Origin of the sequence: Gilliamella sp. B14384G12, assembly GCF_016101825.1 — a bacterium.
Taxonomy (GTDB): Bacteria; Pseudomonadota; Gammaproteobacteria; order Enterobacterales; family Orbaceae; genus Gilliamella; species Gilliamella apicola_N.
Genome location: NZ_JACFPU010000001.1, coordinates 242,665 through 300,335, shown reverse-complemented (window position 1 = coordinate 300,335; position 57,671 = coordinate 242,665). Strand labels below are relative to the sequence as shown.

The window sequence follows — 57,671 nt, the reverse complement described above, 5'->3', positions numbered from 1 at the left end:
TATTATACAACAGATGACTTTTTCTGGATTTTTAAAGTATTTATTTTACCTGGTGCATCGTTATTATTATCCTTAATATCAGGAATCTATATATATAAAAATATGGATAAAGATATAGACAGTAAATAGCATAGATGGAGTATTTTAATATGAAACAATCCGATACATCCCCTAAAGGCCAACTAGTACTAAGAACACTGGCAATGCCTGCTGATACAAATCCTCATGGTCATATTTTTGGCGGTTGGATAATGTCGCAAATGGATCTCGCTGGCGGTATTTTATCAAAAGAGATCGCTAGAAATCGAGTTGTAACAGTAAACGCGAGTAGCATTACTTTTCATAAGCCTGCAATGGTGGGAGATGTAGTTTGTTGTTATGCTCATTGTATCAAAACAGGGAAAACATCTATTACTATTGGTATTGAAGTTTGGGTTAAAAAAGTAATTGATACAACAGATTCACTAAAACGTTTTTGTATCACTGATGCAGTATTTACTTATGTTTCAGTGGATAAACACAATAATCCCAAACCATTACCTGAAGTATTTCAGGATTATGATTGTACTAAAGATGGGATTAGTAAACTCAACTTAAGTAATAGCTAACTTATATGCAATATACTTCATTCCACGCCTTAGTCAGTTCATTGATCTTTTTGGTTTATTGGTTGATGATCGTTGCTACGACGTTACGAATTGTGTTTAAACGAAGACCAACTACCTATGTAATTGCATGGATGCTAGTGATTTATATTTTACCAATAGTTGGAATCATTCTTTATTTCTCGTTAGGAGAGGCTCATCTAGGACAACAGCGTGTTAAACGCGCACAGAAAATGCGTCCAATCATTGCTAACTTTATAAATAGAATTAGCATTTTTCCAGATATTTTCACAACCCAAGTCAGTCAAGTTAGTAAACCTATTTTTCAACTTTGCAAACACCAAACAGGGCTTGATGGTATAAACGGTAACCATATTGAACTGCTGAGTGATACTGACGCAATTTTTGATCACCTAATTGAAGATATCAATCAAGCAACTTCTAACATCGAGATGGTATTTTATATTTGGAATAAAGGTGGACGAGCCGATGATGTTGAAAAAGCATTGATTGAAGCAACTAAGCGTGGTGTGACTTGTCATTTAATGGTAGATTCTGCTGGTAGTCGCCGTTTTCTTAGAACAGATGCAAGTAAAAGAATGCGCGAAGCGGGAATCATTATTATTGAAGCCCTAAAAGTTAATTTACTTCGATTTATGTTTAGGCGATTAGATTTAAGACAACATCGTAAAGTTGCAATCATAGATAACTATATCTCATATACGGGTAGCATGAATATTGTCGATCCTCGCTTTTTTAAACAGAATAAGCATGTGGGTGAATGGGTCGATATTATGGTCAGGATGCGTGGTCCTGTTACCACGTTAATGGGTGCAATTTATGCTAGTGATTGGGAATTAGAAACAGGTACCGATCTTGCTTTACCCCAAATTACTGACTTTGCCGAACCCCCAGAAGAAAAAAAACATATTATGCAACTTATTGCTTCAGGTCCTGGTTATACAGAAAACATGATCCATCAGGTATTATTGACAGCAATTTATGCAGCTCAAAAACAAATTATTTTTACTACCCCCTATTTAGTTCCAAGTGACGACATCTTACATGCGGTATGTACTGCAGCTCAGCGTGGAGTAGAAGTTATTATTATCGTTCCCAAAAAGAACGATTCCTTAATGGTTAAATGGGCTAGTCGAGCATTTTTTTCAGAATTGCTTGAGGGAGGGGTCAAACTTTATCAATACAATGATAATTTATTACATACTAAAAGTGTTTTAATTGATAATCAGCTTAGTTTAGTCGGTACAGTCAATTTAGATATGAGAAGCTTATGGTTAAATTTTGAAATTACAACTGTCATTGATGATGCTGAATTTGCCCAATCACTTTTTTCTCTTCTACAAGGGTATTTAGCACAGTCTGAAAAAGTTAATATTGAAATATGGAAACAGCGACCTATTTGGCAACGTATTGTTGAACGATTATTTTACTTTTTTGCCCCATTACTGTAATAATTAGATAAAATTATTACTTATTATAACTAATAGCCATTTTGGGATAAATCGGGAACAAAACGGTTATCATTAATTCGAAATACTTCTGTTTCAAGCATACCATCATTGGTTAATGTTATTTCACGCCAACCGGGCGCATCTTTATCAGCTAACCCAAAATTATAACTATTAGGTTTAAATTGTACACAAGTTGAAGGCGTAGAAAATGCTTTACATGTATACCATTGATGATCTTGGCTTTGATGGATATGCCCCCACCCTAATCCTTTTATTTGAGGATAAGCTTGTATAGTTTTTTCCAACTCAACACTATTTTTCAAGATATGCTGATCCAGCCAGTGACACTCTGAATTGATAGGATGATGATGTAAAAAGACTAGTGCATTTCTGTCAGAATATCTATCTAAATTTTTTTGTAAAAAAAGTAATTCTGAATCCGCTAATAAGCCGTAGGCTTGACCTTCAACCTGACTATTTAAAAGAATAATTACCCATTTATCACTTAACAAAGCAACTTTATTATCTAAAAGTCGATAATTAGCAAAAACGGATTGCATGTATTCATAGTTATCATGATTTCCAGGCAACCAAACACAAGGAGTATTTAATGTGGTTATTTGCTCTGCAAAAAATTTATAAGCTTCTTTTGTACCATCTTGAACAAAATCGCCTGTTGCTACAATTAAATCATATGTTCTACTGCATTTTTTAATCTCATCGATTACAGCCAAAAAACTTGCGTTTGAATTCACTCCAAGCAAAGCACAGCTTCCATCAGCAAAAAGATGGGTATCCGTAATCTGTAATATTTTACCGTAATTTTTATTTTTTGTTGGAAGCTGTAAAAGTGACTCCAAAATTCACCTCAGTTATTCATCAATATAATATTGTTAATAATGTTTATAGCAAAACAAAACATTGCAGTAAACTATATAATTTTATTATAAATCCTAGCGTTATATTAAAGTGTAAAATAGATCACATTTTAATGAAAGAAATAATTAAATATAATTAGTAATTACTTCCATTCATTTTTTAGATTTAAATAATTGAGTTGCAACCATTGCAAAGCAATAATTGATGCTGCATTATTAATTACTCCATTTTCAACCCATTTATAAGCTTGCTCTCGACTGACAACATGAACTTTGATATCTTCATTTTCTTCCGCAAGTCCATGAACCCCTGTTGCGGTTGATGCATCAACTTCACCAACCAAAATATGTAATTTTTCAGTTAATCCTCCCGGAGAAGCTAAATAACTAATAATAGGTTTGCATCGACCAATGGTAACACCTGCTTCTTCAATTGCCTCACGCCTAGCCACTTCTTCAAATGATTCATTTTCATGATCCATCATTCCCGCTATCAACTCTAACATCCATGGGGTTTCTTGAGTTTCAATTGCAGCGATACGGATTTGTTCAATTAAAACAACTTCATCACGTTTAACATCATATGCTAACAAGACCACAGCATGGCCGTGCTCTAACACCTCTCGGGTAACGACATCGCTCATTGAACCATCAAATTTACGATATTGAAAACGATATTCTAGTAAAGAAAAGAAACCTTTATAAAGTACCCGTTTAGTTAGATTAAATACATCATTTTGGTTAAAATTTATTGGATTATTTTTTATTTTCATATTGTGTCTCGTTTTGGGCTGAATTTTAATAAAAAGTGCGAATGGCAAATAAACTATGCTTACTATATGCTAATTATCTGTTAAAATCGCACAAATGAAAATACAATTATATTTTAATGTTTTTAAAGAGATGATTGATGAAAAAAACGCTAACCTTTTTAATCGGCTTAACATTAAGCCAAGCAGTTTTTGCTGAAAATTTGATTCAAGTTTATGAACAAGCTAGAGAGACAAACCCAGATTTACGCAGTTCTTTAGCAGAAAGAGAGAAAGCTTACTCAGCAATTTCAGGTTCACGAGCAAGTTTATTACCACAAGTTGGTCTAAATGCATCTTATGGTGTAACACATGGTCGCCGCGACATCAGTGGACAAAAAAATAAAAGTGGTAATTTATATCAAGTAACGGTATCACAAAGTATTTTTAATTTCTCAAGTTGGAAAGCTTTAGATATTACGAAAAAACAAGCAAGTATTGCTGATATCGCTTATCAATATCAAGGTCAAACATTAATTTTAAATACTTCAGTTGCTTATTTTAATGTATTAAAAGCACTTGATGCCTTAAGCTTTATTGATGCTCAGAAAGAAGCAATTGGTCGCCAATTAGAACAAACGCGTCAACAACATCAAGTTGGTTTAGTGGCTATTACCGACGTACAAAATGCTCAAGCTAATTATGATTTAACAGTGGCTCAACAAGTTAACGCGTTAAATGAGTTGAATAATTCAATTGAAAACTTGCGTCAAGTGAGTGGTCGTTTTTATTCTAGTTTAGCGACTATTGATACCAAAACATTTAAAACAGAAGAGCCAACTCAAATTAATGCATTGTTAAAACAATCCGAGACATCTAATCTCAATTTATTAACAATGAAATTAAATCAAGATATTGCCCGAGAACAAATTAAACTTGCACAATCGGGTTATATGCCTACTGCAAGTATAGATGCATCAACAAACTTAAATAAAAATGAGAGGTATGGAAGTTACTCCTCAAACGGTGCAATCGGGTCTCATCATAGTAAAAGCTATTCTGGTAATAACTATGTTGGTGTAAGTGTCAACATGCCGATTTTTTCTGGTGGCGCAACTATGTCACAAGTTGAACAAGCCCAGCATAATTTTGTCAGTTACAGCGAGAAATTGGAAAGCACTAATCGTAGTGTGATTAATCAGGTTCGCTCATCTTACAACAATATTGCAAGCTCAATCAGTTCAATCAGAGCTTATCAACAAGCTGTTGTGTCTGCCGAAAGTTCATTAGAAGCAACATCATCTGGATATCAAGTTGGTACTCGTACCATTGTTGATGTGTTAAATGCAACAACTCAGCTTTATAGTTCTAAACGAAATTTATCCGATGCAAAATATAATTATTTAACAAGTTTACTACAGTTGAAATATGCCATTGGTACTTTAACCGCTGATGACTTGGTATATTTAAACAATATGTTAGGTAAAGAATTAAGCACTTTAGCTACCATAAAATAATAATCATTGCTGATTATTTTGCAACCATTTACATAAAAGGCGTTTTTTATCGCCTTTTATGTTATTATCGACTTTATTGAGAATTTAAATAAAGTAAATTTAAATTCTTTAAACTAACTTAAACTTAAAAAAAACTTCTAGTTATCATAGTGAATTTGTGATAAATTCAATAAAAATCTTAAGTTTAGGAAGCTGCTGTTTATCGGACTTATAAAGCAGATGAACCTCTCTTTCTGGTGGTAAAAAATCTTGTAATATTGGTAATAATTTATTCTGACGAATAAGCTCACTCAGCATTGAGTGAGGTAACATAGTTATACCCAAACCTTCGACAGCGGCATTTGCTAAAGCTAAAGTATCATTACTTTCTAAAGATCCTGATATGGGAATATTGATTACTTTTCCATTAATAGTAAAAGGCCAAAGATAATTTTTTTTAGTTGGATTGACATATTGATAAATTAAACACTGATGTTTTTTTATATCATTAGGTGTCGCTGGTATACCTTTTTTGGCAAGATAAGTTGGTGAAGCTGCAAAAATAAGTTTGTAAGAATTGAGTTTACGAGCAATATAACTTGAATTAGATAATTCGCCAATTCGAAAAACAATATCAAAATCATCTTTAACTAAATCGACATAGCGATCACTTAATTGAAGATCAACATTTACTTTAGGGTAGCTTTTCATGAACCGACTAAGCACAGAAATTAAATTAAAATGTCCATAACTCACTGGCGCACTAATTCGAAGTCGACCTTTAGGCTCTTCAATAAATTGTTGCGCTAATGTTTTTGAACTTTTCACTTCATCAAGGATAAATAAACACTTTTCATAATACTGTTTACCAAACTCTGTTAACTTTTGAGATCGCGTCGTACGATTCAGTAACTTTAAGCCTAAATAATCTTCTAAAAATACCACATATTTGGCGACCATTTGTGGTGATGTATTTAATGAAATCGCTGAAGCTGCAAATGAACCCGTTTTTACGGTCAATACAAAAGCTTCCATACTTCTTAAAAGATCCATATTACCAACCCTCAGTTGTTAATAAAACAATTTTAATATCATTTATTATCTTTTATTTTAAGAGAATAATATAACAAATTCATTCATCACTAAGGAATTAATAAGTTAAAAAAATTGAAATAATTGAAGCTGAGTTTGTAAGTCAAGCTTGAGCTAAATTATTTATTCAAGCTCACTATCAAGTCATGTTATGTAATTCACGAGATAAAAGAACATTATAAAGATGATATTTATAAAATAATCATTAATCAAAATTTAAATAACAATTTCAAAGGTGGATAAGAAAAAATGGTCAACACAGATTTAAGATATACTGTTATTACTGGAGCTAGCTCAGGAATAGGTTATGCAACTGCGATCGAATTTGCAAAACGAAATAAACCACTAATTGTTATTGCTAGGAGGCAAGAGCAGTTAACTTTACTCAAACAAAAAATTGCGGATATTAATCCTAAATTAGATGTCATTATAAAGAAATGTGACTTGTCTGTTTCGAGCAATGTTCATTCACTTTTTACAGATTTAGAACCATATTTTATTGAGACATGGATTAATAATGCCGGTTTTGGCCACTATGGCAGTGTTGGCGAGCAAGATTTAAACAAAATAGAGTCGATGTTGCATTTAAATATTGAGGCATTAACTATCCTATCAACGCTCTATGTGCGTAAATATCATAATCAATCAGGTACGCAACTTATCAATATTTCATCAAGAGGAGGATATACTATTGTTCCAAATGCGGTCACCTATTGTGCAACCAAGTTTTATGTGAATGCTTTTACTGAAGGATTAGCGCAAGAATTGATACAAGCTAAGGCACAGTTACGTGCGAAAGTTCTAGCACCCGCGGCAACGCAAACAGAATTTGGACAAAAAGCCAATAATGTTGATAAATATGATTATGATAAAAGTTTTGCAAAATATCATTCCGCCGATGACATGGCGCAATTTTTGTTAGCATTATATGATAGTGATAAAATCATAGGAGAGATCAACACGACAGATTTCTCATTTTCGTTAAAAGATAGCATACTTCCTTATTCTGGAAATCCTTCACAAAATCAAAAAATTTAAGAGAAAAATTAATTTATTTTACTCATTAATAAAAAGAAAGGATTTAAAGTTTATAAATCTAAAGATAGATAATATGTTTATCTAATATCATTAACTGTCGACACTTAGGGGATAACAACATTGCTATCCCCCTTACTTTACCTTTCATTTATAACATAATACTAAAATTAAAATAACGGCAATAGGATTTATTATTAAGGATTTCAATTATTAGCTAAGACCGATAATAACAGCTTAAATCCAATAAATTTTATACTGAAACATATACTTAATCTGAAACTTTTTTACAAAAAAACGCTCTGACATGTGCATAAATTAAGATTTAAGGTAACCTAATTGCCGATATATGAACGTACATTTAGATTAGACTTTTCAACAATTCTATTATAGCTATTCTGTCTTCCACTTTTTTAACTGCTCTTTCTAATAAAGAATTGCCATCCATTAATTATTGAATAAGAATGTTTTTTTAATATTTGTTAATATCTAGAAAATTTTTACAAATTTACTGCTATTTGTGAAACATGCAACGTCAAATAATATTGGATTACGTTAACAGGTATGAAAATAAAGTATTGTAATTTAAACACAAACTTTATTTGTGAAAGATTATTACATCCGATGAAACAGTAATGGTATTTGAAAAAGATGCCGAATGAGATTTTATTTGAGAAGGTCGACAAAAACAGAAATAGTTACATTATAGTTAGTTAAATAAACATTTATAATCGAAAAAGAGACTTAAATAAATATAACTTTAATGAATAAATTTTTATACTAAAACGTATGTGTAACCTCAAACATCTTAACAAGCATATGAATTTGTTAAGATGTTATTTTAAAAATGCAGATATGAATTATGAAATTCGCATACCTGGTTTTGCTCCGCTATCCGGTGATAAAAGGTAAACACCCTCACCATCGTCTTTACCACTCGCACAAAGAACCATACCTTCTGAAACGCCAAAACGCATTTTACGTGGAGCTAAGTTTGCAATCATAATCGTTAAACGACCAATTAAAACTTGAGGATCAGGATAAAATTGTTTTATGCCCGAAAACACATTACGCGTTTCATCACCAATATCGAGAGTCAATTGCAATAATTTATCAGAACCTTCTACAAAAGTAGCATTCTTGATTAATGCAACGCGCATATCAACTTTAGCAAAATCATCAAAATTAATGGTATCAGCAATTGGCTCAGCTACTTTTTCTTTAGCAGGTGCTGTCGATGTAGTTAATTCTTTAGTTTCTTCAATCATTGCAGTAATTTTATCCATATCAATTCGGTTAAATAAGGCTTTAAAGCGATTAATGGTATGTCCAGTTAAGGCGTTATCAATACTACGCCATTCCAATTGGCTATTTAAAAACTCTTCGGTACGCTGTGCTAACGATGGTACAACAGGTTTTAAGTAAGTCATTAGAATACGGAATAGGAAAATACCCATTGAACAAATATCTTGTAAAGCTTGATCTTGTCCTTCTTGTTTAGCCACAACCCACGGTGCTTTTTCGTCAATATAGCGATTTGCTTCATCTGCTAATGCCATAATTTCGCGAATAGCCTTACTTGATTCACGTTGTTCATAGTAATCGGCAATCACTTTGGCCTTTTCAACAAATTGCGCATAAAGCCCTGGCTCTGCAACTTTATCAGATAATTTGCCATCAAAACGTTTGCTAATAAATCCAGCCGAACGCGATGCGATGTTCACAACTTTATTTACTAAATCACTATTAACACGTTGTACAAAATCTTCTAAATTTAAATCAATATCATCAATATGTGGTGATAATTTTGCCGCATAATAGTAGCGCAAACAATCTGGATCTAAATGTCTTAAGTAAGTGCTTGCTTGAATAAAAGTACCGCGTGATTTAGACATCTTCGCACCATCAACCGTAACATAGCCATGTACAAAAATATTGGACGGTTTTCGATGTTCACTACCATCAAGCATCGCTGGCCAAAATAGGCTGTGGAAATAGACAATATCTTTACCAATAAAGTGATATAGTTCAGTAGTTGAATCTTTACTCCAGAATTCATCAAAGATTGCTTTGTTATTTTTATTACAATAATTAAGGAAAGAGCCCATATAACCGATTGGCGCATCTAACCAAACATAAAAATATTTGCCCGGTGCATCAGGAATTTCAAAACCAAAATAAGGAGCATCACGACTGATATCCCATGGTTGCAAACCTGCTTCAAACCACTCTTGCATTTTATTTGCTACTTGTTCTTGCAATGTACCAGAACGGATCCAAGCTTGTAACATGTTTGAAAAAGCAGGCAGATCAAAAAAGAAATGTTCCGATTCTTTCAAAATTGGCGTTGCACCCGAAACAACTGATTTTGGTTCAATCAAATCAGTAGGATTATAAGTAGCACTACATACTTCACAGTTGTCACCATATTGATCTGGTGCTTTACAACGAGGACATGTCCCTTTAACAAAACGATCGGGTAAAAACATCTGTTTTTCTGGATCGAATAATTGCGAAATAACTTTAGTTTTAATATAACCGTTAGCTTTTAAACGCTTATAGATTTGTTCTGATATTTGACGATTTTCAGGGCTATGAGTTGAATGGTAATTATCATAACTAATGTTAAAACCAGCAAAATCGCGTTGATGTTCAATTTTAACTTCTTCAATCATCTGCTCTGGTGTAATACCCAATTGCTGAGCTTTAAGCATAATTGGCGTACCGTGCGCATCATCGGCACAAATAAAATAGATTTCGTTACCGCGCATACGTTGAAAACGTACCCAGACATCTGCTTGAATATGTTCAAGCATATGACCCAAATGAATTGAACCGTTTGCATATGGAAGTGCACAAGTCACCAATATTTTGCGTTGCGTTGTCATGTTAATTAATTACCTTCTATTACATAATGACAGAAATAGTACATCAAACGTGTGATTATCGCTAGATTTATGCCATAATTTGATAAAATTTCTTTATATACTCAACAGTATTGTAAAGTGTCAAAGCCCAAAATGTTAGATTTAAGAAGTCTGCAACATTATATTTTACACTTTATAAATAAAGGCAATACTTGAAATAGTCTAAAGCCAAAGCAATATGAGTATAAAGTAAATGTAAAAAATAAGGCTAATATCATGGAAGCGAAAAAAATTCTGGAAAATTTTACTCATCCTACCTTACAAAAAAATTTGATTGAACTTGGTGCTGTTAAAACTTGTGAAATAGTCGATCAAATTCTAATCATAAAGTTAGTTATGCCATTTGCATGGCAAGTTGCTTTTGAAGAACTTAAATCAGCGCTCACGCCACAGTTACTCAAACTTATCAATGTTAAAGAAGTAAAATGGCATATTGAATACAATATCGCTACACTTAAGCGTGCCAACAACCAACATGCAATAAACAATATAAAAAATATCATTGCCATTAGCTCTGGTAAAGGTGGTGTTGGTAAATCGTCAACTGCCGTTAATTTAGCACTTGCACTACAAAAACAAGGCGCCAGTGTAGGTATTTTAGATGCAGATATTTATGGTCCATCCATTCCCACCATGTTAGGTACAGAAAAACAACAACCCTTAACACCAGATAATAAACACATGACCCCCATAATGGCATATGGACTCGCCAGTAATTCAATTGGCTATTTAGTGGATTCTGATGGTGCAATGGTATGGCGAGGTCCAATGGCTAGTAAAGCTTTATTGCAAATCTTACAAGACACATTTTGGCCTGAACTTGATTATTTGGTTATTGATATGCCACCAGGAACGGGCGATATCCAGTTAACACTTGCGCAAAGTATTCCCGTTACAGCCGCGGTCATTGTCACAACTCCACAAGATATCGCACTCATTGATGCTAAAAAAGGGATTACCATGTTTACTAAAGTTAATATTCCTACTTTGGGTATTATTGAAAATATGAGTTACCATATTTGTGAAAACTGTGGTCATCACGAAGCAATTTTTGGCGAAGGCGGTGCAAAGCGTCTATCTGAACAATATCAAACATCGTTACTCGGACAGATCCCCTTACATAAAATTTTGCGCCAAGATCTGGATACAGGCAAACCAACGGTTATTAATCATCCAGAAAGTGAATTTACCCAAATTTATTGTCAAATTGCAGGCCGCATTGCCAGTGAGCTTTATTGGCAAGGTCAAGCTATCTTACCAGATATATCCTTTAAAGCACTTTAATGCACAAAAATATATTGGCTTTTAATGACTAAAAGCCAATATCAAGATAGATTTTAAAAAATAGTAATCGAATAAAGCCTTTCAGATTTGATATTTACTTTTTCAATTGACTAAATTCCGCTTTAGCTTTAACTAACTGTTTATTAAACTCTTCATTGGTATGTAGCTGTGCGACCACGGCGGCTGCCATCACTTTGGCTGCATCAACATCACTTTGCCAATGATACCCACAAATTACTCGACTTTCCCCAATTTCATAGCCACGTTTTAAAATTTCGTTTTGGCGTTGTGGGTTTATTTCGGCAAGCACTAACGAAATAGCAAATCCTAAAGTAGTATGCCCAGATGGATAAGAACCATTGGTTGATAATGTTTTCTCATCTTCAGGTCGACAAGTTGGTTCATTGAAAAATGAAAATGGTCGAACCCGATTATAATGAACTTTTGCAGATCGTGTTGCAAGATCACCTGCATCTTCTTTCATTGTGGTAATAAGCTTATAAATCTCTGGTGTTTTAGTGCTCGAAATCTCATATCCAAAAGAGGGGGAAAATTGTTTAGTAACATTATCTTTTGTCGCATCCGCATCTAAATATGCCTGATGTCCTCGTTCCGTATTACGCATGGATTTACCCCAATCATATTGAGCTTTATCTCTAAGAAATTCAATACTATTGTAAGCGGGTGGTTGTGGCAAAAGTAATAGACTGTCTGGAGCTTGATCTTCTCTAAGGTAATAATCTTGCGGATCAGTTGTTACATCCTTTGCTTCAATGGCAAACACATTCGTACATAATAAAGAACAAATGATAATACTCTTTACAAAAACTTTTTGCATACCTATCTCCTCAATAAAAATAATATTTGAAATTTAGTCAGTTACTTTAATAACATAAATTTACTTATTCATTTTTTAAAGTGATAAAAAGCATTTGCGTTAGATTGTTAAATCGCTGCTTAATAATACTGACTTATTTATAAATTGATTAATCATAAATTGGATTTTATATTAATAAATCATGATGTTTTATTATGTGACAATAGTCACATTTCAATATTAAACAACGTATACGACCGAATCTAAAAAATTTTATAAAAAGTATCATTTTGGATTAAAGAGTAGAAAAACTAAACTATCCATCAACTGATTCTAACTTTCCATTACACAAAAATTTTGTCACGAAACATAAAAAACACAGCGCCAAGCAGACATAGACCAGCCCAAATAAAATCAGTTTTAAAAGGCTCTTTTAAGATAAAGATTGAAAATGGAATAAAGACAGATAAACTAATTACTTCTTGAATAATTTTTAACTGACCCGCGGTTGCGACTTGAAAGCCAATACGATTGGCTGGAACTTGCAATAAATATTCAAAAAGTGCAATTCCCCAGCTTATAAACACTGCAATAATCCAAGTTTGATTATGCAAAAAGCGTAAATGCCCATACCATGCAAACGTCATAAAAAAATTACTTAAAATGAGTAAACAGACAGTAATAATAAGTTGATTCATAATAATCATTAGTGTATTAAAATAGGGGAATTCATTATATACCTTTGCATAAATAATACGCAAAAGGGTGAGGTTATTTTTAGTTTTATTGCATTGCCATCAATAACTTTAATAAAGAGATCAATTGTGGATTTTAAGCAAAGTAAATTATTGCTGCTCATTGATTCTAGCTTTATAGTAAATGAAAATTAAAAACTTCATTCACTTCAACTCGACACAAAGGAAACCATTATGCAAAAAAGAGTAAATCAAGTTACTATGAAAGGTCATCCTATCACGTTACTCGGACCTGAAATCAAAGTGGGTGATAAGGCGCCCGATTTTGTTGTCGAAAATAGCAAAATGCAACCGGTAAAATTATCGGATTTTAAAGGTAAAGTCAGAATTATTAACTCAGTACCTTCCATTGATACATCGGTATGTAGTGCTCAAGTGCATCGGTTTAATGTCGAAGCAACAAAATTAAAAGATACCATTATATTTTCAGTCAGTGTCGATTTACCTTTTGCATTAAATCGCTATTGTTCAGCAGACGGAATTGATGAGGTTAAAGTCACATCAGATCACAAAACGCTTGATTTTGGATTAAAATATGGCGTTGTAATTGAAGAAATGCGTTTATTGGCACGTGCGGTATTTGTCGTTGATAAAAATGATAAAATTGCTTATGTCGAATATGTTAAAGAGACCTCAAATGAACCTGATTACGATAAAATATTAAAGGTAGTCAATACTCTGTTATAAAAAACAAGTGCAATAATGATATTCATGCCGCCTTACTGTAATAGGTGGCCTTTGTTAAGATTTATTAATTCGATATATGTAACAATGTTCAATATTCAGTTATAATTACCAATAATCAATTTATCCCGTCTTTAATTAAAATCATGAATAATGCTAAAAAGCGCTCTCGGATCTGGTCATCGATTCTTTGTTTAGCTTTTGCTGGATTTATTTTCAATACCACCGAATTTGTACCGGTTGGTTTACTGCCTAATATTGCGGAAAGCTTTTCGATGGATGTCGCTCATGCAGGGTTATTATTAACGATATACGCTTGGGCGGTATCATTACTATCATTACCTCTGACAGTATTAACATCCAAAATGGAGCGTCGCAAGCTCCTTATTTTTCTGTTTTGTCTATTTATTGGCAGCCATCTATTAGCTGGCTTTGCTTGGGATTTTTATAGTTTAATGACCGCTCGCATTGGTATCGCTTGTGCACATGCAGTATTTTGGGCTATTACCACGCCGTTAGCGGTTCGATTAGCGCCGAATGGCAAAAAGGCCAAAGCGATGAGCTTTATTGTAGTAGGCACATCTATGGCAACAGTACTCGGTATTCCTATTGGTACCAAAATAGGGGAATTAGTTGGTTGGCGTATCACGTTTTTATGTATTGGAGGCATTGCCTTTGGTATTTTAGTTTTATTGATTTACTTACTTCCTAAAGTACCTAGTATTAATACTATATCTATCAAGGATCTACCAAAAGTGCTAAAACGTCCAGCCTTACTTAATATTTACTTATTAACGGCTATTATTATCACCGGACATTTTACTGCCTATACTTACATTACGCCATTTATGATGAGAGTGGGAGGATTCAGTCAAGAAATTGTTGTCCATCTATTATTAGTTATTGGATTTTCAGGCATGATTGGCAGTGTCATTTTCACTCGATACTCAAGTAAATACCCAACAGCGATATTAGTTGTACCTGTAATATTATTGATGGCGTGCTTATTATCACTCTACTTCAGCTCATTTAATCTCTACACCGCGATGATGCAAGGCATGATATGGGGATTAGCAATTACAATTATTGGTATGGTCATGCAAAGTAAAGTGATCGATGTCGCACCCGATGCAACTGACATTGCCACATCTGTTTATTCAGGAATTTATAATATTGGTATCGGCGGAGGAGCCTTTGTCGGCAGCCAAGTATTAGTAAAACTATCAACGGATTATATTGGGTTAGTCGGTGCTATTTTTGTGATCCTCGCGTTACTTCTTTTCTTCTTTTTATCTAAAAAAACTTGGTAAAAAGCAAATAAGCGCTGGTTGTAACAGCGCTTATTAATTTTGTTTATTGATTGGCAGTAAAATTCATTACTGTTGACTAAGTGCTTCTAACTGTTCCCAGCGTTCAAAAACTGCATCTAATTCGGCTTCTTTATCACTTAATGATTGTAAAACGGGACCGGTTATATCATGAGGTTGATTAAAAAAGTCACTTTGACCAATTTGTGCTTGTAAATCAGCAATCGCAATTTCAAGCTGTTCTATTTTGCTTGGCAACTGGGCTAATTCACGTTGTTCGTTATAGCTAAGTTTTACTTTCTTTTTAACCGCAGATTCTTTATTTTGATTATTATTAGTATTTGATTCTTTTTTAGGTTGTTGACTGCTATTTACCGTCGAAACTTTAACGGGTTGAGCCTGCTGCTGTTGTTGCAACGCATCAGCATAACCTCCAGCATAAATACCAATATGCCCTTTCTCTTCGAAGAACCAACACTGCGTAACAACATTATCAACAAATTGCCGATCATGGCTTACCAATAAAACAGTTCCTTGATAATCATTGACCAGTTCTTCTAACAATTCCAACGTTTCAATATCTAAATCGTTTGTTGGTTCGTCCAATACCAATAAATTGCTAGGTTTTAAAAACAGTTTTGCCAATAACAAGCGATTACGTTCTCCGCCAGATAATGCCCTTACTGGCGTTCTAGCTCGTTTAGGTGGAAACAAGAAATCCTGCAAATAACCCAATACATGACGCGAACGACCGTTTACCATCACCTCTTGCTTGCCTTCGGCCAAGTTATCCATTACTGTTTTTTCGGGATCCAGCTCTAAACGATACTGATCAAAATAGGCGACTTCAAGCTTAGTGCCGCAATGTACGCTACCCGAAGTTGGTGTTAAATTACCAAGCATCAGTTTTAACAAAGTAGTTTTACCAATACCATTAGGACCAATCAGGGCAATCTTATCACCTCGTAAAACTTGCACTGAAAAGTCATTGACTAATAATTTATCATCGACTTGATAAGTCACGTTTTCCAATTCAAAAACGATTTTTCCAGAACGTAACGCTTCCTCAATTTGCATTTTAGCGCTGCCCATCACTTGGCGACGCTCAGAATAGTCTTGTCGCATCGCTTTCAATGCGCGTACACGCCCTTCATTACGAGTACGACGCGCTTTGATACCTTGGCGGATCCACACCTCTTCTTGCGCTAATTTTTTATCGAATTCGGCATTTTGCAGATCTTCAACACGCAACGCTTCTTCTTTACCAAGTAAGTAATTATCATAATTACCACTCCAAGAGGCGATTTTGCCACGATCTAAATCAATAATTCGTGTCGCCATTTGACGAATGAATGAACGGTCATGTGAAATAAATACAATGCTACCATTAAAGCTTTTTAAAAATTCTTCTAACCATTTAATGGTTTCAATGTCTAAATGGTTAGTTGGTTCATCAAGTAATAAAACGGTTGGTTGACAAACCAAAGCTTTGGCTAAAGCAGCCTTACGCAGCCAACCTCCAGAAAGTGATGATAATTGAGCTTCACTATCTAGGGATAGCGATGAAATCACATTACGAATTCGATTTTCAAGTTGCCAACCATTTTGGTGATCGAGCTGTTCTTGCATTTTAGCTAGTTTCGCTAAATTACTTTCACTGGGTTCTTGCTCAACTCGATGCGACAATTCGTGATAATCTTTTAACAACTGAGCTTGTTCTTGTAATCCTTCTGCCACAAAATCGAATACATTACCTTGAACATCACGGGGCGGATCTTGTTGTAAGCGTGACACAACAACATTATTTTCATAAACAATTTGTCCTTCATCCAATGGTACTTCTTTATTAAGCACTTTAAGTAAAGTGGATTTACCTGCACCATTACGACCTACAAGACAAACGCGTTCGTTCACTTCGATCGCCATATCAATATGATCTAATAAAGGCGCATCACTGAATGAAAGATAAGCATTGGTAAGATTAATTAATGACATATTTATGATTTTTATTTGGATATTAAATAATAAAGCGTTATTCTATCACAAAGTTGTGAAAGGCAGCTAAAAATCAACTTTCAAAGAAAGAAAACCCTTACAAAATGAGAATTACCCTTTTCTTCTATAACAAAAACAAATAGAGCTATATTTATTAATAATTATAGTTAAAAAAATTTATTACCAATTGAATATACTAATAATATTTTGGTACGGAGGTTATTTATGAGTCATATGTGGACATTCCAGCGAGTTGGTGGATTAGATCAAGTTGTATTTAAGAACGCTAACGACATTATCAATCTACCCGATTTAGATCCTAAATTGTGGGTAGCATTAAGCTGCCCAACAACAGGTTTAGATTTTGATGAACGAACTTTAGCTTTACTCGATACTGACCAAGATGGACGCATTCGTATACCGGATATTTTAGATGCAATTAGTTGGACCAAAGACAAAATATTATCGTTTCAGACGATTTTAAACTCCTCTGACACATTACCCTTATCTGAAATCAACACCTCAACAGAACAAGGTAAAAAACTGTCAGTTACAGCACACAGCATTCTTGCTAATTTAAACAAGCATGATATAAATTATTTAACCCAAGAAGATGTACAAGAATCGATAAAAGTTAATGCAGGTAAACTTTACAATGGTGATTTAATTTTCCCACCGTCTGCCGAATTATCACCTGAAATGCAAACATTCATTCAAACCGCCATTAAAACAACCGGTGCCCAAAAAGATATGAGTGGGCAAGATGGTATTGACTTAGAGATTGCGCAAACTTTTGTTGATAATTTAAAAACTTGGCAGAAGTGGCAAACCGATATCAGTAATACCCAAACACCCTTTGGTGAAGACCGAGCAGAAATTTGGAAATTAGTCCAACTTTTAAAACCCAAAATTGATGATTATTTTTTACGTGTTGAATTGGCCGAGTATGCCCCACAAGCACAAACCGCACTTAATGTTGATGAAAAATATATTGTCCCGACTGAAAATGGTTTACTGTCAGACGAAGCTTTGGCTGAATTACCTTTATCAAAAATTGATTCCTCCAATTATCTTGATTTAGTCAATGGGCTCAATCCACTTTGGAAAGATAAGATCAGTCGTTTTAAAACATTAGTTGCCTCATCATTATCAAATCCTGACCAACTTACCCAGCAAGAGTGGCAAAATATTCAACAAAGTTTACAAGCCTACACTACGCTAATTAGTTCAAAACCCGAACTGACTCAGTTAAAGGTTGCAACCGAACCAACAGCTAGTATAGAAGATATCCACAACGATGTTATCACCAGTTTGATAAATTCGGATTTATTTACAGAATTTAAGCAGATGGTCGAACAAGATAACCAAACCCCTATTTCAGCATCGGATGTACTCGTACTTGAAAAGTTAGTTCTGTTTCATAAACATCTTTATCGTTTACTGGTTAATTTTGCCTCGTTTGCTGATTTCTTCTCACTTGAAAAAAGAGCCGCTTTCCAGCTTGGTAAACTGTATATTGATGGTCGCTGTGCTACCCTATGTGTTGCCGTCGATAACATTGCCAAACATGCCAATATGGCAAATTATTCTGAGCTCTGTTTACTCTACTGCGAATGCACTCGTCAGGGTGAAAAGAAACTGATTGCTGCAGCTATGACCGCTGGACAAGGTGATTTATTGATTGAAGGTCGTAATGGTGTGTTTATTGATAATAATGGCAATGATTGGGATGCCAATGTGGTTAAAATAATCACCAAGCCAATTAGTATTCAACAAGCCATTTGGGCGCCTTATCAACGTATTGGTCGTTTAATTACCGAACAAATTAATAAGTGGGCAACAGACAAAGATGCTGATATCGATAAGTCTAGCGAACAAGCGTTACAAAATCCTGCTAATAAATCTGATATCGGTAAAAGTATGGGGATTTTTGCTGCAATTGGCTTAGCCATTGGTGCTATTGGTACCGCTTTGGCGTCTATCTTTCAGGCTATCTTTTCGCTCGCTTGGTGGCAATTTCCATTAGTCATTATTGGACTATTTTTGATTGTATCCGGTCCATCGATGATTTTAGCATGGTTAAAACTACGTCGTCGCACTCTCGGACCATTACTTGAAGCATCGGGATGGGCCATTAATGGACAAGTAAAAATCAACTTAATGTTAGGGGGATTGCTCACAAGCAAAGCCGAACTGCCTGACAATGCTAAACGCAATTTAAGCGATCCATTGAAGCAACATCATTATAAATTCATCATTATTCTATGGTTAGCCATATTATTAGGTGTGGGTATTAGTGGTGGCTGGCTTTGGCACGAAGGTTATTTAGATAAAATTTTTGAACCACAACATCATACTGAACAAAATGTGCAACAGCAGTCAGAGAAGCAAAACAATAGTAACACAAGTGAAAATCATTAAAAAACAAAATGGCTATTGGAGATTTAATCCGATAGCCAATACAAATTAATTGCCGATCGATTTATCGGCAATGCTTAACTAAATAATAGTTAATCAGTGTTGATAAACCGGTAAACGGCGACAAATATCTAACACTTTAGCTTTTACTGCTTGAATGGTTTGCTCGTCATCAATGTTATCTAACACATCACAAATCCAATTTGCCAACTCACGTGATTCTGCTTCTTTAAAACCTCGACGTGTAATGGCTGGTGAACCTATACGCACACCTGAAGTTACAAATGGACTTTGTGGATCTTTTGGTACACTATTTTTATTTACCGTAATGTTTGCGCTACCTAACGCGGCGTCAGCTTCTTTACCGGTAATTTTTTTATCAACTAGATCAATTAAAAATAGATGATTTTGCGTTTCGCCTGAAACCACTTTATAACCACGTTTTAAAATAACATCGACCATGGCTTGCGCATTTTTAATGACTTGATGTTGATACTCTTTATAGGCTGGTTCCATCGCTTCTTTTAAGGCTACAGCTTTGGCGGCAATCACATGCATTAAAGGCCCGCCTTGTGCACCAGGGAAAACCGCCGAATTTAATTTTTTATAAAGTTCTTCACTACCACCTTTGGCTAGAATTAACCCTCCACGTGGTCCGCCTAATGTTTTATGAGTTGTCGTGGTAACGACATGAGCAAAAGGTACTGGATTAGGATATACGCCTGCTGCAACTAGACCTGCCACATGCGCCATATCCACAAACAAGAACGCTCCGACACTATCAGCAATCTCGCGCATGCGCTTCCAATCGACCACGCCTGAATAAGCAGAGAACCCACCAATAATCATTTTAGGTTTTGAATCTAAGGCTATTTTTTCTAATTGTTCATAATCAATATGTCCAGTTTCGTCAACACCATAAGCGACGACATTATATAATTTACCAGAAAAACTTACAGGTGAACCATGTGTTAGATGCCCGCCTTCTGACAAATTCATGCCTAGTACTGTATCACCTGGTTTTAATAATGCCATATAAACGGCAAAATTAGCCTGTGAACCCGAATGCGGTTGCACATTAGCATAATCAGCACCAAACAAAGTTTTTGCTCGCTCAATAGCTAAAGTCTCAACAATATCAACATACTCACAACCACCATAATAACGTTTGCCAGGGTAACCTTCGGCATATTTATTGGTTAATTGCGATCCTTGTGCTTGCATTACTCGAGGGCTGGTATAATTTTCCGATGCGATTAATTCAAGATGATCCTCTTGACGTTGCTCTTCACCTTTAATTGCATCCCATAATTCTTTATCATAAGTGGCAATGGTCATATCTTTACTGAACATATTGACTCCTAGTTATTAATTGCATTAACTATTAAGCTTTACTGCATTGAATTGAACTGATTTAAAAAAAATCATCATTAGCAATTATCCTCACTTAATCAGCATATTATTTCAATCTTTTTTTTTAATTATAAAAAAAATTTATATTAAAACGGTAATTAAATAAGGCAGTTTTTATTATTACCCTAATCTTTGAAAACTACTAAGAGTTACAATTTTTAGTCTCAAAAGTGCCCTTCTTTTGAGATAAAATAAAATTCACTAAAAGGATCATACGAACAATCAAACCTATTTTTAGGTGATTCAACTGTATTAATTTTAGTGATAACTTGATAGCTTTTGCCATCATCGTCATAAAAAACGAAATTATAGATATTTGTATAGATAAACTTCTTTTTAATCGTTTTATTGGTATTAATCTTTTTTTCTGATGCCAATAAATTTATTTTAGTTTTTGAAGAATCTATATCCCCCTTAGCAATGATGCCTTCATTCTGCATCCATGTCGCGGTAGTATTCATCGGAAAAGAAGCACAATCGGGTGCTTTAGCAAAGGAGTATGTTGACCATAACATTACTCCTACAATAAGAAAAATTTTTTTCATTTTATAACCTTATGTTTTAATTTTATTTTTACCTGTTTCCTTGACAAGTAAAATTGAACATTAATGGATTAAATCTTTTTTTAATTTAATTGTTTAGTTTAAATGGTTGATCTGGCGTTTTGAAATAAAATAACTATCTACGTCACCAAAACATTCTGTTTTAGAGGCATTACTTTTAGTGATCACATCATAAGCTTTATTTTGATTATCATAAAAAATAAAATGATAAATTTGTGTATAAAGATTTTTACTTTTTTGTTCAGTCGCTAAAAGTGTGATTCTCATTTTTGATTCACTTAAGTTTTGACTATCAACAATATTACTACTTTTTAACCACTCTTTGGCTTTATCTAAAGACCAAGCTTTGCAATCAGGCTCTTGGGCGTGGGACATCAGTGGAAGTGATACCAACAGCATTAGAATAGAAAGTTTCCTCATATTATTACCTTAAAATTCCTTTGTTACTTTATAACAAGCATTAAAAATATTGAATTTACTAATATAATGTTATATTCACCATTAATGTACATTACTTTGTGATACTAAGTAATGATTGACCTGACTCATTGAGCATTCTTCGTCCGAAGCATTATTTTGAGTAATAACTTCGTAACTATTTCCTTTTATATCGTAGAAAACAAAATGATAAATTTGATTATATAAACCTTTTTCGATCTCTTGTGATGCTAATTGGGTAATTTGAGTTTTCGATTCATCTAAATCCACAATATCCACAATATTCATATTTTTTAGCCAACCTTCGGTCATATTCATAGGCCAAGTATAGCAATCAGGTCCTTTAGCAAAGGAGAGTAACGGACTAAACATAAACAATACAAAGATAGTTAATTTTTTCATATCATCACCTTTAATTATTCCTTTTTACTTGATGAGGTTAATATTCAAACTAAAAAAGTTAATTGCCAATTATTTAATTAACATAAATCAATTTTACCTGTAGATTATTATATAGAAATAAATAATTAAGTAATTATAAAAGTAACATAGCAAATCAATTTTGATTATCACAAAATTACAATAGCACTTTTTTATTTATTAGTATTATGTATATACTGTTACCAAAATTGATTATTGAGTAATACGTTTTATGCCCTTATCTACGCTCGTTATTTTGCCTTTTTTGGTATTAACTATCATTTCAGCTTCATTATTTGAACAAAAAAAATGGCAATTAGTGACCATCACATTCATGACCGTTCTTATCGTGATGGAACTTACTTCTGTCTATTTTAGTGGTGGTTTTATTGACTATCAGTTTTATGTAAATTTAAATGTAAATGATATCATCGAAGGATTATTCATTTTTAAGTTGCAAGCAGTATTAGTCATTACTGTCTTTTTGGGATTGGTATTTTTATTGTCAAAATTAGCCAATCTATGCAAACATAAATGTCGGTTATTTATCCGCTTATTATTTGCCTGTCTTGCAATAATCTCAATAAGTTACCATAACGGTCCTTTAAGTCGTTTATATGAAATATATCAAATAACAAGTGCACCTCACGAACCGTTCAAACAAGCGTTAGAATCATTAAATATGGTTGATTATCCAACCAAAGATCAGATTGTGAGTCAAAAGGGCAAAAATATTATCGTATTGTCTCTTGAATCCTTTGAACAAGGTTTTTTAGATTTTGAAGAAATTACACCCAACTTACGACAGTTACGCCAAGATTATACTTTCTTTGCAAATATGCCAATGAGTGCAGGCAGTAGTTGGACTACCGCGTCAATGTATACTTATATGACAGGCATGCCGTTTCTAATTGGGGGATACACAACTTCCCCATTAATGAAAGCAGATCAAACACAATTAGTAAGCTTGGGTGATGTATTAAAACAAGCTGGCTACCAAACACGTTATGTAATGGCAGGCCCTAATTTCGCTGGAATTGGTCATACGGCAGGGTTATTTGGTATGCAAATCATCTCGGAAGAAAATTATGTTGGTCAATACCCTAATGCCCCATTTGGATTATATGACAAGGATATTTTAGATATAGCTCAAAAACAAATTACCGAGATGAATCACTCAGGTAAACCATTTGCGTTATTTATCTCAACAGTTTCAACTCATGCGCCTAATGGCTTTAATGATGAGCGCATGAAGTCAGTTATATCACCTAAAAATGATAATATGTCATTTGTTGCAGCTTCACTCGATTATAATGTTGGACAATTTATCCGACACTTAAAAGATAATGGATTATTAGATAATACTGTATTTTATATTTTCCCCGACCATTTAATGATGGGAGCTGGTACAGCAACAATTAATCGCCTATCAGAAAAAGAGCGTAAACTTTACTTACTGACCAATGCTAAGAGTGAAAATTTACATAAAACACCCGATCAAGTCATCTACCAAATTGATTTACCGCGTTTAATTTTAAATGGAGCACAAGTTGAAAGTAATGCTAAATTTTTAACAGATTACCTAACTGAGCCAAATTTCAATAAAAAACAGTTTATTGAACAAAATAAATCAAAAATAGCAACAATAAATAACTCTGCGCAAGTATTTAAATAGGTACAAAATGACGACTGATACATTAATTTTAGTCATTACTATCAGTTTTTTAGGGATGATTTCACCTGGGCCAGATTTCTTTCTGATTTTAAAAAACAGTTTAAGTTATAGCCGAAAAATCGCGTTAATGTCTTGTCTGGGCGTAATTATGGCAATATTAATTCATATGAGTTATTGTGTTGCTGGTATTGCCATACTCATTGCAACAACACCAATACTTTATAATGGGTTACGTTATGCAGGTTCAGCTTACTTGTTATGGCTCGGAATAAAAGCATTACTAGCAAAAAACACCGGTACAACTTATCTTACACAGCAATCAAGCAATAAATGTATTTCTGCTAAAACAGCCTTTATGCAAGGCCTGTTTTGCAACCTACTTAATCCTAAAGCAACATTATATTTCTTAGCAATTTTCACTCAGGTATTGCATGCCGATTCATCAATAATGGATAAATTACTCGTAGCATTTATTATTTGGATAGAAGCTGTTTTTTGGTGGCCTTTTGTTGTCTATATATTTCAAACACAAGCTGTGCAACGAAGATACTTTAAAATACAAATTATTATCGATAAATTATTAGGTATTATTTTAATAACATTGGGGATAAAAGTTGCTTTAGGATTTTAGGGTAAATTCATCAATAATTTTTACTGCAACGTTATCTTCTCCTGAAACTTTTTTACATAAAAACTTTCTTTTTTTGAATCTTGTATAGTTAATTGATACACTGTTAGTAATATGATTGACTGTAATCAGCTACTCTTTTTTAACGATTATAGCATCATGATTTACTTATATTTAATTACATTAGGTTAGTAAATATGAACAAATTATTACAATATGGTCGAGAACTTCTTGAATTAGAACTTCACGAAGCCCAAAAATTACCCGATAGACTAGGTAAAGATTTTGTTGAAGCTTGTCAGCTTATTTTATCGAATAAAGGGAAAGTCGTGGTATCAGGTATTGGAAAATCGGGGCATATTGGAAAAAAAATTGCAGCATCATTAGCCAGTACTGGTAGCCCCGCTTTTTTCATGCACCCATCTGAAGCCTTACACGGGGATTTAGGTATGGTCACTGAAAATGATGTAGCCATTCTTATCTCATATTCTGGACGAGCAAAGGAATTTAATTTTATTTTACCGATACTTTCATCAATGAACGTACCTGTGATAGCAATTACAGGTAGATTGGATTCGCCGCTAGCTAAATCAGCACAAGCTGTGCTTGATATATCTATCGAAGAAGAAGCGTGCCCAATGGGACTTGCACCGACTTCAAGCTCAACCAATACGCTACTAATGGGTGATGCACTTGCTATCGCCGTGATGCGCGCTCGTGGATTTAAAGAAGAAGATTTTGCTCGATCTCATCCTGCGGGTAGTTTGGGGGCTAAATTACTCAACCATGTTAAAGATGTCATGCGACAAGGTGATTTAATTCCAAAAGTACCACACACTGCAACCGTATTTGACGCCATGTTAGAATTAAGCCGTACTGGAGTGGGTTTAGTTGCAATCTGTCAGGATAATAATAAAATAATTGGTGTTTTTACCGACGGGGACTTACGCCGGTTATTGCTCAAAAATGGTACATTGCAAGATAGCATTAGCGCTGTTATGACTAGCCCTGGCTTTCAAATACCTGAGAATTGGAAAGCGGTCGAAGCACTAAAATCATTTAATGATCATAATATTACTGCAGCACCTGTTGTTAATAGTGCTGGTGAATTAGTAGGCGCATTAAATATTCATGATTTACACCAAGCAGGAATAAGCTAAAAACTATTATAAATACTTATTGCAAAAAGGTACTATCTATTGAGATAATTACCGACCTAAATTTTTGTCGTTAGACGGAGATCCAAGAAAAGTTACACCGTTAACAATGTAAATGATTAAATAAATCATAGACCGTTAACGTTGTGTTGTATATTTTAACCAAAATTAATAGATGATGAAACTACAATGGCAGAAAAGCGAAATATCTTTCTAATTGGCCCAATGGGGGCAGGAAAAAGCACAATTGGCCGACAGATTGCACAACAGCTAGGCATGGAATTTTTTGATTCAGACCAAGAGATTGAAAAACGTACAGGCGCTGATATTGCATGGATTTTTGATTTAGAGGGTGAAGACGGATTCCGAGCCAGAGAAGAAAAAGTCATTAATGAATTGACTGAAAAACAAGGTGTAGTACTTGCTACTGGTGGTGGTTCAGTGCTATCGAAAGAGACGCGCAATCGATTATCGGCTCGTGGCATTGTTGTTTATCTTGAAACAACCATTGAAAAACAAATGGCTAGAACTCAAAAAGATAAACGTCGCCCACTTTTACAAGGAAGCAATACTCCAAGAGAACTTTATGAAGAACTTGCTGGAGAGCGCGAACCTCTTTATGAAGAAATTGCGGATATTACAATCAAAACTGATGAACAAAGTGCTAAAGGTGTTGCAAGTTATATTATTGAGAAAATAGAGCAAATTTAAGTCGCTTATTTTAGAAATAATGGTGCTTTGTGAGGCTATAAATCTTTTGATAGGTTAAGGAGTCAATATGCGTGTAGATAAAGACGATCGTTATATATCAGAACAACCTAACAAGGATTCAATGCTCCCATTAAAATGGCCAGATTTTCTTCAAAATTATCCAAAGAAAAAACTTATTATTTGCGGTTTAATAATCCTAATTATTTTTTTATTACTTAGCTTGATTATTTTCCGACCTTCACAAACAAGCGAACCAACGCCATTAACGCCTCCTGTGGTTAACGGTGTTGCTTCAACAGATGAAACGGATACAACTAATGCTATTCATAATGGACAAAGCAATGTTACAGATAATGGTAAGACACCTGATAATGCTTTAGCGAATTCAGAAAGATCAACTCCATCTAAACCTGATGTGCCAAAACCATCTGAAAATAGCAGTAATAGTATAAATTCAACTGATAATCCAAATGTGGCGTCAAATGCCAATCGTAATGGCGAAAAAAAACCAACTAAAAATACAGCTAATCTAAACGATGACAACAATAGTTTAGCTAAAAACTTTAGGATAAGAGATGATCATTATGTGATTCAAATTACTGCATCTAGATCGGCTGAGGGCTTAAAAAAATTTGTTACACAAAATAAAATAACGGATTACCAGATTTATGAAACTCAATACAGCAATGGTAAATGGTTTATTTTAGTTAAAGGCAATTATTCATCACTTGATGAGGCTCGTAAAGCGATCAAATCACTACCCGCTGCTCTCCAAAAAGATAAACCATGGGTTAAATCGGGAGCAGAAGTAAATAAAGAAAAAATAGTAAATTAATAAAGGATATCGTCCATTTATCCTACTAGCAACGAAAAAATAGGAGCAACCGTTGAAGAAGCAACGAGCCTTTTTAAAATGGGCCGGAGGAAAGTATGCGCTTGTAGACACAATTAAGCAATATCTACCAGAAGGGGAGCAATTAATTGAACCTTTTGTTGGCGCAGGTTCTGTTTTTTTAAATACCGATTACAAAAGTTATATTTTAGCGGATATCAATCATGATTTAATTGCACTATTCAAACTACTAAAAACAAACCCTGATCAATTTATTAATGATCTTAGACCATTATTTAATGAGCAAAATAATCAATCTGAGGCATTTTACCAACTCCGAGATGTTTTTAATGGTAGCAACGATCAGTATTTAAGATCGTTACTCTTTGTCTATTTTAATCGACATGGTTATAACGGCTTATGTCGTTATAATACTAACGGAAAATTTAATGTACCTTTTGGTCGATATAAAACAGTCTATTTTCCTGAAAAAGAACTCTACTTTTTTGCTGAAAAAGCGCAAAAAGCTGAGTTTATTTGTGCACCCTATCACGAAGTGATGCAAAAGGCTGGACAAAATTCGGTAATATATTGTGATCCACCTTATATTCCACCTAATAAATCAGGGGGATTTACGTCTTATTATTCCAATATTTTTGGCTTTGAAGAGCACGAAAATTTGTCAAAATTAGCGGAAACAGTGGCATACAAAAAAAATATACCCGTACTGGTGTCTAACCATTATACTGATTACACCATGACGCTATATAATAAAGCGAGTCATCTTTATCGAGCAGAAATGCGTCGTTCAATCAGTTGTGCTGGTGGAAGTAGAAAAAAGATTGATGAAATTTTAGCTTTATATAAAAAGTCATGAGTAGGCTCATATGTAAAGTTGATTATTTAGAGGTAGGTTATGAAAGAATTTATTATAGCACCATCCATACTATCCGCTGATTTTGCTCGTCTTGGTGAAGATACTCAAAAAGTACTTGATGCTGGTGCCGATGTTATCCATTTTGATGTAATGGATAATCATTTTGTACCCAATCTAACTATGGGTTCAATGTTTTGCAAAGCGTTACGTGACTATGGGATCACTGCACCCATTGATGTGCATTTAATGGTTTCACCGGTTGAAGAATTAATTACTTCTTTTGCTAAAGCGGGTGCTACTAATATTTCTATTCATCCCGAGGCGACCATCCATTTGGATCGTTCGATACAATTAATCAAAGATCATGGTTGCAGTGCTGGTATTGTGCTTAATCCAGCTACCCCTTTAGATTACTTAGATTATATTATTGATAAAATTGATATTATTTTATTAATGAGCGTTAACCCTGGTTTTGGTGGACAGTCTTTCATTCCATCCACCTTAAAAAAATTACAACAAACCAGAAAACGCATTATTGAGTCAGGACGAGATATTCGTTTAGAAGTCGATGGTGGCGTAAAAGTTGACAACATTGCCGAAATTGCCAAAGCGGGTGCCGATATGTTTGTCGCGGGCTCAGCTATTTTTGGTGAACCAGATTACAAAGCAGTAATTGACGCTATGCGCCAACAGTTAGCAGGAGTAACACATGCATAAATTACAAGATATTCAAGCAATCGCCTTTGATTTAGATGGTACACTCGTTGATAGTGTGCCAGGACTTGCACTTGCTGCACAAAACATGCTTGCAGATTTAAAACTACCAACAATAACAAACGAACAAGTAAAAAACTTTGTTGGCAATGGCATTGATGTGATGTTAGAGCGCATTTTTAAAGCGATCAATGTTGTTCCATCAACTGAACAACTTTCCCAAGCTAAAGCCCTATTTAATCAACATTATGACAAAGTGATGGACGCTGAAACTAAGCTGTTTCCGCATGTGAAAGAAACCTTAAAAACGCTGCATGAGAATCAATATCTACTGGCACTGGTCACCAATAAGCCCGCTCAATTTTTGCCAGCCCTATTATCATCGCTTGGCATAAAAGAGTACTTTTCCCTAGTGCTTGGTGGTGGTGATGTTATTAAATTAAAACCCCATCCTGCTCCGTTATACCAAGTCATGGCAACCTTTGGTTTATTTAGCGATCAATTATTGTTTGTAGGCGATTCTAAAAACGATATTACTGCCGCGCAAAATGCCAAATGCCCGACGGTTGCACTAACTTATGGGTATAACTATGGCATCTCGATTGCAACGAGCAATCCCGATTTTTTATTTGATGATTTTAAAGATATATTAACCTTATTACCTCAGCCTAAAGCTGAAGCTAAGAAATAATAAGCAAAGATAAAGAATAACTAGATTAGGAATAAATTATGAGTAAACCGATTGTATTTAGTGGCGCTCAGCCATCAGGCGAACTAACACTTGGCAACTATTTAGGGGCTTTAAAAAACTGGGTAGCGTTGCAAAACGAATATGATTGCGTTTATTGTATCGTCAATCAGCACGCAATTACTGTACGTCAAGACCCACAAAAATTGCGCAAAGCAACCCTTGATACATTAGCCTTATATTTAGCATGTGGCATCGATCCGAAGCAAAGCACTATTTTTGTACAATCCCATGTACCCGCTCATGCTGAACTAGGTTGGGCATTAAACTGTTACACCTATTTTGGTGAACTCAGTCGAATGACACAGTTTAAGGACAAATCAGCTCGCCATGCCGAAAACATCAATGCGGGTCTATTTGATTATCCAGTTTTGATGGCTGCCGATATTTTATTATACCAAGCCAATTTAGTACCTGTTGGTGACGATCAAAAGCAACACCTTGAATTATCGCGTGATATTGCTATGCGTTTTAATGCGCTTTATGGCGATATCTTTACTATGCCAGAGCCTTTTATTGCTAAAGTTGGTGCACGGGTCATGTCATTACAAGATCCAACCAAAAAAATGTCTAAATCAGATGAAAACCGCAATAATGTGATTGGATTACTTGAAAATCCTAAAGACGTTGAGAAGAAAATCAAACGAGCAATGACCGATTCTGACGAACCACCAGTCGTACGTTATGATTTAAAAAATAAAGCTGGTGTATCTAACTTACTCGATATCTTAACAGGTATTACAGGTAAACCTATTGCTGAACTTGAAAAAGAGTTTGAAGGCAAAATGTACGGACACCTTAAAACTGAAGTGGCAGCTCAAGTGATTGATATGTTAACAGCGTTACAAACTAAATATCACCAATATCGTGATGATGAAAATTACTTACATTCAATCATGCAAGAAGGTGCAGAAAAAGCACGTTCAAAAGCCGAACCAACCTTGAAAAAGGTTTATGACGCAATTGGTTTTGTATAAACAATTTTAATAAACTGTTTTTAAAAAAATAAACCATTAACTGCTAAACCACAAACTGATAGTTATAACTTAAAATCGCTAACTATCACAAAAAAATAGTATAGATTGGCTTTAATCAATTAATTTAGTGAATAACGATTAAAGCCATCTAAATATATGGGTTAGTTATGAAGATTATTATTCTTGGTGCTGGACAAACAGGCAGTGCTTTAGCTGAATACCTTGTTACCGAAAAACAAAACGATGTAACGGTGGTCGATGAAGATCATGATAAATTGCAATCTTTACAAGAGCGTTTTGATTTACAGGTCATTTGTGGCAAATCATCTTATCCACAAGTATTAGAAAGTGCGGGTGCTGAATCAGCTGATATGCTGGTTGCCGTCACTAATTCGGACGAAGTGAATATGATGGCCTGTCAAATAGGTCACGTTATGTTCAATATTCCGCAAAAAGTCGCACGTATTCGTGCACCGGAATATAACGACGAAAAATATCCATTTTTCAATAAAGATTGCATTAATATCGACCATATTATTGCTCCAGAAAATCTGATCACCAATCACGTAAGTCAGTTAGTACAATATCCAGGCTCGTTACAGTTTGCCTCTTTTTACGATAACCGTGTATGTTTGGTTGCAGTGACGGCTTACTATGGTGGAGCCTTAGTCGGAAGCGAATTGTCTGAACTGAAAGAACATTTACCCCATGTTGAAGCCAGAGTGGTTGCAATATATCGAAAAAATCGCTTTATTCGCCCATTAGGCTCCACACTCATTGAAGCGGGTGATATGGTTTATTTCATCACCCCACCTAGCAATATCAAAGCAGTAACAAGTGAATTACAGCGTCTAGAAAAACCTTATAAACGCATCATAATTAGTGGTGGTGGTGGCATCGCCATTGCTTTAGCTAAACGTTTAGAGAATGACTATCAAGTTAAATTAATTGAACGTAATGCTGAACGTGCCGAATTAATTGCCGAACAGCTGGTTAATACCACTGTTTTACATGGTGAATCGTCAGATCAAGAGTTGCTATCACAAGAACAAGTTGAACTAACGGATCTGTTTATTGCTGTAACGAGTGACGATGAATCTAACATTATGTCATCCATGTTAGCTAAAAGAATGGGCGCTAAAAAAGTGATTGTTTTAATCCAAAAGCAAGCCTACCTTGAACTGATTAATGATAGCGTTATAGATATTGCTATTTCACCACAACATGCCACTATTTCAGAGCTATTAAGCCATGTAAGGCAATCGGCGGTTGTCAAAGTGGTCTCTTTAAGACAGGGCGAATCTGAAATTGTCGAGGTGATTGCACATGGAGATAAAGAGAGTTCCAAACTAGTGGGTAAAAATATCAACGGTTTAAAATTACCTTCTGGTGCTACCATTGGTGCGGTAGTGCGTGGTGAAGATGTGATTATCGTTAATACAGACTTAACCATCGAAAGTAACGATCATCTCATCATCTTCTTACCTGACCGACGTGACATAACAGATATAGAAAAATTATTACAATAACTTGTGTTAAATTATTAGTCAGTCCATAATAAAAGCTCTTTTGACTCGGGGTGTTTTTTGTTGCTTACAAAAAACTGAGATTTTACCCGTTGAACCTGATCTGGATTATACCAGCGTAGGGAAGTCTAAGCCTTGAAAGTCCTCAATTGGCACACTCTTCCCTAAGCTAACTTTATAAATTGTTGTAAGGAAAGAATATGTCTGCCACTCAAGCCCTGCAAATAACCCAAGCAAGACCTTTTATCGATCATGTAAAACAACAACATCCATTAGTACACTGTATTACCAATGATGTGGTTCAAAATTTTACAGCGAATGTATTATTAGCAATTGGCGCATCACCAGCCATGGTCATTGCTAAGCAAGAGGTTGCCTCTTTTGTGCAAATTGCCAATAGTTTACTAATCAATGTTGGCACCCTTGATAGCAATAGTGCAGAAAGCATGTTATTAGCGGCTGCCAGTGCTCAAAAAAATCACATACCATGGGTACTCGATCCGGTCGCAGTCGGACCAGCACTTGCTTATCGTACCGATATTGTTCATCAATTAATTGGTTATAAACCTACCGTTATTCGTGGTAATGCTTCAGAAATATTAGCCTTAAATGGCGATAACTCATCTGCCAAAGGCCCTGACGGTCAAGATTCTACTGAATCAGCCTTAAATGCAGCTAAACAACTTGCCCAAAAACTCCAAACCATCATTAGTATTACTGGGGATATTGATTATATCACTAATGGTGAACAGACTTACTGCATCACAGGCGGGGATATAGCATTAACTAAAATTACTGGTACTGGTTGCTCGCTATCAGCCATGGTTGCAGCTTTTATTGCTGGCTCATCTAATACCTTACTTGCTACAGCGTCAGCCTGTTTTATGATGAAAAAATCTGGAGAGCTTGCCAACAAACAACAAGGGTTAGGCACTTATGCGGTATCGCTGATCGATCAGCTTTCACTATTTAACCCATCACAAGTATAAGGAAATCAGATGAATAAACGTCTCGACTTAAGTCTCTATTTAGTTCTAGATCCAATCTTATGTGGTGGTATTACTGGTATGGTAGAGACCACAAAAATCGCTGTTGCTAATGGGGTAACCGCCGTTCAATTAAGATCAGAACATGAATTTTCTGGTAAAAATTGGTATTACGCAGCATTAGCATTAAAAGAAGTGTTAAGCGATACCCATGTTCCTTTATTTATTAACGATCATGTTGATATAGCCCTAGCAATTGATGCCGATGGTGTCCATATTGGGCAAAGCGATTTACCTGTTGATGTCACACGTAAATTAATTGGCAATGACAAATGGCTAGGATTTTCGGTCGCTAATCGCCAACAACTTAATGAAGTCCCATGGCAACTTGTCGATTATATTGGGATTGGTCCAATTTATCCTACCACCACGAAACAAGATGCCGCACCAGCAATGGGCATGCCACAATTAACTCAATTAGTTAAGCTAAAACAGCGCCCTGCTGTGGCAATAGGTGGTATTAATGCCAATAATGCTACCCCAATATTGCAAAGTGGTATTGAAGGCATCGCTGTTGTTTCGGCAATTTGTGGTCAAAAAGATATACAACAAGCCACACTATCGCTACTTGAAAAAATCCAACAAGATAAAAATAATAAGGGGTAATATTATGACAACCGTTGCTTTAACCATTGCCGGTTCTGATCCAAGTGGTGGTGCAGGTATCCAAGCAGATTTAAAAACCTTTTCAGCTCTCGGAGCCTATGGAATGTCAGTAATCACCGCCCTTACCGCACAAAGTACTCAAGGCGTTGATAGCGTATTGGCAATTGATCCTACATTTGTGGCTAAACAATTTAATACCCTATATCACGATATAAAAATTGATAGCGTGAAAATGGGAATGCTAATGAATAAAGAGATCGTAACGACTGTTTATCATCTGCTAAACAATAACCCTATTGCTAACATTGTGCTTGATACGGTGATGATCGCTAAAGGGGGACATACGCTGTTAAAATCTGACGCAGTTAGTGCTATTCGTGAACTATTAATACCTTTATCAACGGTAATAACACCCAATCTTCCCGAAGCAGCAGCGTTACTCGATTGTGAAGAAGCAAAAAACGAAGATCAAATGCAACAGCAAGGTCATGAGTTATTGAAATTAGGTTGTAAAGCAGTTTTAATGAAAGGTGGGCATTTACCCAGTCCAGAGAGCCCGGATTATTTAATAACCCCAATGCAAACGATTAGAATGGTCTCACCACGAATTCAAACTAAAAATACTCATGGTACGGGTTGCACATTATCAGCAGCAATTGGGGCACTGCTGCCTAAACATGGTTTAGAAGATGCCATACATCAAGCGAAAGACTATTTGCAAGGTGCAATTACTCATGCAGATGATTTAAATATTGGTCAAGGAATTGGTCCAACGCACCATTTTTATCAGTGGTGGTAGATTAAATTTTTTAATAAATACTGAAACTGGTGTGCCGAAAAAAAAGTTAATATGATTTTTAAATATAACGACACACCAACAGGACATAAATATCTAAAATTATCTCAATCCCAATTTCAATTAATCAATGGAATTGGCTTTTTTATTACTCAAAGACCAATAACCATCAAAAACATAGGAATTAAAATCACGATTACATTTAACATAAATCACAAATACGCTATCTTTAAGAAGTAATCCTTTAAGATACGGAGCATGATTCAAAAGGTTTTGCTCTCTCTTTCCATGCAATCATGATTTTTGTATTGAAAGATTTGTACATCAAATAAACTAATGCAGATTCTTTGCTTCACTCACACTACAGTGGAGCGATCCTTGTTTTGTATCTTTATTTTCTGAATAGAGTGCCCAGCAACTCTTCATTGAAAGATCAATCTTTTTGGTGATTGCAACTCCGCTCGCATATTGACAAACAACATAATAAGGAGCGGTATCTTTGACATGATTCACTTCCCATACTAATTTTTGTTGTTGGCCATCAATTGTGCCTCTTGCAGGTACCAATGAAGCTTTGTTAGCGGGTTTATCATAAAAAAGTCCCAAATTAAAAAAAGATGAAGTGTAAGTTCTATTTTCCGAAATTTCCCATCCATCTGGCATTTCTTCAACTTTGACTTTGATTGTCATCTCTTTTGGACAATCAATCTGATATGCATTTACAGTAAAAACACTTGCCAAACAAGCAATGGTTATCATAGCGCTGTATAATCTTTTTCCTTTCATATTCTAGTTTCCTTTAAAAACTGTCTTTGCTATTAATAAATAGGAAAAACAATTAATATTAAAATAATTACGACAATTACATAAAAACATTGGATCGCTATAATTGCCCTTTTAATAAATTCGATTATTAATTATTCTAGTTTGATAATAAAGTTTAGACCTAATTATTTGTTTCGTTTGTTTCATTATTGGTACAGTTAAGTGAAACAATACTATTTTCTACTTTGCCATATTTATCCTCAGAATAAAAACTCTTGCAAATATTCACCGAACGATCAATTTTTTTTATCAATTGGATAAAACTTCCGTCATAACTACAATTGACATAAAATGGCACATCTTCAATAGGCGGACTTACCAGCCATGTAAGCTCAAACTGTTTACCCCAATTTTTACGACCGATTAAAGTTTCTTGAGGCTTTTGTTCTATCATTTTAACGGGTTTATTGTAAAAAACAGATAGGCTAGCAGGTTCATATAAAGCACTATCTTCACTCTCAATAACTTCCCAGCCATCAGGAAGGTTTTCGACAGATGTTTTAACTTTGAGTGCTTTAGGACATTCAATTTGATAAGCATTCACAGCAAAAACGGCAGCCAACCAAGCCATTGAAACGACAGTAATGCGTAAGATTTTTTTATTCATCTTATAAATCCTTTTAAAATCAATTATTACTTAAATGATTATGCCAACACCGTAACAAAGATCAAGATGAATTAATCTTTTAAGTAAAATAAGAAATTTTTCATAAACAAATTTGTTAAAAAGTTTCAGGTAATGCATACGTTTCAGTAAAAACAGTGATATTTGTAAAAATTATTCAGGAGTCTATACCGTTTCATTATCAATTTGGAAGGCAATTTGTTTACTATTACGAGATATTTTTTTAGCTATATTTATCAAATTATTCAAAATTATAAATGATATTTTCCGCTCTATCTTTCACTGTACTTTTCTTCGGAAATCTGCCTGCATTGGGGTTAATTGTCGTTGCGGTTGATGAAATAGGGCATTGGAATAATAAAACGCTTATATCTTGTATTTTTATTGCTATGATTTTATTTATGATATTTATTAAAATTCAAAATCATTCTAAATATCCCTTATTGCCGTTAGATATATTTCGTTCCAAGATATACAGTTTGGCAGTAATTTCTTCAATTTTGATTTTTATCTCTCAAGGAATAGCATTGGTCAGTTTACCATTTGTATTACAGCATACTTATGGTTATTCAGTACTTGAATCAGCATTTATATTTACTCCATGGCCTGTAGCTGTAGCATTTTGTGCACCACTAGCGGGCATACTTTCTAATCATTTTAATCCAACTAAAATATCTTCAATTGGTGCAGTCCTTTTTTGTTTAGGATTAAGCTCATTAGCTTTTTTACCTGAAACTGTATCTACGATTAATATTTTATGGCGAGTCGCTATTTGTGGAGTAGGCTATGGTTTATTTATCCCTCCTAATAATAAAGAAATGTTTACTAATGTTAAAAAAAATCGAACTGTTATTGCTTCTGGAATGTTGTCGACAGCCAGAACAACAGGTCAGTCAATTGGTGCCGCCATTGTGGTAGTGATAATTATCGCATTAGATGGTGTTGGAGGAATAGACTTTGTAAGATTTGTTTTTTATGTTTTTAGTTTCGCAAGCCTTATAGCTGCATTCTCGTCTATAATGAGTGTATCACGTATCCACCGTTAACTAAGTTACGCACCCACTTATGATGGTATAGACTCCTGAATAATTTTTACAAAAACTAAACATAATCTATTAAAATTTCTAGAGAATTTGCTTTAGCGTTTCTTCAATTACTCTGTAATATAAAAAAGGCGATTTTTTACTTAATCGCCTAAATTTATTAATATTTAAGTAGATATTATTAATTTCTAATACGAAATACCCACAAATTCAAATCCAGCGTCATTAATTGCTGCAATTGCTGCTTCTTGCGAGATTGTACCACCTTCTATATCAACTTCATGCTTAGCAAGATCTACCGTTACTTTCGCTTTGGAATCGATAGCATTGATTGCTTTCGTGATAGTATTGACACAATGTTGGCAACTCATATTATCGACTATTAATTTCATCATTAACCCCTTTTGGTTATTTAATAATTTAATTACTCATTTAGCAAAATTAAGGTATCCCCTAAATAAAAATAAGTTTGCTAGCTAAGTAAGGCGTAATAACTATATTACGCCAATAAACTGATAAAAAAAATAGTTTGGAATATTTTTAAAACCACTCAATTAAATATACTGTTCCAATAAACAACTGATCATCATAATTGAAATAAATAACGGTACTAATATTAGCTCGTGACCTTCAATAAAGCTATCTGACTTATTTTTTTAAATATATCGTCATATCCGCCATATGTGTAGGAATAGATGGTAATGCCAGATGTTGCTGTATTTATTGTGAGTAATCTCCCTTTATTTTAGCTGCTAAGCTAGCCATACCACTAAAAAAGACAAATTGATGTTGGAATTTACGAAGTAGGTAACTGATATAAAAAATCCCAGCTTTTAGGCTGAGATCTTAATTATTTGCCAAATATCTTAATTCCGAAACGACGGCATTCTAAATACCAGAGACCGATACCAGTTGTAATACCCAAAGGAGCTATTTTGCAGGCTATATATATCCTCAGTGTTAATTACAAATTGATTTGTTTTAAAATAAAACAAAATGGAAAATAGTAAACTTATAATTAAAATAATCAAAAACAACAGTGAAGGCATCGCTATACATAAAAATAATAATGCTAAATATTTTCTATTCTTCATATTACTTTCTCCTTTTCAAATTATTAATTTTATTATCAATTAATTCTCATCTAGCGAAAATCACGACTCTTTTAGTAATATTGGATATAAAGCTTTGCGCAGCAGGTTTAGTAATTATCAAAATACTAATTAATACTTATTTATATTGCTTCAAAATAAAACAGTAATTGTATTTGACTTACTTATCAGATCAAAATGAAAGAAAATAACTTAAAAAATTATTGGTAAATATAACTTCAATAATGCCACAAGCTCTAAATAACTATTTAAAAAGCCAGATAAAAAAGGGCATCTAATGAAGTTACCTAAATTAAAAACTATTTATTGTCTATTTTATCAACAAATATATGAATACTACATCTAGTTCAGATAAAAAAATCAAGCAGCACAAAAATAAAATTGGTAACGATATAATTGACTTTCAAATATAAAAAATTAATCATCCTTTTGATAGGTTAACGTAAAAAACTATTTAGAATAAATCGATAAAAGATTATTAATAGTTGCAACAAATACCTTTTAAATTTAGTTAGTCGATATTTTTTGTAAAAATAATTCAGAACTGTATGCCATTTAATTAATATTTTTGCATTTGATATGATTATATATGTTTGATAATTTACCGTATATTTTAATAATATTACCAATATACCTTGTATTACTTTTAATAAAAGATAAAATCAAACTTATTATTTAACCGTTCAAATATTAAGTGCATGAGTAAAAAATCAAATATTAAGTGTACCAGTAAAGATTTAGAGAAGGTTAGTAGATTTTTAAGCTATATATTAAGGCATAAACCAGAAGCAATAGGTATCACATTAGATAGTAATGGTTGGGTTGGAATAGATGTTTTAATTCGGCAAGCGAAGAAACATGGTATGCAAATTTCTCAAGATTTAATTACCGAAGTCGTTAGAACTAATGATAAAAAACGCTTTACTCTGTCCGAAGATAATTTAAAAATTCGTGCAGCACAAGGGCATTCAACTAAGCAAGTTAATATAGCGTATAATGAGAAAACTCCGCCTGAATATTTGTATCATGGTACAGCAACTCATTTTCTTGATTCAATTTTTCAACAAGGTTTGATTGCAGGCGAACGTCATTATGTTCATATTTCAATTGATGAAAAAACAGCCGTAACCGTTGGTAAACGTCATGGAAAACCAATTGTCTTAAGAATTAACGCATTAGCAATGTTTCAACAAGGTTTTAAGTTTTATTTAGCCGATAATGGGGTTTGGTTAACGAATAATGTGCCAAGCCAATTTTTAGAAGTTATTTAAAATAAATCAGTATAACTAAAAAAATAATTTCTATTCATTTGCATAATAATAATTTAATTAAGGTTGAGCACTGATGAATCCCCTAATGATTTTGGTAAAAATCATTAAGTTAAGGTGGATACACATCTTGTCATATGATCAAATGGTTTCGCGAAAAATCAATAATCAGACAACAAGATGTGCGAACTCGATATTTTACACGACTCTCTTTACCAATTCTGCCCCGAATTACACTTAAAACGACTCAACAGCTTAACGTTGGCTTGCCACGCATTACTTGACTGTAAAACTCTCACTCTTACCGAACTTGGCCGTAACCTGCCAACCAAAGCGAGAACAAAACATAACATCAAACGAATCGACCGATTGTTAGGTAATCGTCACCTCCACAAAGAGCGACTCGCTGTATACCGTTGGCATGCTAGCTTTATCTGTTCGGGCAATACGATGCCCATTGTACTTGTTGACTGGTCTGATATTCGTGAGCAAAAACGACTTATGGTATTGCGAGCTTCAGTCGCACTACACGGTCGTTCTGTTACTCTTTATGAGAAAGCGTTCCCGCTTTCAGAGCAATGTTCAAAGAAAGCTCATGACCAATTTCTAGCCGACCTTGCGAGCATTCTACCGAGTAACACCACACCGCTCATTGTCAGTGATGCTGGCTTTAAAGTGCCATGGTATAAATCCGTTGAGAAGCTGGGTTGGTACTGGTTAAGTCGAGTAAGAGGAAAAGTACAATATGCAGACCTAGGAGCGGAAAACTGGAAACCTATCAGCAACTTACATGATATGTCATCTAGTCACTCAAAGACTTTAGGCTATAAGAGGCTGACTAAAAGCAATCCAATCTCATGCCAAATTCTATTGTATAAATCTCGCTCTAAAGGCCGAAAAAATCAGCGCTCGACACGGACTCATTGTCACCACCCGTCACCTAAAATCTACTCAGCGTCGGCAAAGGAGCCATGGGTTCTAGCAACTAACTTACCTGTTGAAATTCGAACACCCAAACAACTTGTTAATATCTATTCGAAGCGAATGCAGATTGAAGAAACCTTCCGAGACTTGAAAAGTCCTGCCTACGGACTAGGCCTACGCCATAGCCGAACGAGCAGCTCAGAGCGTTTTGATATCATGCTGCTAATCGCCCTGATGCTTCAACTAACATGTTGGCTTGCGGGCGTTCATGCTCAGAAACAAGGTTGGGACAAGCACTTCCAGGCTAACACAGTCAGAAATCGAAACGTACTCTCAACAGTTCGCTTAGGCATGGAAGTTTTGCGGCATTCTGGCTACACAATAACAAGGGAAGACTTACTCGTGGCTGCAACCCTACTAGCTCAAAATTTATTCACACATGGTTACGCTTTGGGGAAATTATGAGGGGATCTCTCAGTGCATTGCCTCCAATTCCCATAATTTATTACGCCGATAATAACTTGGTGTAACCTTAAAAATGTACTTAAATCGACGTGTAAAAGATTGTTGGGAATCAAATTGATATTTTAATGCGATCTCAAGGATAGTTTTTTTCGTCAACCTCAACTCAACAGCCGCTTTCGTCAAACGACGAGCACGAATATAGCTAGCCAGTGTGACCCCTGTTACTTTTTTGAACAGCCGCTGAAAATACCACTTGGTATAACCCGCTTTATTCGCCACATCATCAAGCAGTAAAGACTGATCTAAATTATGTTCAATCCATAATAGAACATCTTTGATAACCGTTGTATGAAACTGCTTATCATCATATCTTAATTGGATGTTATTAGCTTTATTTTGATAGCGAGAATGCTGTTCAATATACATAAAATAACCTAAATGTTCTTAAGATTGTCACGACCACATCATCATGATACCATAAACATACTGACGGTATGTTATTTTAAATCTATCATGGAAAATAAAAATCATCAACAAGAAAATTTTAAGAGTACCTATCAATCACTGGTTAACTCAGCACGAATATTGTTTGTTGAAAAAGGCTATCAAGCTGTTTCAATAGATGAGATCTCGGGAAAAGCGTTGGTGACCAAAGGTGCCTTTTATCATCACTTTAAAAATAAAAAACAATTACTCAGTGCCTGTTATAAGCAGCAATTAATTATGATTGATGCCTACATCACAACAAAAACTGATTTAACAAATGGTTGGTCTGCCTTAGAAAGTATATTTGAACATTATCTTGATTATATTATTGATAATAATAAAAACCTTATCCCTATCCAAGAAGTGATGCCTATCATTGGTTGGAATGAACTTGAAAAAATTAGCCTTGAATACATTACTGGTAAGGTAAACGCCATTGTCAGCAAATTGATCCAAGAGAACCAACTTAAAGCTTATGATGATGATGTGCTTAAAAACTTACTCAATGGCTGGTTTATGCATATCGCAATACATGCGAAAAACCTAAAAGAGCTTGCCGATAAAAAAGGCCAATTTATTGCTATTTACCGCGGCTTTTTATTGAGCTTGAAAGATAAATAAAATAGATAGGTTTTATTTGAAGCTAAATCTTCTTTATCGTAAAAAATGCCCTCTTGGGTTATCAAGAGGGTCATTATATTTCGCGGAATAACATCATTTGGTGACGAAATAACTAAGCACTTGTCTCCTGTTTACTCCCCTGAGCTTGAGGGGTTAACATGAAGGTCATCGATAGCAGGATAATAATACAGTAAAACGCTAAACCAATAATCCAAATCCAGCCATCCCAAATTGGTAGTGAATGATTATAAATAACAGCAAACAGTAATGGGCCAATAACACCGGTTGCATTGGTAAGGCTCACCAATAATCCCTGTAAAGCACCTTGCTGATGACTCTTTGTTTGGATAGACATCACTCCCTGTAATGCAGGTAAAGCGATCCCACCACCAGCCAATAAAATTAAAACAGGGAAAACTAACCAACCTTCAGATATAAACGCTAAAAAGGCAAATGCACTACTATCTGCAATAAATCCGAGCAGTACTGCCGTTTTTTCGCCCCATTTAGTGGCTATTCTTCCTGCCACAAAGGCTTGGAATACTGAGTGTAAAAGACCAAGACCCGCTAATGAAAAGCCAACCATCATGCTATTCCATCCAAAACGATTTTCGGTAAATAGCACCCACACCGTTGCGGGAATTTGGCCTATCAATTGCGCTGAAAAATAAATAATCAACAAAATGGGCATCGTTTTAAATAAAGTGATGTATACCGAATTCGATTGCGTCTCAACCCCTACTTCGGTATCTGTATTATCACGTGTATTTTTGGTTTCACGGAACCAAAACATAACCACAAGGAAAGTGACAATATTTAGCAACGCAGCGATAAAAAAGGGACTATGCGGTGAAATCTCTCCTGCAAAACCACCAATAATAGGCCCCGCTATTAAACCAAGCCCAAAACTTGCCCCTAACCAACCGAACCACTTCACGCGTTGAGAAGCTGAGGTGGTATCGGCAATGACCGATGCCGCGACAGCCCCAGTAGCTCCTGTGATCCCTGAAAGCAAACGGCCTAAATACAGCATCCAAAGCGCACTTGAAAAAGCCAGCAATAAGTAATCCAGCGATGCGCCTATTAATGACAACAACAGCACTGGGCGCCGACCAAATCGGTCAGACATTTTTCCAAGCCAAGGAGCAAAGATAACCTGCATTAACGCATAAAGTGCAAGCAATACGCCAAAGTGGTTAGCGATATCTTCCGAAGCAATAAATTCACGTAATAACGTTGGCAAGACTGGCATGATAAGGCCAATCCCCATGGCATCGAGTAACGTAATTACCAATGCGATCTTTGTCGAACTATTCATTTCACTTTTCTCTATCACTGATAGGGAGTGGTAAAATAACTCTATCAATGATAGAGTGTCAACAAAAATTAGGAATTAATGATGTCTAGATTAGATAAAAGTAAAGTGATTAACAGCGCATTAGAGCTGCTTAATGAGGTCGGAATCGAAGGTTTAACAACCCGTAAACTCGCCCAGAAGCTAGGTGTAGAGCAGCCTACATTGTATTGGCATGTAAAAAATAAGCGGGCTTTGCTCGACGCCTTAGCCATTGAGATGTTAGATAGGCACCATACTCACTTTTGCCCTTTAGAAGGGGAAAGCTGGCAAGATTTTTTACGTAATAACGCTAAAAGTTTTAGATGTGCTTTACTAAGTCATCGCGATGGAGCAAAAGTACATTTAGGTACACGGCCTACAGAAAAACAGTATGAAACTCTCGAAAATCAATTAGCCTTTTTATGCCAACAAGGTTTTTCACTAGAGAATGCATTATATGCACTCAGCGCTGTGGGGCATTTTACTTTAGGTTGCGTATTGGAAGATCAAGAGCATCAAGTCGCTAAAGAAGAAAGGGAAACACCTACTACTGATAGTATGCCGCCATTATTACGACAAGCTATCGAATTATTTGATCACCAAGGTGCAGAGCCAGCCTTCTTATTCGGCCTTGAATTGATCATATGCGGATTAGAAAAACAACTTAAATGTGAAAGTGGGTCTTAAAAGCAGCATAACCTTTTTCCGTGATGGTAACTTCACGGTAACCAAGATGTCGAGTTAACCACCCTTTAGATTCATAAAGCGAAAATAATGCGGCTCCAACGTACCCACCTAAATGGAAACGGCGTTCACTCCAATCTAAACACGCACAACAGATTTTACGTGAATGTTTGGAAGGAACGTCAATTCCCATTTCATGAAAATATTGAATACCACTTAATGTGATCATTGAACCATTTTCAGTGATCCATTGCTGTTGACAAAGGGAATCATAGATCTTAACGGCAACTTCGCCAGCTAAATGATCATAGCAAGTACGTGCTTTTCGTAAATGCACTGGCGTGGAAACTTTGGCATGTACGCCATGGTTTAAGGAGATCCCCATCATACTTTCCATCAATTCAGCAATATCTTTTCCTGCTAGCCGAAAATAACGATGCTTGCCTTGAGCTACTACTGTGATTAGCTGGCAATCTAATAATTTAGATAAATGACTGCTCGCCGTTGAAGCTGATATATTCGCCACAGAACTTAGCTCAGTGGCCGTCCAAGCTCGCCCATCCATCAAAGCACTGAGTATTTTAACTCGTGAAATGTCAGACATAGCCGCCCCTATCGCGGCTATTGAGGACTCAAAGGTAACCTCTTTTCGTATTAAATTAGCCATCGCAAGTTCACTTTATTGCCCAAGGGAGCGTAACAGATGCAGCCATACTATCATTGTCCGTTATTAATATCAGTTGGTTAGCATGGTCACTGTATTGCACTAAAATATTAATGTTATTCTCCGCCAATACTCGTGCTATTTCGCCAAGTTCCCCCGGTTTTTCCTGTTTTAACTTACGAATTAATGGTGTCCGGATCGCAAGTACTAACAGTCCAGCTTGCTCTAGCGCTATTTTAGCTTCCTTTCCTTGTTCAACAAGAAAATGAGCATGGCATTCATCACCAACCGTAAATATCCCTCCCCCTTCCAATCCAATACCTTTATTACCTAATGTTTTTCCTAGTAATGCTAATTGTCCTATTTGATTATCTAAAACAACGTGAACATCAAACATTATCCTTGTCCTTTTTAAATGAATATTCGCGAGTAATATGAGCAATACTAATTTTGTAAAAATCAAATATTGACTCTCGCCCTTCTTGTTGAGCTTTCGCATGTAAAACATGATTTTTCCATTGCAGAACTGCGTATTCGTTTTCCCACCAAGATAGCGATAACATTTTTCCTTCTGTAGCTAGACTTTGAAAACGTTCAATTGAAATAAAACCAGCTACATGACTTAATAGTGGTCTTAACTCCTCAGCTAAAGTCAAATAGCGAGTTTGTTGGTCGGGTTGTATTTGCACCTCAAATATTACAGCAATCATATTTTTCTCCGTTATTAATCAACAAACAGAGTAATCCACCCGAAAATTAACACTTCGATAAGCAACGAAATATAGAAAGGTCATGCTGCTGTTTTATGTTGTATATCACACTTCTTTAAATTGCTCGGCCTGCGCTTATCATGTTCTCCTTCTCTTATAATTTTGTTTATTATTTATACTTTTTTATTTTTTGCTATCACCGAAAATAGTGCGGATCCCGCATGGTATTTAGGTTTACCCATCATTAAATACCATTGTTGTTATTTTAATCTTTTTAATATTTCATGATTAAGATCACACTAAAATTATGACCCTATTAACTAAAAGTTATGGATACCCTAATAAAACTCATTGTTAAAGATTAGTTAACCAAAGTAACTTCATTTTTCACTATTGTTAAATTGTTATAGTGAAAATTCTGGTAAACTAATAGAGGTAAAAAAATGATCCTAGATGCCAGTTATACATTATTAGTCGCATGTATCGCGCTACTCATAGGAATGTTTGTCGTAAAATTTACCCCGTTCCTACAAAAAAACCACATACCAGAAGCCGTCGTTGGTGGCTTTATTGTTGCAATTGTTCTGTTAATTATTGATAAAACATCAGGTTATTCGTTTACTTTTGATGCTTCATTGCAAAGTTTATTAATGCTCACATTCTTTTCCTCTATCGGGCTAAGTTCTGACTTTTCTCGACTGATTAAAGGAGGAAAGCCGTTAGTTCTATTAACTATTGCAGTAACGATCCTAATCGCCATTCAAAATACTGTCGGCATGAGTATGGCTGTCATGATGAATGAAAGTCCATTTATTGGCTTAATTGCAGGTTCAATTACTCTAACAGGTGGTCATGGTAATGCCGGAGCATGGGGCCCTATTCTCGCTGATAAATATGGTGTAACAGGCGCCGTTGAATTAGCGATGGCTTGTGCAACACTTGGATTAGTGTTGGGTGGTTTAGTTGGCGGCCCTGTTGCCCGTCATCTTTTGAAAAAGGTCTCTATTCCTAAAACAACCGAGCAAGAGCGCGACACTATCGTTGAAGCTTTTGAGCAACCAAGCGTCAAAAGAAAAATCAATGCAAATAACGTTATTGAAACCATTTCAATGCTGATTATCTGTATTGTTGTTGGTGGCTATATCAGTGCATTGTTTAAAGATACTTTTCTGCAACTGCCTACTTTTGTCTGGTGTTTATTTGTCGGTATTATTATCCGTAATACACTGACTCATGTATTTAAACACGAAGTGTTTGAGCCGACCGTCGATGTATTAGGTAGCGTTGCTTTATCGCTTTTCTTGGCAATGGCGTTAATGTCATTAAAATTTGGTCAATTGGCAAGCATGGCAGGGCCAGTATTAATTATCATTGCTGTACAAACTGTTGTCATGGTGCTATTTGCCTGCTTTGTCACCTTCAAAATGATGGGCAAAGATTATGATGCTGTCGTGATCAGCGCGGGTCACTGTGGCTTTGGTATGGGAGCAACACCAACAGCAATTGCGAATATGCAAACAGTCACAAAAGCATTTGGACCATCACATAAAGCTTTCCTTGTCGTTCCTATGGTCGGTGCCTTTATTGTTGATATTTCAAACAGTATCTTAATTAAAATATTTATTGAAATTGGTACATACTTTACCTAATAGCTACACACTACTCGGCGTACTTCTCCTAACAATTTATTATAGGGCAGTATGCCGAGCCGCTTTCTTACCCCGTATATTCCCCTAGTCAATCTATTTAGCTTGCACGTTTACGAATTAATTCTCGTGACAACTAAACCAAAATTTGAATTATGACGAGTATATCTGATTATTTATACTTTATTCGTTAGAATAGTCCGTAGAAATAAATAATCAGTAGGCTACATGGAATGAAATTAAGACATCTCGATATCTTTTATGCTGTAATGACTTGTGGTTCCTTAACGCGTGCGGCTGAAGTTTTACATATTTCTCAACCCGCGGCGAGTAAAGCACTCAAACATGCTGAGCACTGAGAGATCCCCTCATAATTTCCCCAAAACGTAACCATGTGTGAATAGATTTTGAGTAAGCAGAGTTGCAGCCACGAGTGAGTCTTCCCTTGTTATTGTGTAGCCAGAATGCCGCAAAACTTCCATGCCTAAGCGAACTGTTGAGAGTACGTTTCGATTTCTGACTGTGTTAGCCTGGAAGTGCTTGTCCCAACCTTGTTTCTGAGCATGAACGCCCGCAAGCCAACATGTTAGTTGAAGCATCAGGGCGATTAGCAGCATGATATCAAAACGCTCTGAGCTGCTCGTTCGGCTATGGCGTAGGCCTAGTCCGTAGGCAGGACTTTTCAAGTCTCGGAAGGTTTCTTCAATCTGCATTCGCTTCGAATAGATATTAACAAGTTGTTTGGGTGTTCGAATTTCAACAGGTAAGTTAGTTGCTAGAATCCATGGCTCCTTTGCCGACGCTGAGTAGATTTTAGGTGACGGGTGGTGACAATGAGTCCGTGTCGAGCGCTGATTTTTTCGGCCTTTAGAGCGAGATTTATACAATAGAATTTGGCATGAGATTGGATTGCTTTTAGTCAGCCTCTTATAGCCTAAAGTCTTTGAGTGACTAGATGACATATCATGTAAGTTGCTGATAGGTTTCCAGTTTTCCGCTCCTAGGTCTGCATATTGTACTTTTCCTCTTACTCGACTTAACCAGTACCAACCCAGCTTCTCAACGGATTTATACCATGGCACTTTAAAGCCAGCATCACTGACAATGAGCGGTGTGGTGTTACTCGGTAGAATGCTCGCAAGGTCGGCTAGAAATTGGTCATGAGCTTTCTTTGAACATTGCTCTGAAAGCGGGAACGCTTTCTCATAAAGAGTAACAGAACGACCGTGTAGTGCGACTGAAGCTCGCAATACCATAAGCCGTTTTTGCTCACGGATATCAGACCAGTCAACAAGTACAATGGGCATCGTATTGCCCGAACAGATAAAGCTAGCATGCCAACGGTATACAGCGAGTCGCTCTTTGTGGAGGTGACGATTACCTAACAATCGGTCGATTCGTTTGATGTTATGTTTTGTTCTCGCTTTGGTTGGCAGGTTACGGCCAAGTTCGGTAAGAGTGAGAGTTTTACAGTCAAGTAAGGCGTGGCAAGCCAACGTTAAGCTGTTGAGTCGTTTTAAGTGTAATTCGGGGCAGAATTGGTAAAGAGAGTCGTGTAAAATATCGAGTTCGCACATTTTGTTGTCTGATTATTGATTTTTGGCGAAACCATTTGATCATATGACAAGATGTGTATCTACCTTAACTTAATGATTTTGATAAAAATCATTAGGGGATTCATCAGGGTTGAGCACACTTTTAGATTAATTAAAAGTATCTCTATTAGTCAAATCTATTTCTATTTTTTAGAATCGTTAATAGTGCGGTTAGTTTAACGTATTCTTTCTTCATTCTTCGTAAGTTCAAATCTTAATACAAGTTTGACATAACAATTTTCAAATATTACATGATAGAAATCATCGACATCAACAAAAATTGAGGGTATTGTATATTTATTCATCTAAGCAGGTGTTGTGATTAATTTGTCTGCTGTTTTTCATTTTGATCTTGGCTCAGATGTGTAGTTGTCTTTTTTTTTATTTTTTTCATAAACGATATTCAGGTTAATTAGGAGCCGAAAAATGCAACATATTATGGAAACAATTAGGAAAACAGAACAAGAATTTATTGAGATTCGACATCAAATTCATCAACACCCTGAAGTAGGTTTTGAAGAGAATAAAACCAGCGATTTGGTTGCAAATAAATTGGCTGAGTGGGGATACGAGGTTCATCGAGGGTTAGCCAAAACAGGCGTCGTTGGTGTTTTAAAAAATGGTACCAGTAATAAAAAAATTGGTATCCGAGCAGATATGGATGCTTTACCTATAATTGAAGCCTCCGGTAAACCTTGGAGCAGTCTTATCCATGGCAAATTTCATGGTTGTGGTCATGATGGGCATACCACTATTTTACTGTGTGCAGCTAAATATCTTGCCCAAACCCGTAATTTTGATGGCACGTTACATGTCATTTTTCAACCTGCAGAAGAGTTATTGTATGGTGGAAAGGTGATGGTGGATGATGGCTTATTTAAAAAATTTCCTTGTGATGTTATTTTCGGTATTCATAATATGCCCGGATTTAAAGAAGGCCATTTTTATTTTAGAGCCGGTGCACTTATGGCTTCATCCGATACCATTCATATCAATATTAAAGGGAAAGGTGCTCACGGCGCCATGCCTGAACGAGGAATTGATGCGACCCTTGTCGCATGTTATATCGGCACTGCACTGCAAAGTATTGTTTCTCGAAATGTTTCTCCGTTTGAGCAAGCTGTTATCACCATTGGTTGTATTCAATCTGGTGAAGCGCCGAATGTTGTTAATAGCGATGCATTTATGAAACTAACCGTTAGAGCATTAGATAATGATACCCGAACGTTATTACTTAAACGTATTACTGAAATTGCCACTTCTCAGGCGGAAAGTTTTGGTGCCTGCGTTAAAATAGAGCATGTCAATGGTAGTCCTGTTTTACATAATGGTGCGGATGCAACAAAATTTGCATTTGACGTTGCCCAAAAATTATTCGGAGAAGATCGCGTTCATGATAATTGCCATCCTTTTATGGGCAGTGAAGATTTTGCATTTATGTTAGAGAGTAATCCAAACGGTTGTTACATGATTATTGGCAATGGTGATGAACCTGGTTTTTGTAGTGTACATAATCCTGGTTATGATTTTAATGATAAATGTATTGTTCCTGCAGCGTCATATTGGGTTGCATTAACTGAAACATATTTAAGTAAATAAGGATAGCGTACATCTATGGCTAATTTAAATATGTCAAACTCAACAAATTCTGAAGCTGTGCCATTTAAAAATGAAAACCGGTTAATATTAGGTATTGTATTAGGGGTCATTACTTTTTGGCTTTTTGCTCAATCAATTGTCAATGTTGGGCCAGCAGTTCAGCATTCTGTCGGTATTACACCTGCGTCTTTTAATTTGGCGGTGAGTTTGACCGCCCTCTTTTCTGGTTGTTTTATTGTGGTTGCTGGTGGACTAGCTGATCGTTTTGGGCGGGTTCGTTTTACCTATTTAGGTTTTATTTTAAGTATTATTGGTTGCCTTTGTTTGATCTTCGCACAAGGTGAAGTGCTATTCATCATTGGACGCATTATTCAAGGTTTGTCTGCTGCCTGTATTATGCCCTCGACTTTGGCATTAGTGAAAACTTATTTTCATGGTAAAGAGCGCCAGCGCGCATTAAGTTTTTGGTCGATTGGCTCTTGGGGCGGTTCAGGTACTTGTGTGCTTGCTGGCGGTGCCATAGCGACTTATTTGGGTTGGCAGTGGATTTTTATTATTTCAATCATCTGTGCTGTGCTCGGTATGCTGTTATTGAAAGGTACACCAGAGACCAAAATTGAAGATCCTTCAAGTTTGCCAAAATTTGACTATGTAGGACTATTTGTTTTTGTTATTACTTTGGTTTCATTAAATCTTGTGATAACTAAAGGATCAACATTTGGTTGGACAAGTGTCGTGACATTATCCTTGGCTACGGTATGTTTTGTTTTTCTTATTTTATTTTTTGTTATTGAAACACGTAAAGCGAGTGGCGCTTTTATCGATTTTTCATTATTTAAGAATGTTCCTTACCGTGGTGCTACCTTATCTAACTTTCTGCTCAATTCTGTTGCCGGTACATTAATTGTTGCCAGTACTTATACTCAACAAGGGCGCGGTTTTACCTCTTTTCAAAACGGATTATTAACTATTGGTTATTTAGTGTCAGTGTTATGTATGATTCGAGTTGGAGAAAAAATCTTACAAAAAGTAGGCGCAAAAAAACCAATGTTACTCGGACCGTTAATTACTGGTTCAGGAATTGCGTTGATGACGCTGACTTTCTTACCCGATACGCTTTATATTATTTCGGTGTTGGGGGGCTATATTTTATTTGGTCTTGGCTTAGGTTTTTATGCAACGCCATCAATCGATACCGCAATATCAAGCGCTCCTGAAGATAAGGTCGGTATTGCATCAGGAATTTATAAAATGGCAAGCTCATTAGGCGGTGCATTTGGTGTAGCCATTTCAGCATCCACCTATTCAGCAATTATTGCCAGTGGTCAAAGCATAGCAATAGCTGCAGCACTGGGACTCTGGATTAGTGTTGGATTTTGTCTGTTATGCTTTACTTCAATTTTAATTTTAGTTCCAAGCAATGCCGGTAAGAATAAATAAATCAGGTTAACTTTTTATAATATTAAAACTTATCATTGGGGTGGAACTTTTAACTTCTATCCCTATTTTTTTAAAGATAGATGAATTAAACCCATAAAGCTTAAAAAGCAATATGGGGTTTGTTAAGGGAAATATTGGTTAATGGTGTGAATTTGTAGGTACATTCGATTTACAATACAAAAGTTCCAAAATGTACTTATTTATCTTATCATATTACCTTTTATCAAATTTATGTTTCATAATGGGCGCAAGTATGAGCACTAAATATTACTTCTGCTCCCAAGTCTGTACAATATGATCGTCTAGAGTAATCCGCAAACCATATCGGTTCTTACCTGTCTGGTTATATTTCCATATTTCTCTATGTTTTGTTTTCATTATTTTGACGGACTTGTCTGCTGGAGAACCTAAAGAATCGACTAATTGTTCAGCTGTTTGACCAACCCAAAAACAACGTTTCATGATGTTTTCAACAATTTCCACATCACCATACTTAATCAGTAAATGTTCCCTTCTCTTTTTTGTTGAATAAACATTCCAAGCAATAATAATTGCAATGCCTAAAACAATAAACACTATCCATTCCATGACTATATACTCTCATACAATATTGATAATCTCAAAAATCAAACAAATGAGTTAATTCAATCTCCAACCCTCTGGCAATCACCTCGATTACTTCTAAAGTTGGATTTCTTATCCCACGCTCAATACCACTAACATAGGTACGATCAAGCCCACATTTATCAGCAAATGTTTCCTGAGACATACCAGCCTGTTGTCTAAGCTTTTTAACGTGTTGTCCAAAAAGGACTTTTATTTTATCAGATTTTTTCATCTAATTATTATTACGTTATGTTGCTTATCAGACCACGGACTATAAGTCACATTTTAGTGGATTTATTACATGAATGTGACTTATAATCAACATTTAATTATTACTGATTCACATTAATCTATTTAGTTACTAGGAGGGGATCATTATGGAAAAAAGTGATTGGCACAAAGCAGATATTATTGCAGCTTTAAAGAAAAAAGGAACGACGTTAGCGGCAGTATCCAGACGAGCGGGATTGTCTTCAACAACACTAGCAAATACTTTATATCGCCCTTGGCCAAAAGGAGAAGCGCTTATAGCACAAGAATTAAAACTTCATCCCTCTGAAATCTGGCCTACACGCTATAATAAAAAGTAGTAAGACTGTTAATGGTAGGTAAATATTTGTTTAGGTTTATCCCACTTTATATGCTTTACCAAAACGACCAATGATCACCTTTTTATCGTCATCAATTTGTGTATCCACAAAGTCAGCCCATGTTTGCAACATTCCTCTACATAGAATAATCTGTAGATAAAATTAAGGCATAACAAAATGTTATGCCTTATTCATGGATAAGAGTGGAAGTGAGTAAACCCTAACTTATTTGCCAATACAGAATGAACTGAATATTCTTCCTAATAAATCATCAGAAGTAAACTGCCCAGTGATTTCACTTAAGGCTTCTTGAGCTAATCTTAACTCTTCGGCTAAGAGTTCACCTGCATGGAATGTTATAAGTTGGTATTGACCATTATTTAAATGCTCAGAGGCTTTTTCAAGTGCTTGCAGATGACGACGTCGAGCCAAAAAGCCACCTTCTGTACTGCTCGAAAATCCCATAGCTTGTTTTAGATGCTCACGCAATAATGTCACACCCTCCCCCGTTCGAGCAGATAATTGAATGAGCGCATATCCCTCTTCTTCGCTATAACCTAGTGCCTCGCCCGTTAAGTCCGCTTTGTTGCGAATCACTGTAACTGGTATATTTTTTGGTAATCGTTCAATAAATTCTGGCCAAAGTTTTTCAGGATTGGTCTCATTTGTTGTTGTGCTATCGACCATAAATAAAACGCGATCGGCTTGTTCGATTTCTTGCCATGCACGCTCAATACCTATCCGCTCTACTTCGTCACTTGCTTCACGTAGTCCAGCGGTATCAATGATGTGCAAAGGCATACCATCAATGTGAATATGTTCACGAAGTACATCGCGAGTAGTACCTGCAATATTGGTAACAATAGCTGCATCACGTCCAGCTAACGCATTAAGTAAACTGGATTTTCCGGCATTTGGTCGACCAGCAATAACCACTTTCATCCCTTCGCGCAATAGAGTGCCTTGTTTAGCTTCTTGGCGAACTTCGTTTAATCGTTCAATAACTTGATTCAGTTCTGCTTCTATTTTACCGTCAGAAAGAAAGTCAATCTCCTCTTCCGGAAAATCAATAGCCGCTTCCGTAAAAATACGCAAATGAATCAAGGATTCAACCAGTGCATTAACCTTTTTAGAAAATACACCTTGCAAAGATGAAATAGCAGATTTGGCCGCCTGTTCTGAACTGGCATCAATTAAGTCAGCAATCGCTTCGGCTTGGGCTAAATCAAGTTTATCATTTAAAAATGCCCTTTCCGAAAACTCACCTGGTTTGGCAATACGTACGTTAGCGATTTCAAGTACGCGTTTTAAAAGTAAATCTAAAATAACTGGACCGCCGTGTCCTTGTAATTCAAGCACATCTTCACCAGTGAATGAGTGCGGATTAGGAAAAAATAGAGCAATACCTTCATCAAGTGTTGAGCCATCGTTAGCTAAAAATGGAAGATATTCGGCATACCTTGGTCTAGGTAATTTACCTAATACTGCCTGCGCGACCTCTTGCGCTTTAGGGCCTGATATACGCAAAATACCTACACCACCTCGACCTGGTGGTGTTGCTTGCGCTACAATTGTATCTGATTTCATATTTGTTTATAGCTAATTTAAATTTTGATGATTAATGATATCATGGACGCTCGGCAAAAACAGTAGTGACTAACGCTTTTGCCGTTATTCGTTAATTTTAGCGTATTTTATCCATCATTTCGTAGTTAATTTGTGGTTTTTGTATTATCACTAGGGTGATCAAAGAGCCAAGAATTTGCTAATGCAAGTGGCTCGCGAATTAATGCAACATACTTATCACCATTATTAAACGCTAATGGTGCTGATAAACCCGATACATCATGCACACCAGAACGTTTGGCAAGCATTATCGAGCGTAAAATATGAAAATCGTTGGTAACAACTACAGTTTTGTCTAAAGGTAAAACCCTATTAGCAAAAATAAATTGCTCAGCAGTACGCCTTGATTTATCTTCTTGATAAACTCGGTTTGCCTCTATCCCTTTATCAATAAGATATTTTGCCATTACACTGGCTTCTGTTGCTGATTCGTCTTCACCTTGTCCACCACATACAACCACTTTAGTTTCAGGATTTTGGTTAAGATATTGAACAGCGACATCTAATCTGTCAGCTAAAGTTGGTGATGCTATAGCGGGAGTACCAATGACTTGGGAGCCTAATATAACCATGGTTTGGGCATGTTGACTCGGTTTTTTCTCAGCATAAATATAGATAACAATGTTACAGACAATGAAATAGATTAATATTAATAAAAAACCATACTTTATTAATTTCATTAACATTACCTTACCCCTTGTTTCACTTTTTAAAACAATTTTCAAAATGATCGTCGACAAGTCCCATTGATTGCATGAAAGCATAGCATATGGTAGAGCCGACAAAGGAAAATCCTCGTTTTTTTAATGCTTTTGACATTCGATCAGAGATGTCAGTATTAACAGGTACTTCACTCTTATCTTTAAAGTGGTTGATTATCGGTTTATTATCAACAAAAGACCAGATAAATTGTGAAAAATCTTCACCATTTTTTTGCATATTTAAATAGGCATGAGCGTTTTTGACAATACTGTTGAGTTTTAATCGGTTGCGAATCAATCCTTTGTTTTCAAGCAAATGTTCAATATCCTCAGGCATAAGTTGGATGATTTTATAAGGGTCGAAATTAAAAAAACAACGACGATACTCATCGCGCTTTCTTAAAATAGTAATCCATGATAATCCTGCCTGTTGTCCTTCAAGACAGATTTTTTCAAATAATTTTAAACTATCATATTGGGCTATTCCCCATTCATTATCATGATAATCAATATAAATTTGGTCATTTAAAACCCAATCACAGCGTGTTTTATTAGTATTATTCATTCTTGTTTTCATCCAAATTATTCAGTATTTTAAAAAATTTATTAATTTAAATTATAAATCAAATCCTCAGTTTTATAGCAAACATTAAATTTTTTTATGAGGGAAAAAAAGTCATTTTTTTGTGGCAGAATAATTTCTACATTTAAAAAAATCAAAAAGGATAGATTTTTTCTGGCTATCTCAAATAAATAGAAGGTTTTTCATGAGTCAATCTGAAATCAATGCCCAATGGCAACCTAGTGCTCGGCCATTAAATAGTAAGGATTTTAAGACATTAATATTGTCATCTTTAGGTGGAACACTTGAGTTTTATGACTTTGTTATCTACGCGCTATATATTGATACCATTGTCAAACCGCTGTTTTTGCCCCATACCTTATCGCCATTAACGTTAGATTTATTTGCTTGGGGTATTTTTGCTGCTGGTTATTTGGTTCGTCCAATTGGCGGTATCATCATGGCACACTTTGGCGACAAAGTGGGCAGAAAGCAGATGTTTACTCTTAGCGTAGCAATGATGGCTCTACCAACCTTTATTATTGGTGTGTTACCAACTTACGAAACCATTGGTATTTTTGCCCCTTTACTGCTGTTAGTTATGCGTATGTTACAAGGTGCTGCAATTGGGGGCGAGATGCCAGGTGCTTGGGTATTTATCGCTGAGCATACCCCAAAACAACGTTATGGTTTGGGTGTTGGTACGCTAACATCTGGTATCACGGGCGGTATTTTACTTGGCTTTTTCGTCACGATTATTATTGATCTCTATTTTACTAACCAAAATATTTTAGATTTCGCTTGGCGTATTCCATTTATTATTGGTGGTATTTTTGGCGTCATTTCCGTCTATTTACGAAAATTTTTATCTGAAACTCCAATTTTTAAGGAATTAGCTGCCCGTAAAGCTTTAGAAAAAAGCATTCCCGTTGTGACTGTTATAAAAAAACATAAAAAAGCTTGTTTAATTGTCGCTTTATTAACTTGGTCATTATCAACTGCAATTATGGTTGGTATTTTAATCACTCCCGGACGTATCGTGGGTGGTATGTATCATTTTGCTAATCTTGATTGGCGTATTGGTGGGTGTATTGCTGCTTTAACATTATCAATTGGCTGTGTTATTTCTGGTTGGTTAGATGATAAATTAGGAACAGCAAAAACCGTTATCGTGACTTGGGGCGGATTAGCAATAGCCAGTATCTATTTTTACAGTTCATTAAGCGCGGATATGTCATTAACAAAACTTTATTCGATTTGGGCAGTATTTGGCTTATTTATTGGATCCATCGCCATGACTCCAATTATAGGTACGAGAACGTTTCCCCCTGCTATTCGTTATTCAGGATTATCATTATCTTATAATTTAGCTTATGCTCTTTTTAGTGCAATCACACCGACTTTAACGATCTATTTATTAAGTCCTGATCATATTTTAGGTGAATATAGTTATCTTGGTGCAGGTATTTATATCTCAGCTGTAGCTTTACTTGCGGTTTTAGTTGGGTTTTCTCAGCTAGCCCAAAAGGGTTGGCAAAATAACACTGCTAATTAATCCGTCAATTAATCAAGATACCGAATAGAAACAGGGCAATCGCCCTGTTTTTTAGTTCAAGATATGATGAATCTTTAATGTATTAACACAAATACATTAGCGCATTGTAACAAACTCTTCTGCCGCTGTTGGGTGAATAGCAACAGTGTTATCAAAGTCTTTTGTAGCTTTACTTGCGGTTTTAGTTGGGTTTTCTCAGCTAGCTCAAAAGGGTTGGCAAAATAATACAGCTAATTAATCCATCAATTAATCAAGATACCAAATAGAAACAGGGCAATCGCCCTGTTTTTTAGTTCAAGATATGATGAATCTTTAATGTATTAACACAAATACATTAGCGCATTGTA

General features: G+C 35.5%; 56 protein-coding genes, 3 pseudogenes and 1 riboswitch (1 of these 60 running past the window's edge). Of the genes and pseudogenes, 33 read left to right on the top strand and 26 right to left on the bottom strand.

Annotated elements, in window-relative coordinates; genetic code table 11:
- The 3 genes in view from H3S73_RS01345 to cls are tightly spaced (at most 20 nt apart) and all read left to right on the top strand, a layout consistent with a single transcriptional unit that may run on beyond the window.
- On the top strand, window positions 1-129 hold the end of the coding sequence (locus tag H3S73_RS01345) for an inner membrane-spanning protein YciB (RefSeq protein WP_144091522.1). 414 nt of this gene lie to the left of the window's left edge; the window shows 129 of its 543 coding nt (coding positions 415-543); its start codon lies beyond the left edge, outside the window; its stop codon occupies window positions 127-129.
- A 20-nt stretch (window positions 130-149) separates the two neighbouring features.
- Window positions 150-608: an acyl-CoA thioester hydrolase YciA gene (yciA, locus tag H3S73_RS01340; protein WP_086327217.1), complete on the top strand. Its 459-nt coding sequence runs from the start codon at window positions 150-152 to the stop codon at window positions 606-608.
- Window positions 609-613: 5 nt separating this feature from the next.
- Entirely contained in the window at window positions 614-2,077 is a 1,464-nt protein-coding gene (cls, locus tag H3S73_RS01335) for a cardiolipin synthase (protein WP_198235712.1), read from the top strand.
- Window positions 2,078-2,106: 29 nt separating this feature from the next.
- Here cls and cpdA read toward each other — a convergent pair whose 3' ends face one another.
- Both cpdA and nudF read right to left on the bottom strand, forming a co-directional pair.
- Complete coding sequence (gene cpdA / locus H3S73_RS01330; RefSeq protein ID WP_198226975.1) at window positions 2,107-2,937, bottom strand: 3',5'-cyclic-AMP phosphodiesterase; 831 nt, start codon at window positions 2,935-2,937, stop codon at window positions 2,107-2,109.
- Between the two features lie 161 nt (window positions 2,938-3,098).
- Entirely contained in the window at window positions 3,099-3,728 is a 630-nt protein-coding gene (nudF, locus tag H3S73_RS01325; RefSeq protein ID WP_198235711.1) for an ADP-ribose diphosphatase, read from the bottom strand.
- Window positions 3,729-3,865: 137 nt separating this feature from the next.
- Between nudF and tolC the strand changes: the two genes are divergently transcribed.
- Window positions 3,866-5,221 (top strand): outer membrane channel protein TolC, encoded by a 1,356-nt coding sequence (gene tolC, locus H3S73_RS01320; protein WP_198226971.1) that lies wholly within the window; start codon window positions 3,866-3,868, stop codon window positions 5,219-5,221.
- A 144-nt stretch (window positions 5,222-5,365) separates the two neighbouring features.
- Here tolC and H3S73_RS01315 read toward each other — a convergent pair whose 3' ends face one another.
- Entirely contained in the window at window positions 5,366-6,253 is an 888-nt protein-coding gene (locus tag H3S73_RS01315; protein WP_198235710.1) for a LysR family transcriptional regulator, read from the bottom strand.
- A 288-nt stretch (window positions 6,254-6,541) separates the two neighbouring features.
- On the opposite strand from H3S73_RS01315, the gene H3S73_RS01310 reads away from it, so the two are divergent.
- Window positions 6,542-7,330 (top strand): SDR family oxidoreductase, encoded by a 789-nt coding sequence (locus H3S73_RS01310; RefSeq protein WP_198226967.1) that lies wholly within the window; start codon window positions 6,542-6,544, stop codon window positions 7,328-7,330.
- Window positions 7,331-8,187: 857 nt separating this feature from the next.
- Here the strand turns inward: H3S73_RS01310 and metG are convergent.
- Window positions 8,188-10,215, bottom strand: coding sequence for a methionine--tRNA ligase (gene metG / locus H3S73_RS01305; protein WP_198235709.1), 2,028 nt, complete (start codon window positions 10,213-10,215; stop codon window positions 8,188-8,190).
- A 255-nt stretch (window positions 10,216-10,470) separates the two neighbouring features.
- On the opposite strand from metG, the gene apbC reads away from it, so the two are divergent.
- A complete protein-coding gene (gene apbC / locus H3S73_RS01300) occupies window positions 10,471-11,538 on the top strand; it encodes an iron-sulfur cluster carrier protein ApbC (RefSeq protein ID WP_198235708.1) in 1,068 nt (355 codons plus the stop codon).
- Between the two features lie 94 nt (window positions 11,539-11,632).
- Here the strand turns inward: apbC and H3S73_RS01295 are convergent, their stop codons facing one another.
- Window positions 11,633-12,376: a phosphatase PAP2 family protein gene (locus H3S73_RS01295; protein WP_198235707.1), complete on the bottom strand. Its 744-nt coding sequence runs from the start codon at window positions 12,374-12,376 to the stop codon at window positions 11,633-11,635.
- Between the two features lie 323 nt (window positions 12,377-12,699).
- Window positions 12,700-13,053, bottom strand: coding sequence for a DMT family protein (locus H3S73_RS01290; protein WP_065739149.1), 354 nt, complete (start codon window positions 13,051-13,053; stop codon window positions 12,700-12,702).
- A gap of 231 nt (window positions 13,054-13,284) precedes the next feature.
- Between H3S73_RS01290 and tpx the strand changes: the two genes are divergently transcribed.
- Window positions 13,285-13,797: a thiol peroxidase gene (tpx, locus tag H3S73_RS01285; RefSeq protein ID WP_198235706.1), complete on the top strand. Its 513-nt coding sequence runs from the start codon at window positions 13,285-13,287 to the stop codon at window positions 13,795-13,797.
- 143 nt (window positions 13,798-13,940) lie between these two features.
- Window positions 13,941-15,104, top strand: coding sequence for a sugar transporter (locus H3S73_RS01280; RefSeq protein WP_198235705.1), 1,164 nt, complete (start codon window positions 13,941-13,943; stop codon window positions 15,102-15,104).
- 66 nt (window positions 15,105-15,170) lie between these two features.
- On the opposite strand, the gene H3S73_RS01275 is transcribed toward H3S73_RS01280, so the two are convergent.
- Window positions 15,171-17,096 (bottom strand): ABC transporter ATP-binding protein, encoded by a 1,926-nt coding sequence (locus H3S73_RS01275; RefSeq protein WP_198235704.1) that lies wholly within the window; start codon window positions 17,094-17,096, stop codon window positions 15,171-15,173.
- Window positions 17,097-17,321: 225 nt separating this feature from the next.
- Between H3S73_RS01275 and H3S73_RS01270 the strand changes: the two genes are divergently transcribed.
- A complete protein-coding gene (locus H3S73_RS01270; protein ID WP_198235703.1) occupies window positions 17,322-19,517 on the top strand; it encodes a phage holin family protein in 2,196 nt (731 codons plus the stop codon).
- A gap of 93 nt (window positions 19,518-19,610) precedes the next feature.
- On the opposite strand, the gene glyA is transcribed toward H3S73_RS01270, so the two are convergent.
- The 4 genes from glyA to H3S73_RS01250 all read right to left on the bottom strand — a co-directional run bounded on the left by glyA (window position 19,611) and on the right by H3S73_RS01250 (window position 22,330).
- Window positions 19,611-20,867, bottom strand: coding sequence for a serine hydroxymethyltransferase (glyA, locus tag H3S73_RS01265; protein WP_086327355.1), 1,257 nt, complete (start codon window positions 20,865-20,867; stop codon window positions 19,611-19,613).
- A gap of 224 nt (window positions 20,868-21,091) precedes the next feature.
- The gene (locus H3S73_RS01260; protein ID WP_198235702.1) at window positions 21,092-21,472 is read right to left on the bottom strand and encodes a hypothetical protein; all 381 of its coding nucleotides are present in this window, start codon (window positions 21,470-21,472) and stop codon (window positions 21,092-21,094) included.
- 93 nt (window positions 21,473-21,565) lie between these two features.
- The gene (locus tag H3S73_RS01255) at window positions 21,566-21,910 is read right to left on the bottom strand and encodes a hypothetical protein (RefSeq protein ID WP_039127517.1); all 345 of its coding nucleotides are present in this window, start codon (window positions 21,908-21,910) and stop codon (window positions 21,566-21,568) included.
- Between the two features lie 81 nt (window positions 21,911-21,991).
- Window positions 21,992-22,330: a hypothetical protein gene (locus tag H3S73_RS01250; protein WP_198235701.1), complete on the bottom strand. Its 339-nt coding sequence runs from the start codon at window positions 22,328-22,330 to the stop codon at window positions 21,992-21,994.
- Window positions 22,331-22,580: 250 nt separating this feature from the next.
- On the opposite strand from H3S73_RS01250, the gene H3S73_RS01245 reads away from it, so the two are divergent.
- From H3S73_RS01245 to thiD, 13 genes are all read left to right on the top strand, one after another.
- Window positions 22,581-24,023, top strand: coding sequence for an LTA synthase family protein (locus H3S73_RS01245; protein ID WP_198235700.1), 1,443 nt, complete (start codon window positions 22,581-22,583; stop codon window positions 24,021-24,023).
- Window positions 24,024-24,030: 7 nt separating this feature from the next.
- Entirely contained in the window at window positions 24,031-24,654 is a 624-nt protein-coding gene (locus H3S73_RS01240; protein ID WP_198235699.1) for a LysE family transporter, read from the top strand.
- A 194-nt stretch (window positions 24,655-24,848) separates the two neighbouring features.
- A complete protein-coding gene (gene gutQ, locus H3S73_RS01235; protein WP_198235698.1) occupies window positions 24,849-25,811 on the top strand; it encodes an arabinose-5-phosphate isomerase GutQ in 963 nt (320 codons plus the stop codon).
- A gap of 186 nt (window positions 25,812-25,997) precedes the next feature.
- On the top strand, window positions 25,998-26,519 hold the full coding sequence (gene aroK, locus H3S73_RS01230; RefSeq protein WP_039127531.1) for a shikimate kinase AroK: 522 nt from the start codon (window positions 25,998-26,000) through the stop codon (window positions 26,517-26,519).
- A gap of 67 nt (window positions 26,520-26,586) precedes the next feature.
- Window positions 26,587-27,354 carry an SPOR domain-containing protein gene (locus tag H3S73_RS01225; RefSeq protein WP_198226937.1) on the top strand — a complete coding sequence of 256 codons (768 nt, stop codon included), beginning with the start codon at window positions 26,587-26,589 and terminating at the stop codon, window positions 27,352-27,354.
- Between the two features lie 52 nt (window positions 27,355-27,406).
- On the top strand, window positions 27,407-28,228 hold the full coding sequence (locus H3S73_RS01220) for a Dam family site-specific DNA-(adenine-N6)-methyltransferase (protein ID WP_039127536.1): 822 nt from the start codon (window positions 27,407-27,409) through the stop codon (window positions 28,226-28,228).
- A gap of 39 nt (window positions 28,229-28,267) precedes the next feature.
- The gene (gene rpe / locus H3S73_RS01215) at window positions 28,268-28,945 is read left to right on the top strand and encodes a ribulose-phosphate 3-epimerase (RefSeq protein ID WP_039127539.1); all 678 of its coding nucleotides are present in this window, start codon (window positions 28,268-28,270) and stop codon (window positions 28,943-28,945) included.
- On the top strand, window positions 28,938-29,633 hold the full coding sequence (locus H3S73_RS01210) for a phosphoglycolate phosphatase (protein WP_198235697.1): 696 nt from the start codon (window positions 28,938-28,940) through the stop codon (window positions 29,631-29,633). Before rpe ends, H3S73_RS01210 begins: the two co-directional genes overlap by 8 nt.
- A gap of 38 nt (window positions 29,634-29,671) precedes the next feature.
- Window positions 29,672-30,667 carry a tryptophan--tRNA ligase gene (trpS, locus tag H3S73_RS01205; protein ID WP_198235696.1) on the top strand — a complete coding sequence of 332 codons (996 nt, stop codon included), beginning with the start codon at window positions 29,672-29,674 and terminating at the stop codon, window positions 30,665-30,667.
- A 167-nt stretch (window positions 30,668-30,834) separates the two neighbouring features.
- Window positions 30,835-32,196: a Trk system potassium transporter TrkA gene (gene trkA, locus H3S73_RS01200; RefSeq protein ID WP_065738633.1), complete on the top strand. Its 1,362-nt coding sequence runs from the start codon at window positions 30,835-30,837 to the stop codon at window positions 32,194-32,196.
- Between the two features lie 36 nt (window positions 32,197-32,232).
- A riboswitch (TPP riboswitch) is annotated at window positions 32,233-32,335 on the top strand.
- Between the two features lie 58 nt (window positions 32,336-32,393).
- On the top strand, window positions 32,394-33,182 hold the full coding sequence (gene thiM, locus H3S73_RS01195; protein WP_198235695.1) for a hydroxyethylthiazole kinase: 789 nt from the start codon (window positions 32,394-32,396) through the stop codon (window positions 33,180-33,182).
- A gap of 9 nt (window positions 33,183-33,191) precedes the next feature.
- Window positions 33,192-33,845, top strand: coding sequence for a thiamine phosphate synthase (gene thiE / locus H3S73_RS01190; RefSeq protein ID WP_198235694.1), 654 nt, complete (start codon window positions 33,192-33,194; stop codon window positions 33,843-33,845).
- A gap of 4 nt (window positions 33,846-33,849) precedes the next feature.
- The gene (thiD, locus tag H3S73_RS01185) at window positions 33,850-34,644 is read left to right on the top strand and encodes a bifunctional hydroxymethylpyrimidine kinase/phosphomethylpyrimidine kinase (RefSeq protein WP_198235693.1); all 795 of its coding nucleotides are present in this window, start codon (window positions 33,850-33,852) and stop codon (window positions 34,642-34,644) included.
- Window positions 34,645-34,974: 330 nt separating this feature from the next.
- On the opposite strand, the gene H3S73_RS01180 is transcribed toward thiD, so the two are convergent.
- Both H3S73_RS01180 and H3S73_RS01175 read right to left on the bottom strand, forming a co-directional pair.
- Window positions 34,975-35,427, bottom strand: coding sequence for an STY0301 family protein (locus tag H3S73_RS01180; RefSeq protein ID WP_198235692.1), 453 nt, complete (start codon window positions 35,425-35,427; stop codon window positions 34,975-34,977).
- Between the two features lie 160 nt (window positions 35,428-35,587).
- A complete protein-coding gene (locus tag H3S73_RS01175; RefSeq protein WP_144091504.1) occupies window positions 35,588-36,073 on the bottom strand; it encodes an STY0301 family protein in 486 nt (161 codons plus the stop codon).
- A 275-nt stretch (window positions 36,074-36,348) separates the two neighbouring features.
- Between H3S73_RS01175 and H3S73_RS01170 the strand changes: the two genes are divergently transcribed.
- On the top strand, window positions 36,349-37,137 hold the full coding sequence (locus H3S73_RS01170; protein ID WP_198235691.1) for an MFS transporter: 789 nt from the start codon (window positions 36,349-36,351) through the stop codon (window positions 37,135-37,137).
- 185 nt (window positions 37,138-37,322) lie between these two features.
- Here H3S73_RS01170 and H3S73_RS01165 read toward each other — a convergent pair whose 3' ends face one another.
- Window positions 37,323-37,526 carry a heavy-metal-associated domain-containing protein gene (locus tag H3S73_RS01165; protein ID WP_198226913.1) on the bottom strand — a complete coding sequence of 68 codons (204 nt, stop codon included), beginning with the start codon at window positions 37,524-37,526 and terminating at the stop codon, window positions 37,323-37,325.
- A 1,418-nt stretch (window positions 37,527-38,944) separates the two neighbouring features.
- Here H3S73_RS01165 and H3S73_RS01160 point away from each other — a divergent pair.
- Entirely contained in the window at window positions 38,945-39,517 is a 573-nt protein-coding gene (locus H3S73_RS01160; RefSeq protein WP_086309499.1) for an RNA 2'-phosphotransferase, read from the top strand.
- A 177-nt stretch (window positions 39,518-39,694) separates the two neighbouring features.
- Entirely contained in the window at window positions 39,695-40,903 is a 1,209-nt protein-coding gene (locus H3S73_RS01155) for an IS4-like element ISVsa5 family transposase (RefSeq protein ID WP_001339197.1), read from the top strand.
- 30 nt (window positions 40,904-40,933) lie between these two features.
- Here the strand turns inward: H3S73_RS01155 and H3S73_RS01150 are convergent.
- Window positions 40,934-41,329 (bottom strand): annotated as a pseudogene (locus H3S73_RS01150) (helix-turn-helix domain-containing protein); the annotation flags it as partial.
- Between the two features lie 87 nt (window positions 41,330-41,416).
- Here H3S73_RS01150 and tetC point away from each other — a divergent pair.
- Window positions 41,417-42,010 carry a tetracyline resistance-associated transcriptional repressor TetC gene (gene tetC / locus H3S73_RS01145; protein WP_000428546.1) on the top strand — a complete coding sequence of 198 codons (594 nt, stop codon included), beginning with the start codon at window positions 41,417-41,419 and terminating at the stop codon, window positions 42,008-42,010.
- Window positions 42,011-42,122: 112 nt separating this feature from the next.
- Here tetC and tet(B) read toward each other — a convergent pair whose 3' ends face one another.
- Window positions 42,123-43,328, bottom strand: a complete 1,206-nt coding sequence (tet(B), locus tag H3S73_RS01140) for a tetracycline efflux MFS transporter Tet(B) (RefSeq protein WP_001089072.1) — start codon at window positions 43,326-43,328, stop codon at window positions 42,123-42,125.
- An 81-nt stretch (window positions 43,329-43,409) separates the two neighbouring features.
- On the opposite strand from tet(B), the gene tetR(B) reads away from it, so the two are divergent.
- Window positions 43,410-44,033 (top strand): tetracycline resistance transcriptional repressor TetR(B), encoded by a 624-nt coding sequence (gene tetR(B), locus H3S73_RS01135; RefSeq protein WP_000088605.1) that lies wholly within the window; start codon window positions 43,410-43,412, stop codon window positions 44,031-44,033.
- Here tetR(B) and H3S73_RS01130 read toward each other — a convergent pair.
- From H3S73_RS01130 to H3S73_RS01120, 3 genes are read right to left on the bottom strand one after another with little or no spacing between them, the layout of a single operon-like run.
- Window positions 44,011-44,697, bottom strand: a complete 687-nt coding sequence (locus H3S73_RS01130; protein ID WP_001284954.1) for a helix-turn-helix transcriptional regulator — start codon at window positions 44,695-44,697, stop codon at window positions 44,011-44,013. The two genes, tetR(B) and H3S73_RS01130, sit on opposite strands and share 23 nt — an antisense overlap.
- Before the next feature lie 7 nt (window positions 44,698-44,704).
- Window positions 44,705-45,091: a hypothetical protein gene (locus tag H3S73_RS01125; protein ID WP_000460651.1), complete on the bottom strand. Its 387-nt coding sequence runs from the start codon at window positions 45,089-45,091 to the stop codon at window positions 44,705-44,707.
- Window positions 45,084-45,404, bottom strand: a complete 321-nt coding sequence (locus H3S73_RS01120) for an antibiotic biosynthesis monooxygenase (protein ID WP_000562370.1) — start codon at window positions 45,402-45,404, stop codon at window positions 45,084-45,086. The genes H3S73_RS01125 and H3S73_RS01120 overlap by 8 nt, the downstream gene beginning before the upstream one ends.
- 443 nt (window positions 45,405-45,847) lie before the next feature.
- Here H3S73_RS01120 and gltS point away from each other — a divergent pair, with 443 nt between their 5' ends.
- Both gltS and H3S73_RS01110 read left to right on the top strand, forming a co-directional pair.
- Complete coding sequence (gene gltS / locus H3S73_RS01115) at window positions 45,848-47,053, top strand: sodium/glutamate symporter (RefSeq protein WP_000599533.1); 1,206 nt, start codon at window positions 45,848-45,850, stop codon at window positions 47,051-47,053.
- A 230-nt stretch (window positions 47,054-47,283) separates the two neighbouring features.
- Window positions 47,284-47,403 (top strand): annotated as a pseudogene (locus H3S73_RS01110) (LysR family transcriptional regulator); the annotation flags it as partial.
- 15 nt (window positions 47,404-47,418) lie between these two features.
- On the opposite strand, the gene H3S73_RS01105 reads toward H3S73_RS01110, so the two are convergent.
- Window positions 47,419-48,627, bottom strand: a complete 1,209-nt coding sequence (locus H3S73_RS01105; protein ID WP_001352368.1) for an IS4-like element ISVsa5 family transposase — start codon at window positions 48,625-48,627, stop codon at window positions 47,419-47,421.
- Between the two features lie 444 nt (window positions 48,628-49,071).
- On the opposite strand from H3S73_RS01105, the gene H3S73_RS01100 reads away from it, so the two are divergent.
- Window positions 49,072-50,244, top strand: coding sequence for a M20 aminoacylase family protein (locus tag H3S73_RS01100; RefSeq protein WP_086308354.1), 1,173 nt, complete (start codon window positions 49,072-49,074; stop codon window positions 50,242-50,244).
- 15 nt (window positions 50,245-50,259) lie between these two features.
- Window positions 50,260-51,684: an MFS transporter gene (locus tag H3S73_RS01095; protein WP_232352899.1), complete on the top strand. Its 1,425-nt coding sequence runs from the start codon at window positions 50,260-50,262 to the stop codon at window positions 51,682-51,684.
- Window positions 51,685-51,951: 267 nt separating this feature from the next.
- Here H3S73_RS01095 and H3S73_RS01090 read toward each other — a convergent pair whose 3' ends face one another.
- Window positions 51,952-52,272, bottom strand: a complete 321-nt coding sequence (locus H3S73_RS01090; RefSeq protein ID WP_065603627.1) for a DUF2845 domain-containing protein — start codon at window positions 52,270-52,272, stop codon at window positions 51,952-51,954.
- Between the two features lie 31 nt (window positions 52,273-52,303).
- A complete protein-coding gene (locus tag H3S73_RS01085; RefSeq protein ID WP_065603629.1) occupies window positions 52,304-52,522 on the bottom strand; it encodes a helix-turn-helix domain-containing protein in 219 nt (72 codons plus the stop codon).
- Window positions 52,523-52,667: 145 nt separating this feature from the next.
- Here H3S73_RS01085 and H3S73_RS01080 point away from each other — a divergent pair, with 145 nt between their 5' ends.
- Complete coding sequence (locus H3S73_RS01080; protein ID WP_198235834.1) at window positions 52,668-52,880, top strand: helix-turn-helix transcriptional regulator; 213 nt, start codon at window positions 52,668-52,670, stop codon at window positions 52,878-52,880.
- A 225-nt stretch (window positions 52,881-53,105) separates the two neighbouring features.
- On the opposite strand, the gene mnmE is transcribed toward H3S73_RS01080, so the two are convergent.
- From mnmE to H3S73_RS01065, 3 genes are all read right to left on the bottom strand, one after another.
- A complete protein-coding gene (gene mnmE / locus H3S73_RS01075; RefSeq protein WP_086318505.1) occupies window positions 53,106-54,467 on the bottom strand; it encodes a tRNA uridine-5-carboxymethylaminomethyl(34) synthesis GTPase MnmE in 1,362 nt (453 codons plus the stop codon).
- A 125-nt stretch (window positions 54,468-54,592) separates the two neighbouring features.
- On the bottom strand, window positions 54,593-55,186 hold the full coding sequence (locus tag H3S73_RS01070) for a YdcF family protein (protein ID WP_172397881.1): 594 nt from the start codon (window positions 55,184-55,186) through the stop codon (window positions 54,593-54,595).
- A gap of 22 nt (window positions 55,187-55,208) precedes the next feature.
- On the bottom strand, window positions 55,209-55,772 hold the full coding sequence (locus H3S73_RS01065) for a DNA-3-methyladenine glycosylase I (RefSeq protein WP_065738616.1): 564 nt from the start codon (window positions 55,770-55,772) through the stop codon (window positions 55,209-55,211).
- 202 nt (window positions 55,773-55,974) lie between these two features.
- On the opposite strand from H3S73_RS01065, the gene H3S73_RS01060 reads away from it, so the two are divergent.
- Window positions 55,975-57,324, top strand: coding sequence for an MFS transporter (locus H3S73_RS01060; RefSeq protein ID WP_065738615.1), 1,350 nt, complete (start codon window positions 55,975-55,977; stop codon window positions 57,322-57,324).
- A 96-nt stretch (window positions 57,325-57,420) separates the two neighbouring features.
- Here H3S73_RS01060 and H3S73_RS13950 read toward each other — a convergent pair.
- Window positions 57,421-57,486: pseudogene (locus H3S73_RS13950) on the bottom strand (hypothetical protein); the annotation flags it as partial.
- Window positions 57,487-57,671: the final 185 nt, after the last annotated feature.

Coding starts and splice junctions, on each gene's coding strand:
- yciA (WP_086327217.1), top strand. CDS start 150: ATGAAACAATCCGATACATCCCCTAAAGGCCAACTAGTACTAAGAACA.
- cls (WP_198235712.1), top strand. CDS start 614: ATGCAATATACTTCATTCCACGCCTTAGTCAGTTCATTGATCTTTTTG.
- nudF (WP_198235711.1), bottom strand. CDS start 3,728: ATGAAAATAAAAAATAATCCAATAAATTTTAACCAAAATGATGTATTT.
- tolC (WP_198226971.1), top strand. CDS start 3,866: ATGAAAAAAACGCTAACCTTTTTAATCGGCTTAACATTAAGCCAAGCA.
- H3S73_RS01315 (WP_198235710.1), bottom strand. CDS start 6,253: ATGGATCTTTTAAGAAGTATGGAAGCTTTTGTATTGACCGTAAAAACG.
- H3S73_RS01310 (WP_198226967.1), top strand. CDS start 6,542: ATGGTCAACACAGATTTAAGATATACTGTTATTACTGGAGCTAGCTCA.
- metG (WP_198235709.1), bottom strand. CDS start 10,215: ATGACAACGCAACGCAAAATATTGGTGACTTGTGCACTTCCATATGCA.
- apbC (WP_198235708.1), top strand. CDS start 10,471: ATGGAAGCGAAAAAAATTCTGGAAAATTTTACTCATCCTACCTTACAA.
- H3S73_RS01295 (WP_198235707.1), bottom strand. CDS start 12,376: ATGCAAAAAGTTTTTGTAAAGAGTATTATCATTTGTTCTTTATTATGT.
- H3S73_RS01290 (WP_065739149.1), bottom strand. CDS start 13,053: ATGAATCAACTTATTATTACTGTCTGTTTACTCATTTTAAGTAATTTT.
- tpx (WP_198235706.1), top strand. CDS start 13,285: ATGCAAAAAAGAGTAAATCAAGTTACTATGAAAGGTCATCCTATCACG.
- H3S73_RS01280 (WP_198235705.1), top strand. CDS start 13,941: ATGAATAATGCTAAAAAGCGCTCTCGGATCTGGTCATCGATTCTTTGT.
- H3S73_RS01275 (WP_198235704.1), bottom strand. CDS start 17,096: ATGTCATTAATTAATCTTACCAATGCTTATCTTTCATTCAGTGATGCG.
- H3S73_RS01270 (WP_198235703.1), top strand. CDS start 17,322: ATGAGTCATATGTGGACATTCCAGCGAGTTGGTGGATTAGATCAAGTT.
- glyA (WP_086327355.1), bottom strand. CDS start 20,867: ATGTTCAGTAAAGATATGACCATTGCCACTTATGATAAAGAATTATGG.
- H3S73_RS01260 (WP_198235702.1), bottom strand. CDS start 21,472: ATGAAAAAAATTTTTCTTATTGTAGGAGTAATGTTATGGTCAACATAC.
- H3S73_RS01255 (WP_039127517.1), bottom strand. CDS start 21,910: ATGAGGAAACTTTCTATTCTAATGCTGTTGGTATCACTTCCACTGATG.
- H3S73_RS01250 (WP_198235701.1), bottom strand. CDS start 22,330: ATGAAAAAATTAACTATCTTTGTATTGTTTATGTTTAGTCCGTTACTC.
- H3S73_RS01245 (WP_198235700.1), top strand. CDS start 22,581: ATGCCCTTATCTACGCTCGTTATTTTGCCTTTTTTGGTATTAACTATC.
- H3S73_RS01240 (WP_198235699.1), top strand. CDS start 24,031: ATGACGACTGATACATTAATTTTAGTCATTACTATCAGTTTTTTAGGG.
- gutQ (WP_198235698.1), top strand. CDS start 24,849: ATGAACAAATTATTACAATATGGTCGAGAACTTCTTGAATTAGAACTT.
- aroK (WP_039127531.1), top strand. CDS start 25,998: ATGGCAGAAAAGCGAAATATCTTTCTAATTGGCCCAATGGGGGCAGGA.
- H3S73_RS01225 (WP_198226937.1), top strand. CDS start 26,587: ATGCGTGTAGATAAAGACGATCGTTATATATCAGAACAACCTAACAAG.
- rpe (WP_039127539.1), top strand. CDS start 28,268: ATGAAAGAATTTATTATAGCACCATCCATACTATCCGCTGATTTTGCT.
- H3S73_RS01210 (WP_198235697.1), top strand. CDS start 28,938: ATGCATAAATTACAAGATATTCAAGCAATCGCCTTTGATTTAGATGGT.
- trpS (WP_198235696.1), top strand. CDS start 29,672: ATGAGTAAACCGATTGTATTTAGTGGCGCTCAGCCATCAGGCGAACTA.
- trkA (WP_065738633.1), top strand. CDS start 30,835: ATGAAGATTATTATTCTTGGTGCTGGACAAACAGGCAGTGCTTTAGCT.
- thiM (WP_198235695.1), top strand. CDS start 32,394: ATGTCTGCCACTCAAGCCCTGCAAATAACCCAAGCAAGACCTTTTATC.
- thiE (WP_198235694.1), top strand. CDS start 33,192: ATGAATAAACGTCTCGACTTAAGTCTCTATTTAGTTCTAGATCCAATC.
- thiD (WP_198235693.1), top strand. CDS start 33,850: ATGACAACCGTTGCTTTAACCATTGCCGGTTCTGATCCAAGTGGTGGT.
- H3S73_RS01180 (WP_198235692.1), bottom strand. CDS start 35,427: ATGAAAGGAAAAAGATTATACAGCGCTATGATAACCATTGCTTGTTTG.
- H3S73_RS01175 (WP_144091504.1), bottom strand. CDS start 36,073: ATGAATAAAAAAATCTTACGCATTACTGTCGTTTCAATGGCTTGGTTG.
- H3S73_RS01170 (WP_198235691.1), top strand. CDS start 36,349: ATGATATTTTCCGCTCTATCTTTCACTGTACTTTTCTTCGGAAATCTG.
- H3S73_RS01165 (WP_198226913.1), bottom strand. CDS start 37,526: ATGAAATTAATAGTCGATAATATGAGTTGCCAACATTGTGTCAATACT.
- H3S73_RS01160 (WP_086309499.1), top strand. CDS start 38,945: ATGAGTAAAAAATCAAATATTAAGTGTACCAGTAAAGATTTAGAGAAG.
- H3S73_RS01155 (WP_001339197.1), top strand. CDS start 39,695: ATGTGCGAACTCGATATTTTACACGACTCTCTTTACCAATTCTGCCCC.
- tetC (WP_000428546.1), top strand. CDS start 41,417: ATGGAAAATAAAAATCATCAACAAGAAAATTTTAAGAGTACCTATCAA.
- H3S73_RS01130 (WP_001284954.1), bottom strand. CDS start 44,697: ATGGCTAATTTAATACGAAAAGAGGTTACCTTTGAGTCCTCAATAGCC.
- H3S73_RS01125 (WP_000460651.1), bottom strand. CDS start 45,091: ATGTTTGATGTTCACGTTGTTTTAGATAATCAAATAGGACAATTAGCA.
- H3S73_RS01120 (WP_000562370.1), bottom strand. CDS start 45,404: ATGATTGCTGTAATATTTGAGGTGCAAATACAACCCGACCAACAAACT.
- gltS (WP_000599533.1), top strand. CDS start 45,848: ATGATCCTAGATGCCAGTTATACATTATTAGTCGCATGTATCGCGCTA.
- H3S73_RS01105 (WP_001352368.1), bottom strand. CDS start 48,627: ATGTGCGAACTCGATATTTTACACGACTCTCTTTACCAATTCTGCCCC.
- H3S73_RS01100 (WP_086308354.1), top strand. CDS start 49,072: ATGCAACATATTATGGAAACAATTAGGAAAACAGAACAAGAATTTATT.
- H3S73_RS01095 (WP_232352899.1), top strand. CDS start 50,260: ATGGCTAATTTAAATATGTCAAACTCAACAAATTCTGAAGCTGTGCCA.
- H3S73_RS01090 (WP_065603627.1), bottom strand. CDS start 52,272: ATGGAATGGATAGTGTTTATTGTTTTAGGCATTGCAATTATTATTGCT.
- H3S73_RS01085 (WP_065603629.1), bottom strand. CDS start 52,522: ATGAAAAAATCTGATAAAATAAAAGTCCTTTTTGGACAACACGTTAAA.
- H3S73_RS01080 (WP_198235834.1), top strand. CDS start 52,668: ATGGAAAAAAGTGATTGGCACAAAGCAGATATTATTGCAGCTTTAAAG.
- mnmE (WP_086318505.1), bottom strand. CDS start 54,467: ATGAAATCAGATACAATTGTAGCGCAAGCAACACCACCAGGTCGAGGT.
- H3S73_RS01070 (WP_172397881.1), bottom strand. CDS start 55,186: ATGAAATTAATAAAGTATGGTTTTTTATTAATATTAATCTATTTCATT.
- H3S73_RS01065 (WP_065738616.1), bottom strand. CDS start 55,772: ATGAATAATACTAATAAAACACGCTGTGATTGGGTTTTAAATGACCAA.
- H3S73_RS01060 (WP_065738615.1), top strand. CDS start 55,975: ATGAGTCAATCTGAAATCAATGCCCAATGGCAACCTAGTGCTCGGCCA.